The following is a 56821-nucleotide window of genomic DNA, read 5'->3' on the forward strand; positions in this document are numbered from 1 at the left end:
GAAAACGGGCAGCTTCGTCCTGTTCACGGACGGCAGCGATCAACGATTCCATGGGCCGCACCTTACGGCTCACAGGGTTGACAAGAATCATTGGGAATCAGTCACACCGGAGGTTCTAGCGGCAACCCGCTGCTGGGCCACTGGCGCCTTCTGCTGTCACCACAAGGCGGGCTGCACGGCGGTGTGCCGGTGCAGAGGGAGGATGATCCGGACGGGTGCGCTCACAACGGGGCTGGCTGCCGGGCGCGAAGTGTCAGTGCCGGGGGACTGACGGTGCAAGCGTTCTCGGTCATGGGGGTGTTCCTCGGGTGTCTCAGTGGTGCGGGCGGCGGTGTGCCGTGGCCTCGTCGTAGGGGTGCCGCCCGTGGGCGCGCGGAGCGCGACGGACAGTGCCGTCGTGCCCGAAGGGCACGCCCTTCGGCCCGGCGTCCGGACGGGCGGGAGGGCCGCCCGCGGCCCGGACGCTCCGGCCGGCTGCGAGCCGGGCCAGGCTGAGCCGTCCCGGAGGGACGCCCTTCGTACGGGGGCCGGTGAACGGGGCCGGCCGCCGACGCGGGCGGGCCCGGACGGCGGTGGGCGGAGCGTGGGGTGGGCGGCTCGACGCCGCCCACCCCACGGCCCGGCGGCCGGGGTCCGGCCGGGCGGTGGCTCCCGCCCGGCCGGGCCTGCTACGCGGCGACCGATTCGCGTGCGGCGAGGCGGCACCGGGTGAGCACCGTCTGTGCGGTCTCGCCGTAGATGCTGTGGTCCTTGACCGTGCCGGTCAGCTCGACCTCGTCGCCCTGCTCGGGGACATCGGCGGCGCTGCTGAACCAGACGAACACGTTCCCGTCACCGTCCTGGAACTTCACCAGTCGGCGGCGCTGGGTGTGGTAGCCGTACGTCCGGCCCTCCAGCTCGATCACGGTGGTGACGGTGGCGTTCGTGGTGATGCGCTCGCCCACGGAGCCCTGCGGCTTGCTGTTCTGGGCGGCCTGCTCGGTGGCCTCCTTCTCCTGGTCGCGGTACCAACCCGCGATGGCGGACACGAGCGTCGGCAGGTGGCGCGGGTCGACGGTCTCGCCCTTCGCCAACTGGCCCACCTTGTGGCGGTAGTCGGAGAGGCTGCCGTATCCCTGGACGGCCCATGCCCGAACGGCGGCGGCGGTGGTCGGCGCGTCGGGGTCGCCGTCGATGTCGGCCCGCCACTCCATCGGGGCCTTGCGGTCGAAGAAATACGCCTCGACGCCGTCGGCGGTCGGCTGGGTGTTCTTCCACTGCTCGGACCGGCTGTAGAAGCGGCCTTCGGTCTTCACGATCGCGGCGGTCACCCGCAGGACCTCGATCACCGGGACGCGGAGATCGGCCGGGATGCCGCCCTCTTCGCCGTCCCAATCGGAGTCCTTCAACGTGCCGAACCTCCACAGGGCCTCAAGGCCCTTGATCGGCAGACCGGTGTACGGCTCCACGCACGTGGTGCCCAACTGGCGCATCTCGCCGTTCTCGTGGCGGGCGAGATAGGTGGCGGTGCGGTGGCGGGCGACGGCGCACCCGTGGCAGAAGTTCTCGATGGCGCGGTACTGGCGTGCGGCCTCGGCGTCCTGCTCGGGCAGACCGGGGAACAGGCTGGTGATCGTCTCGCCCTCCTCGTCGTGGTCCAGGCGGGCGATGACGGTCCAGCCGTGGTGACGGGGGATGTCACCGGAGATCGTCACGGTGACGGTGGGGCGCTTGCCGATCAGGCGGCCGTCAGTGTCGTGGTAGTCGGCCAGGAACGGCGCGGAGATGTCGAGCGTGTAAGCGGTGAGGTGGTGGACGGCGGCGCGGGCGTTGGTGGCCTCGACAAGCTGACGGACGCGGGACTGGGCCGTGGCGGGGATGGAAAACCGCATGGCTGCGCTGGTCATCGTGAGTGCTCCTGCTGGTGAGAGAGGAATCGAGGGCCCGGCCGGGCGGGTTGCCCTCCGCGTGCGGCCGGGGTCGGGCCGGATGGCGGCCCGTGGTGTCGGAGGGGGTGTTGCCCTCCCTCTCCGACACCATTAATTAAACCATATTTTGGGGAATGGGGCAAGCATCCCGACCCGGGATGTCGAGTGCGGCGCGGTCGCGCAGGAACGCGGCGAACAGGGCGGCGGTGTAGCTGTCGGCGGTGCCGTACGTGCGGCGGCAGTCCAGCGCGCCGATGCGTTCGCCCCGGTGGTGGACGGGGAACGGCTGGCCGGGGGACGGGATGGCGAGCGCGTACAGTCCGCGCGGGGTGTCCACGCGCAGGACAACGGCGGCGGCCTCGTGGTCGTAGGCGGCAGACAAGCGGGCGGGGCCGATGCCGAACTCCGCGAGTCCGCCCGCGATGGCGCGGGCCTGCATGATGTCGGCGGTGGTGCCGGGGTCGGGCTCGGCGGGGGCGGGGACGCATCCGCAACCGTGGTCGTCGGCGTGGGTCTCGAACAGAGCTGTACGGGTCACTGTGGGGCTCCTGGGCGTGCCGGGGGCGGGCGGTTCCCGCCCCCGGCGTCGGGCGGCTGAGGTGGTTAGGCGGCGGCTTCGTCGTCGCTGGCCGGGTCGTCGGCTTCCTCGGCCTCCGGCTCGCCCGTCTCCTCGTCGGTGCCGGGCTCCTGCTCGGTCTCCGGCTCGCTGCCGGACGTGATCGCGGCGCGGGGCTTCTTCTTCGACGGGTCGTAGGGCTCCTCGTCCACGACCGACTGCTCAATGGGCGTGAGCGGGTACCCGAGGGACGCGAGCACCTGGAACCATCGGCCGGTGGGCTTCCGCGTCCACGGGGCGTGCTGGCTGTCCGTCCGCCATGCAGACCGGTTCGCGCACTTCTCCCGGACGGCCGCGATGGCGGCGAACTGGAGCTGCGGGGCCCGGCGCGGGTCCTTGGCGACGTGCCCGGCAAAGCTGCTCCGGTCCTTCGCCTGCTCGGCGTTCAGCCCCAGGAATCCGGCCAGAATCTCCGTGGTGCCCTCCTTGTTCAGGTCGTCGGAGATACCCCAACTGCCGTTCAGCAGAGCGTTATTGACGTGCCCGATCAGAGTGTTGGTGGTGTTCTTCGGGAGGTTGCGCCGCTTGATCAGGTCCGTGATCCACTTCCGGCGCAGGGCCTCGGCCGCGTCCCAGTCGATGTTCCCCTTCTTGACGGCGGCGCGGGCGGCGCGCTCGGCCTCCTTGTCGGCGGTGGTCATCGTGCCACCGCTGGCGCTGGCACCCTCGGGCACCGCGTGCCCGTACAGGCCGGGGGCGGAGCAGTAGGGCTCGTACCGGTCCCCCCGCCGCTCATCGAACACCCAGACAAGACCCTTGCACTCGGCGTGCTCCTCGGTGGTGATGCCGCGCAGTCGCCACACGGGCATGGCGCGCTCGGACAGTTCCTCGGCGTCCCTGATCTTCTGCCCGGCCGTCTCCAGCTCAGCGCGGTGCGCCTCCGCCTTGTTCCGCTTGTCGCGCTTGGTCCGCTCGATGGCGATGGCCCAGTCAACGTCTCCCTCGTCGGCGTCGCCCTCGGCGGCGGCCTCGGTGATCGCGGCGAGTGCTTCGGCGTCGTTGGCGAACTCCGAAAGCGCGGCCAGGTGCTCGAAAGTCCACTCGTAGCTGCCCGCGCCGCTGACGGCGGCGCTCAGCTTCTCGTCAGACCTGACCTTGACCAGCGTCTTGACGTCATTCTGCCGCACGCCTGCGGCCTTGGCGATGCGGCCGACCTGCGCGCCCGCCTCGGCGGCGCTGAACATGGCCTGGTTCATCTCGGACGGGCTGAGGCTCTTACGGTGCTGAGCGGTCGTGATCATGTCGAGGAACTGCCCGGCCGCGTCGCGGTCGTCGTCCTCCCACTCGTACGGCAGGTGGGTGAGACCCGCGTCCGTCGCTGCGTGGTAGCGGCGGTTTCCGTCGTTGACCTGGAGGACTCCGCCGTCGAGCCGCTGGATCTTGACGGGGATGCGGCACCCCTCGGTGCGGAGCGAGTCCACGAACGGCGCGTTGAGGTCGAGATCTTCACGGGCGTTCTTCGGGTGCGGGGTGAGCGCGTCGATTCGGATGACGGGGCGGGGCGTGACCGGCACGGTCTCCAGCCCTGCGGCGACGGCGGCGGCCAGCCGCTGGAACCCGTCGATGACCTGCGGCACGTCGCCGTGGGTGCGGACGACATACAGCGGCTCCACGACGCCGTTGTCCTTCACATCGGCCAGCAGATCGGCCGGGGCCTCGATGTCGCGGACGTTGCCGGAGTGCGCGGCGAGTTCGGCGACCGTGAGGGTCGGCCACGGGGCAGGGGCAGCCTGGACGCCGGCCTGGGTCTTGATGTTCGTCATCGGTCCTTCTCTTCCTGGTGAGAGTTCTTCGGGCCGTTCGGCCCGGTGACGGTGTCGGTCGGGGGGTTGCCCTCCCCCTTCCGGCGCCATTAATTAAACCATATTTTTAAGGTGGGGCAACCAGGGATGCTGTGATCGCCGTCACTCGGGTGCAGGGTTGCGGCGGTACGGATCATCGCGGCGGCCTCGGCGGTGGTCCGCTCGCACTGGAAGATGTCCCACGGTTCGCCGTGTACGGACCAGCGGGGCCGGGCGGAACGTACGCCGCGCCCCCACTCGTGCAGCACGGTGCACGGGGCAGTGTCGCCTATCCGGCCGGACTACCAGAGGTGGTCACCCTGGTAGAGGCCGACGCGTTCGATGTGGTCGGCGGCGGCGGTGAGGATGCGGGCGGGGATGGCCGGGGGCTTTCGAGACGGCACGGCCATGCCTCCTGGGGTAGGTCGCGGGCTCGGCGGCCGGGGGCGGCGGACGGCCGCCCCCGGCCTTGATGGGGCTACGCGGTTATGGATCCGGCCGTGGTGCGGCCGATCCGCTTACCGCCGATGTCGGCGCGGCTGCCCGCCATCCATCCGGCTCCGTACCCGTTGCCGGTCATGGTGGTGGTGCCGCCCTTCCGCGCACGCGGGTATGCCTGCTGGTAGCTGCGCGAGACGACGGCCTTGCGGTCCGCGAGCACGAGGGCCGCGCTGCGGCCGGTGGCGGTGGTCTCACCCCTGGCCTCTTCGCGTGCGCCGCGCTCGGCCTCCTCGATGCGGTCGCCCACCCGGCTGATGAAGCCGAGGAGCCAGGAGCGACGCCAGGCGCGCACACCCTGGCCCGGCGGGACCGACTGTGCGGCCAGTCCGCTGTTCATCTGGAGGAGAAGGGAGGTGTAGAGCAGTTCGACGCGCTGAAGATCGCTCGCGTACCCGAAGATGTGCACCCGGCGGGCCGGGCCGCTGCCGTCTCGGCCAAGGTGGATCAGCTCGCAGCCGAGGGCGAGCGCGATGCGGTTGATGAGGCGGACCCGCTCCATCGCCCACGGGTTGTCCAGAATGATCTTGCGGTCCGTCGGGGCATCACTGGCCGGGTTGGCGTCATTGAGCATCGCCTGTTCGACGCCATACTTCGCCATCATCTCGAACGCCCGCTTCCGGGCCAACTCCGCCTCCGACTCCGGCGTGCGGGGGTCCTCCGCCTTGGCGAGAAGGGCGCGGATGGTTTCGAGCTTCGCGGGTGCCTTCGAGGTGCTCACGTTCATTCTCCTGGTGAGAGAGGTTGTCGGCGGCCGGTCGGCCTGCCGCATGTCGGTCGGGGGTTGCCCTCCCCTTCCGACATCACTAATTAAACCACGTTCTAGGGGTTCGAGTCAACCCGGATATGGGCTCCGACCTGGCCTTTTCTCACACCCCACGGCCCGCACCCGCCCGGCCGGGTCCGGCCACAACGGGCCTGGGCGGGGTTCCCTCCTCGGTCGGACAGCTCCGCCGTACCAGGGTTCCGGGCGCGGTGTCCTGGCTCGCGTAGCGACCGCGCAGCGGCTCGGCCTGGACGCCGTGTCCGGGTTCCTGGTACGCCCCTTGGGGTGTCCGGCCGAGGAGGGAACCCCGCCTTCACCACCTGCACCACGACGGCGCGGCACCCGACCAACCAGCCCCCACCCCCTCCGAGGAGGACCCGCCGGAGGCAGCCTTTCGCTCTGGCCGGCACCCAACTAACTCGTGGTTCGAGATGTCCGCGGACCTGTGCCTACGGTGCGCGCGACGAGCAGTATTTTCGAACAGAACTGGGGGCACGGGTGAGCACGAATTCGGCAGGACCGGTGAGCGCGTCGGAACTGCGGCGGCGGGTTCGCGCTGCTGAAGCGGTGAAGGCGAAGACGCGGGAGATGGCCGCCGAGAGCGCGCTGACCGCGCGTGATGCTGCGGTGAAGGCGGCTAAGGCGAAGGAGGAGGCCGACGTCACGGCGCGGGAGGCTGCTGCTGTAGTCCTGCGGCTGTTCGACAACGACGCCGAGTTGGTCTCGGAGCTTCTTGGTGTGCCGGCGGAGGAGCTGGAACGCGAGGCGAAGCCTGTTACCGCCGCCCGGGCGAAGGAAATCATCGAATCGCTGCGTGCCCGCGCCGAGCGCCCCCGTCCCACCCGGGCCCGTATGCCTCGCGCGGATGCGGCGGATCCGGCTTCCTCGACCTCGGGTATCCCTGCCCCAGTCGTCACAGCGGACGGTAGCCGGGCTGATGCCGCCTGAGAACGACCTCGGGCCCGGACTCTTCCCGCTCGCGGCGGTGAACGAGTCCGGGCCCGTTCACGTTGATGAGCAACTTACCCTCATCGGTGAGCCAACGCCCGTGCGTATACCGGCTGTTGAGTGGTCGGCCTGGTTGGCCGACGAGTCCGTTCAAGCTCGGTACTGGGCAAAGGTCTACCGAACCTCGTCAACCGAGGACTGCTGGTTCTTCTTCGGCGGGATCTCCAGCACGGGCCATGCCAGCTTCAGGGCCGCGTCGCGGCCGGGCAGGACGCGACGCGGCACGGTGCCGGGCCACCTCTACGGGTACCAGCTTGCGTACGGCGTCATCCCTCGACTCGGTTGGGGAACCGACAGCCCGACCGTTTGCCACACCTGCGACAACCACTCCTGCCAGCAGCCGGCACACCTGCGACTGGGCACAGCGGCGGAGAACCGGGCCGAATGGCTAGCCCGCCGCAGAGACCCGGGTAGCCCCCTCGCAGACCTCCGCGGCCCGGCCGGACGCTCCCGCGCAATCGGCGCCGCCATCCGAGCTGGCCAAGCGGGTGGGGAGACCACAGCGGAGATCTTGGCACGTATCCGCGCGATGAGTTCAGCAGGCCGCCCACTCAGCCTCTGGTGAGAAAGCGCGGACACCTGCGAGGAGACACGTGCCGTGGATGGTTTGTCGGAGATGACTTGGGAGCGTCTTTGTGAATTCCAGGAGCGGGCCGGCGCCACCTTGGATCCCCCACCGCGGCCGAGCACGTAAGTACGAGCGAGCCCAACCAGGTGCCTGTTGGGGCAGCACTCGTGAAAATGATGCGTGCGAGGTCGCCAGGCGACACCATACTGGCGCACATGATGAGCAAGACGGCGCCGCCAGCTGACGGTTGGAACGACGACCAAGTGGCAAGCGTGCACCAGGCTTTCGGGTTGGCCCTCAATGCTGCGGCCGCCATGGAGAAGAGCGTGCAGAGCCTCCTTCTCCATCAGCGCCTGACTCTCTCAGCTCAGGAAGGACACATCCTGAACAGACACTCATGCTGGGAGAAGGTGGCCAGGAGGCCGCTCAAGGAGGCGATCCGCGCTGCCGCGAGCTGCATGTTCTGCGACCAAGGTCTCGACACCACGCTGCTTGCAGCGGCGGATCGACGCAACTACCTCGCACACGACTTCTGGTTCGACAACACCGACCGCCTCTATGCGCCCGGCCCCCGGACGCGTCTGGCCAAGCAGCTAGGCGCCGATAGCCTCATCTTCACTGAGCTGTGCCACCGGGTGAATCGGATCGACGACATCCTGATCGAGAAACTGGACGGCACCACTCCGAGTGATCGCGCGCAGAAAGTCCAGGAAGTCATTCGCAGCGCCTCCGCAGCTCAGTAGCACGGACGTTGGCGGATGTCCCCCATGCCCCGCCGCCTCCCGCCTGAACGCCGAAGGGCTCGGCTCCTGATTGTTTGGCACAGGGGTCCAGCCGTGTCCGCTGTAGTCACCTGACACAGCAGACACGGGCGCCCCGTAGTGCCGGCGCCGTCGAGCCCGGGACGCTGCCTGCGCCCCGCTTCCTCAGGCTGCTCTATCAACGGCCGACGAATCAGCGGCCCCCATCGCCCACTCGACGGCCGCCACGACCTCGTCGTCCGAGACCTCCAGCAGGTGCCCGTACCGGTCGACCGTCGTGGTGATCGACTCATGGCCGAGCCGGGCCTGAATCACCGGCAGCGGGACCTTGCCGGCGATGAGCCAGGAAGCGTGCGTGTGGCGAAGGTCGTGGATGCGCGGCCTCTTGGTGAGGCCAGCTGAGTTGGCCGCGTCCAGTGCGGGCTTCCAGCGGTGCGCGTGGAACACGCCGGAGTGCCACGCTCCCCCTTCGGGGGCGGTGAATATCAGGTCGGTCGGCTTCTTCCCCTGACATCGCCGCTGGAACAGTGCCACCTGCTCTGGGGTCAGCACGAGGGTGCGACGTGACTTCTTCGTCTTGGGGGCGCCGAGGAATGTTCCGCCCTCGCCGCGCCTCTTCCAGGCTCGCTGCACGCGGAGTGCCGGCCTCTTCCCCACCAGCGTGAAGTCGCGGGGCTGAAGCGCCGTTATCTCGCCCCAGCGGAGCCCGGTGCTCACCAAAGCATCAACGATGTCCAGGGCGTCCGCCCGTACGTGCTGCCGAAGGACGGCGTACTCGTCGGGTTCGAGGAATACCTCGTCGTCCTCTGTGTCGTTCCCCTTGGGCAGCCGGGTGTGTGCGCAGGGATTCGAATCGCGCAGCGGCGGATCAGCGGTCACGGCCGACTGGAGAATGCTGAACAGCAGGCCGTGCAGGTTCGCGATCGTCTTCGCGGCGTACGGCCGGCGTTCGGTTCCGGCGGGATGCAGCGGACCAGGCTTGCCGCCTTGAAGGTCGAGGATCCACTGACTGATGTGGTCGCGGGTGAACCGCGGGCCTCGGTCGGAGACCGACAGCTCCCCAAACCACGGGATCAGGTGATTATCGATAAATCTGGTGTAGTTAGTACGCGTATGGTCCGATATGTCGGTGAGCAGGCCCACGTAGGCGTGTGCGTACGCGGCGAACATCTCTGTGTCCGGGACCGCCGGTTCATCAGGCTTGACGAAGCCCCTGCCCTTGATCCACCCCGGGGGCCATTGCTGTCCGTGACCGTTCACCAAGTCCCGAAAGCGTTCCGCCGGGCCGGGATCGTCGAAGGTCTCGTTGCACCACGCGCCGCTGCGACCGCCCCCGGCGCGCCAGTAGACGATGTGCGAGGTCGCCCCGGAGCTCAGCTTCTTCGTCTTGATATAGGCCATGGGGACAAGCGTACGAGGGCCCCGTGCGGTACTCGTGCGGTACAGCGCCTGCCCGACGACCCGCCAATCGGGCGTTTCCGCAGGTCACGACGTTTCTGCGATGGTGGGGCGGGTGGGACTCGAACCCACGGCCGACGGATTATGAGTCCGCTGCTCTAACCGGCTGAGCTACCGCCCCTAACGGCGCGTCGCGCACATTTGTGCGCGCCGTCTGCCGCAGCATAGCCGCTCATACGATCTCCTGCCTCGGGTGGTCGGCCACGCATGCCCATGAGGACATCGCTGCCACCTGCGCGGTTGCAGGGGACATGAAAAAGGACCCCAGAGGGGCCCTTTTCCTTGCCGCTCCCCCGACTGGACTCGAACCAGTAACCCTCCGGTTAACAGCCGAATGCTCTGCCAATTGAGCTACAGGGGATCGCGCTCCCCCGACTGGACTCGAACCAGTAACCTGCCGGTTAACAGCCGGCTGCTCTGCCAATTGAGCTACAGGGGATTGCTGCGTTGCGTCGAACGTACCCACCGGATGGCGTCCCGGGGGGCGTGCGCTCGCTGCGACACATACATTAGCGCAAGCAGGGGGGTGTTCCGCCAATCGGTATCTCCCGGGGTGATCACCGGCGTCTCCGGGTAGGCGCCCAGCACAGCCCCCGCGGTCCGGAACTCCCACGGCACCAGGGGACCGCCGACGCAAGAGAAGGGTGACAGCCATGGGCTACCGGCTCACATTCATCACCGGACTGGCCATCGGGTACGTGTTCGGGACCCGAGCCGGGCGTGAGCGCTACGAGCAGTTGAAGAAGTCCGCACGCCAGGTCTCCCAGAACCCCGCCGTGCGCAACGCTGCCGAGTCCGCCGCCCAGAACGGCCGCGACATCGCGGGCAAGGCGCTCCACACGGTCAGCGACAAGGTCGGGGACCGGGTGCCCGGCTCCGTGTCCGAGCGGGTGCGGTCGCTGCGCGAGCGGGGCCAGAGCGGCGCGGACGACTGGGGTACGACGAACACCTAGCCCCGGGACCGGGCGCGGCACGGCCCCGGTCCCGCATGCGGCAGAATCTTGTACATGGGGATAGTCGCCGGCTTGGACAGTTCGTCTGCTTCTACGCGCATCGTCGTGTGCGACGCGGATACGGGTGCCGTGCTGCGGCAGGGTTACGCCCCCCACCCCGTGGAGGCGAAATCCACCGAGGCCGATCCACAGGTGTGGCTGCTGTCACTGGGCGAGGCCGCGTCCGGCGGGCTGCTCGAGGGCGTGCAGGCCATCGGCGTATCGGCGCAGCAGCACGGCATGATCCCGCTCGACGCCCACGGCACGTCGGTCCGTCCGGCGCTGCTCGGCAACGACAAGCGGGCCCAGGTCGCGGCCGCCGATCTGGTCGACGCGCTCGGCGGACGCCAGGCCTGGGCCGAGGCCGTCGGGTCCGTGCCGCAGGCTCCGCAGCCGCTGGCGAAGCTGCGCTGGCTGGCGCGCAACGAGCCGGAGTCCGCGCGGCAGACCGCCGCCGTGATGCAGCCGCACGACTGGCTGGTGTGGCAGCTGCTCGGGCGGCCCGCCCGCAGGACCACCGACCGGGGCGCGGCATCGGGCACCGGCTACTGGTCGGCCGCCACCGGCACGTACCGGCCCGACCTGGTCGAGCTGGCGCTGGGGCACCAGGCCGCGCTGCCCGAGGTGCTCGGCCCCTCCGACGCCGCGGGGACCACGCCCGAGGGGCTGCTGATCTCCGCGGGGACCGGCGAGACGATGGCCGCGGCCTTCGGGCTCGGTGTCGGGGTCGGGGACGCCGTGGTGTCCCTGGGGGCCTCCGGTTCGGTGATGGCCGTGCACCACGAGGCGCTGGTCGACCCGAGCGGGCTCATCACGTCGTTCGCGGACGCCACCGGGATGCACCTGCCGGTCGTGCACACGCTCAATGCCGTACGGGCGCTGCGGGGCACGGCCGAGCTGCTGGGGACGGATCTGGAGGGGCTTTCGGAGCTGGCCCTCACGTCGTCGCCCGGGTCGTACGGGCTCGTCCTGCTGCCGTACCTGGAGGGTGAGCGTACGCCGCAACTCCCGCACACCGCAGGGACCTTGAGCGGGCTGCGGCGCGAGTCGATGAAGCCCGAGCACCTCGCGCGGGCGGCCTTCGAGGGCATGCTGTGCTCGCTGGCCGACGCCATGGACGTGCTGCGGGGACGGGGCGTGGAGGTGCGGCGGGTCTTCCTGCTGGGGGCCGCCGCCGAGCTGCCCGCCGTGCAGGCGGCGGCGCCCGCGATCTTCGGTACGCAGGTGGTCGTGCCGCAGCCCGCGGAGTACGCGGCGCTGGGCGCGGCCCGGCAGGCGGCGTGGGCGCTCGGGGTGGCGCAGGGCACGCTGGCCCCGCACACCCCGCCGGCCTGGCGGGGCGCGGCGGCGCAGGTTCTGGAGCCGGGCGACGAGGTGGCGGTGGGGCAGGCGGTGCGTCAGCAGTACGGCGCGACGCGGGACCAGATCCATCCCGGAGCGTTCGGGACCTGAAGTCTTGACCCGGTGATGGGGTAATCCCTTGGAAATACCGGTGCCGGGTGTCGGAGGATGGGGTGATCCCCTCCCCTGCCGACTCCGAGAGATTTCGTGTGCTCATAAGACTCCTGCGGGCCCGTCTGGGCCCGTACAAGAAACCCATCGCCCTGCTGGTGGTGCTGCAACTGCTGCAGACCTCCGCCACCCTCTACCTGCCCACCCTCAACGCGGACATCATTGACAACGGTGTCGTGACCGGGGACACCGGTTACATCCTGGAGTTGGGCGCCGTCATGATCGCCGTCAGCCTCGTCCAGGTGGTCTGCAACATCGGCGCCGTCCACTACGGCGCGAAGACCGCCTCGGCGCTCGGGCGGGACGTGCGGGCGGCCGTCTTCGAGCGGGTGCAGAGCTTCTCGGCCCGTGAGGTCGGGCACTTCGGGGCGCCCTCGCTGATCACGCGTACGACCAACGACGTCCAGCAGGTCCAGACGCTGGCGCTGATGGCGTTCACACTGATGGTGTCGGCGCCGATCATGTGCGTGGGCGGCATCGTCATGGCGCTCGGCCAGGACGTGCCGCTGTCGGGTGTGCTGCTCGCGGTCGTGCCCGTGCTCGGGATCGCCGTGAGCCTGATCGTGCGGCGCATGCGGCCGTTGTTCCGCGCGATGCAGGAGCGGCTGGACACGGTCAACCAAGTGCTGCGCGAGCAGATCACCGGCAACCGCGTGATCAGGGCTTTCGTACGGGACGAGTACGAGAAGGGCCGCTTCCGGGAGGCGAACACCGCGCTGACGGACGTGTCGCTGTCCTCGGGGCGGCTGATGGCGCTGATGTTCCCCATCGTGATGACGGTCGTGAACGTCTCCAGCATCGCGGTGGTCTGGTTCGGCGCGCACCGGATCGACAGCGGAGGCATGGAGATCGGGGCGCTGACGGCGTTCCTCGCGTACCTGATGCAGATCGTGATGGCCGTGATGATGGCCACCTTCATGTTCATGATGGTGCCGCGCGCCGAGGTGTGCGCCGAGCGCATCGAGGAGGTGCTGGACACGGCGTCGAGCGTCGTACCGCCGGCCGGTCCGGTACGGGAACTGCGACGCCACGGGCAGCTGGAGCTGCGGGGTGCGGAGTTCCGCTATCCGGGCGCGGAGGAACCGGTGATCAGGGACATCGACCTGGTGGCCAGTCCGGGCGAGACGACGGCGATCATCGGGTCGACGGGCAGCGGGAAGTCGACGCTGCTCGGGCTCGTACCGCGGCTGTTCGACGCGACGGCCGGGGAGGTGCTGGTGGACGGGGTCGACGTACGGGCGCTCGATCCGGCGCTGATGGCGAGGACCGTCTCGCTGGTTCCGCAGAAGCCGTATCTGTTCTCCGGGACGGTCGCGACGAATCTGCGGTACGGGAAGCCGGACGCCACGGACGAGGAGCTGTGGCACGCGCTGGAGGTGGCGCAGGCGCGGGAGTTCGTGGAGCGGCTCGACGGCGGACTGGACGCGCCGATCGCGCAGGGCGGTACGAACGTCTCGGGCGGGCAGCGGCAGCGGCTCGCGATCGCGCGGACGCTGGTGCGGCGGCCGGAGATCTACCTGTTCGACGATTCCTTCTCGGCTCTGGACTACACGACCGATGTGGCGCTGCGGACCGCGCTGGCGCGGGAGACGGCCGAGGCGACGGTGGTGATCGTCGCCCAGCGGGTGTCGACCATCCGCGACGCCGACCGGATCGTGGTCCTGGACGAGGGCCGGGTGGTCGGCACGGGACGCCATCACGAGCTGATGGAGAGCAACGCGACGTACCGGGAGATCGTGCTCTCCCAGCTGACGGAGGCTGAGGCGGCATGAGCGGGCCCGGTGGACGCATGATGGCCGGCGGCGCGCCGACCGAGCGGTCGATGGATTTCAAGGGCTCGGGGAAGCGGCTGCTGCGGCAGTTCGCTCCCGAACGGGTCACGTTGTGGTGGATGCTCGCGGCGGGCGTGCTGAGCGTCGCGTTCTCGGTGATCGGCCCGAAGATCCTGGGGCGGGCGACCGACCTGGTCTTCGCGGGGGTCGTCGGCCGGCAGATGACGGACGGCGGCAGCAAGGCGCAGGCCGTCGAGGACCTGCGGGAGAAGGGCGACGACGGGCTCGCGGACATGCTCTCCGGGGTGGACTTCGTCCCCGGGCGGGGCATCGACTTCGGAGCGGTCGGCGACGTACTGCTGCTGGTGCTCGCGGTGTACGTGGGCGCGGGACTGCTGATGCTGGTGTCGTCGCGGCTGTCGATCCGGGTCATCAACCGGACCGTGTTCCGGATGCGCGCGGACGTGCAGGCGAAGCTGTCGCGGCTGCCGCTGAGCTACTTCGACCGGCAGAAGCGGGGCGAGGTGCTGAGCCGGGCGACGAACGACATCGACAACATCTCGCAGACCATGGCGCAGACGATGGGCCAGCTCATCAACTCCCTGCTGACCATCGTGGGTGTGCTGGCGATGATGTTCTGGATGTCGCCCCTGCTGGCGCTGGTCGCGCTGGTGACCGTACCGCTGTCGGTGGTGGTGGCGGCGAAGGTCGGCAAGCGGTCGCAGCCGCAGTTCGTGCAGCAGTGGAAGACCACGGGCAAGCTCAACGCGCACATCGAGGAGATGTACACCGGCCATGCGCTGGTGAAGGTCTTCGGGCGGCAGGAGGAGTCGGCACAGGCGTTCCGGGAGCAGAACGACGCGCTGTACGAGGCCGGGTTCAGGGCGCAGTTCAACAGCGGGATCATGCAGCCGCTGATGTTCTTCGTGAGCAATCTGAACTACGTGCTGGTGGCGGTGGTGGGCGGGCTGCGGGTCGCGTCCGGCACGTTGTCGATCGGCGACGTGCAGGCGTTCATCCAGTACTCGCGGCAGTTCTCGATGCCGTTGACGCAGGTCGCCTCGATGGCGAACCTGGTGCAGTCGGGCGTCGCCTCGGCCGAGCGGGTCTTCGAACTGCTCGACGCGGACGAGCAGGAACCCGACGCGGCGGGCGCGGAGCGGGCGGAGCTGCCGTCGGCCCCGGAGGGCCGGGTCGGGCTGGAGAAGGTGTCTTTCCGGTACGAGCCGGACAAGCCGCTCATCGAGAACCTGTCGCTCGCGGTCGAGCCGGGGCAGACGGTCGCAATCGTCGGGCCGACGGGCGCGGGCAAGACGACGCTGGTGAACCTGCTGATGCGGTTCTACGAGGTGACGGGCGGCCGGATCACTCTCGACGGCGCCGACATCGCGAAGACGACGCGGGAGGACCTGCGGTCGGGCATCGGGATGGTCCTCCAGGACACCTGGCTGTTCGGCGGGACGATCGCCGACAACATCGCGTACGGGGCGCCGCCTTCGCGGAGCGTCACGCGCGAGGAGATCGAGGAGGCGGCGCGGGCCGCCCATGCGGACCGGTTCGTACGGACGCTGCCGGACGGGTACGACACGGTGATCGACGACGAGGGATCGGGGGTCAGCGCGGGCGAGAAGCAACTCATCACGATCGCGCGGGCGTTCCTGTCCGATCCGGTGATCCTGGTCCTCGACGAGGCGACGAGCTCGGTCGACACCCGGACGGAGGTGCTGATCCAGAAGGCGATGGCACGGCTGGCCCACGGCCGTACGAGCTTCGTGATCGCGCACCGGCTCTCCACGGTCCGGGACGCCGATGTGATCCTGGTGATGGAGAATGGTTCGATCGTCGAACAGGGGACGCATGAGGAGCTGTTGGCGGCGGAGGGCGCGTACGCGCGTCTGTACGCGGCGCAGTTCGCTCAGGCGGTGGCAGAAGTGGACTGACCGGCCATGGTGGAGAGCACGGAGAAGAAGAGCGCGGACCGGAGCGCGCGCGGTGACACGTCCGGCCTCGCGGTCGGGATGTCGCTCGGGTTGTCGATCGGCATCGCCGCCGGGCTGCTGCTCGACAACCTGGCGACCGGGCTGGCGTGCGGCATGGGCCTCGGCGTGGGGGTCGGCGCCGCGGTCGATGCGCGCCGGAAGGCCGGGAGGGACAGGAAGACCGCGGCCGGCGGGGGCGGCTCCGTGGACGGCGTCTGACCCCCTGACCTGACGGGGCGGACGGCGCCCGGCCCGGTGGCCGGGCGCCGTCGTGTGCCGTCGTCGTGTGCCGTCGTGTGCCGTCGTGTGCCGTCACCGCGCTGCCCGGGCGGGCCGGTGGTCAGTCCAGGTAGCCGCGGAGCTGGTCGGCGAAGGCGTGGTCGCGGAGCTTGCCGAGGGTCTTGGACTCGATCTGGCGGATGCGTTCGCGCGTCACGCCGAAGAGGCGTCCGATCTCCTCCAGGGTGCGGGGCCTGCCGTCGGCCAGGCCGTACCGGAGCTGGACGACCTTGCGCTCGCGCTCGCCGAGCGTGGAGAGCACGGCGTCCAGATGCTCGCGCAGGAGGAGGAAGGCGGCCGATTCGACGGGGGACGCGGCGTCGCCGTCCTCGATGAGGTCGCCGAGCGCCACCTCGTCCTCCTCGCCCACCGGTGTGTGCAGCGACACCGGTTCCTGGGCGAGGCGCAGGACTTCGCCGACCCGTTCCGGGGTGAGTTCGAGCTGGGCGGCGACCTCCTGCGGGGTGGGCTCGTAGCCGCGTTCCTGGAGCATCCTGCGCTGGACGCGGACGACGCGGTTGATCAGCTCGACGACATGGACCGGGACACGGATGGTGCGGGCCTGGTCGGCCAGCGCGCGGGACATGGCCTGGCGGATCCACCAGGTCGCGTACGTCGAGAACTTGTAGCCGCGGGCGTAGTCGAACTTCTCGACGGCGCGGATGAGGCCGAGGTTGCCCTCCTGGACCAGGTCGAGCATGGTCAGGCCGCGGCCGACGTAGCGCTTGGCGACGGACACGACGAGGCGCAGGTTCGCCTCGATCAGGCGGCGTTTGGCCGTCCGGCCCATGACCACGAGCCTGTCGAGGTCGACGGCGAGCCGGGAGTCCGGGTCGGAGACGCTGCGGAGTTTCTCCTCGGCGAAGAGCCCGGCTTCGACCTTGCGGGCCAGGTCCACCTCCTCGGCCGCGGTGAGCAGCGGGATGCGGCCGATTTCGCGCAGGTACTGCCGGAAGAGGTCGGAGGACGGGCCCCCGCTGTCGGCGCGGGCGTCGCGCCGCCGTTCGGACGCCTCCGGTGTTCCGGAAGCGTCCGCCGGGTCCTCGACGAGGATTTCGGCGTCCACGGGTTCTGCGGCCTCTGCGGGCTCCACGACCTCTGCGGGCTCCATGGCCTCTACGGGCTCCATGGCCTCTGCGGGCCCTATGGGCTCCATCGGCTCTGCGGGCTCGGCTTCGGGGTGGAATCCGCCCCGGCTCTGCGAGGGGAGCGCGGTGATGACGTCGGTCAACGGCTGGGGCGGGCTCTTGGCCTGGCTCTGGGTCTGGGCCTGCACGGGGGGCGACCTCCAGGTGATCGCTGCCGGTTCGGGGGTGTGCGGCAGCGGGACGGGAGCGGCGACCGGGCCGCCGTCCGTCCCGTACACGATGAGCGGATCCGCGGGTGTGTGAGGCCCACTCGGCGTGGGCCGGCCGCGCTCCGAGGACTCAGGCACCGCCACCCAGTGTGGGGTACGACACATCACCGCCACGAGGGGCGTGCGGTGACTTTCTGGGGCCGGGCCCGGTCCGTCACCGGATGGGCCGGAGCTGTCAGAGCGCGGCCGCGCCGTGGTTGCGCAGGGACTGGGCGTACTGCTGGAGGACCCACAGCTCGTTCTGGACGGCGGTGAGCCGCTCGGGGTCGGCGTGCGGGCCGCCGAGGCGGGCCAGTGTGCCCTGGACGTCCAGGATGCGGCGGTCGACCGCACGCAGGCGGACCCGGATCAGCTGCTCTCCGGCGTAGATCTCGTCGACGGCCTTGCGCATGATCGGCTCGACGGCGAGCTCCGTGACCAGCGCGCGCACCGTGTCGTCGGGGGCGGTCTCGCGGACCCTCGCCAGGTAGTCGGAGGTGTCCTGCGCGCCCTGTTCCGCGCCGCCCGCCTCCTCGATGACCTGGCGTACGGCGGCGTACGGCGGGGCGGTGAACTCGTCCGCCCCGTACGCGTCGAACGCGGGGGAGACCAGCTCGGGGCGCTGGAGGGCGAGCTTCAGCAGCTCGCGCTCGGTGCGGTGCGCGGGGCTGCGCAGGTTCAGCGCGGGACCGGACGGGCCGGGGGGACCGGAGGGGCCCATGTCGTACGAGGGCGCGGTCCGGCGGTCCTGGGGCGCGGCGGGGCCGCGGCCGCCCCGGTCGCGCGCCCAGCGGGCGAGCTGCGCGACGCGCTTGACCACGAACTGGGTGTCGAGGATGCCGAGGATGCCCGCGAGCTGGACCGCGGACTCGTGCTGGATCGCGATGTTCTTGATGTTGGCGACGATCGGCGCGGCCTCGTCGAGCGCGGCGGCCCGCCCGGCCGGGGTCTCCAGGTTGTGCCGGGACACGACGTGGCGGATGGCGAACTCGAAGAGCGGTGTGCGCGTCTCGACCAGGGACGCCACCGCCTCGTCGCCCTTGGCGAGCCGCAGGTCGCAGGGGTCCATGCCGCCGGGCGTGATCGCGATGGACGTCTCGGCGGCGAACTTCTGGTCGTCCTCGAACGCGCGCAGCGCCGCCTTCTGGCCGGCCGCGTCGCCGTCGAAGGTGAAGACGACCTCGGCCGAGGCGTTGTCCATGAGCAGCCGGCGGAGGATCTTGATGTGGTCGCCGCCGAACGACGTGCCGCAGGTGGCGATCGCGGTGGTGACGCCGGCCAGGTGGCAGGCCATGACGTCGGTGTACCCCTCGACGACCACCGCCCTGCTGGTCTTGGCGATCTCCTTCTTGGCCAGGTCGATGCCGTACAGGACCTGGGACTTCTTGTAGATCGCCGTCTCGGGGGTGTTCAGGTACTTCGGGCCGTTGTCGTCGTCGCGCAGCCTGCGCGCGCCGAAGCCGACGACCTCGCCCGTGATGTCGCGGATCGGCCACATCAGGCGGCCGCGGAAGCGGTCGATGGGGCCGCGGCGGCCCTCCTGGGAGAGGCCGGAGAGGGTCAGCTCCTTGTCGGAGAAGCCCTTGCCGCGCAGGTAGCGGGTGAGGTGGTCCCAGCCGGCCGGGCTGTAGCCGACGCCGAAGTGCTGGGCGGCGTCCTGGTCGAAGCCGCGCTCGGCCAGGAACGTGCGGCCGATCTCCGCCTCGGCGGAGTCGAGCTGTTCGACGTAGAACTGCGCGGCGGCCTTGTGCGCCTCGACCAGGCGGACGCGCTCGCCGCGCTGGTGCGTGGGGTTGTAGCCGCCTTCTTCGTACCGCAGGGTGATGCCCGCCAGGGCGGCGAGGCGCTCGACCGTCTCGGAGAAGGAGAGGTGGTCGATCTTCATCACGAAGGCGATCGTGTCGCCGCCCTCCTGGCAGCCGAAGCAGTGGAAGAGACCCTTGCTCGGGCTGACCTGGAAGGACGGGGACTTCTCGTCGTGGAAGGGGCACAGGCCCTTCAGATTGCCGCCGCCGGCGTTGCGGAGCTGGAGGTACTCGGAAACAACGGCGTCGATCGGGACCGCGTCCCGGACCGCCTTCACGTCGTCATCGTTGATCCTGCCTGCCACGCGTGAAGTGTACGGCGGCGTTCGGACACTTCCGTCGGCCGAGCGGCCGGTGGACGGCCGGCCGGGTGGCCGGCCGAGCGGTCAGCCGAGCAGGGAGGCCAGGTCCACGGACGGGTCGGAGAGGGCGTAGGTGTCCACCGGGGCTCCGGAGCGGATCAGCGCCTGGACGGTTTCGGTGACGTCCCACACATTCACGTTCATGCCCGCCAGGACCCGGTTCTCCTTCAGCCAGAACGCGATGAACTCGCGCTTTCCCGCGTCGCCGCGGATCACCACCTGGTCGTACGTGCCGGGGGGCGCCCAGCCGGAGTACTCCAGTCCGAGGTCGTACTGGTCGGAGAAGAAGTACGGGACGCGGTCGTACGACACGTCCTGGCCCAGCATCGCGCGGGCGGCGGCCGGGCCGCCGTTCAGCGCGTTGGCCCAGTGCTCGACGCGCAGCCGGGTGGAGAGGAGCGGGTGGTGCGCCGCGGCGACGTCGCCGGCGGCGTAGATGTCGGGGTCGGAGGTGCGCAGCCCGGCGTCCACGGCGATGCCGCCGCCGTGCGCGCGGTCGGCCAGGTCGAGGCCCGCGGCCTCGGCGAGCGCGACGCGCGGGGCGGCGCCGATCGCGGCGAGGACGTCGTGGGCGAGGTGCTCCTCGCCGTCGTCGGTGCGGGCGGCGAGGACCATGCCGTCCTGGCCGACGATCTCGGTGAGGCGGGCGCCGAAGTGGAAGCGGACGCCGTGCTCGCTGTGCAGGTCGGTGAAGAGCTGGCCGAGCTCGGGGCCCACGACCTGGTGGAGGGGGGTCGGTTCGGGTTCGACGACGGTGACCTCGGCGCCGTAACCGCGCGCGGCGGCCGCGACTTCCAGGCCGATCCAGCCGGCCCCGGCGATGACGAGGTGCCCGTTGTCCCGGCCGAGGGAGGCCAGTACGCCGCGCAGCCGCTCGGCGTGGGAGAGGCGGCGCAGGTGGTGGACGCCGGCGAGGCCGGTGCCGGGGATGTCGAGGCGGCGCGGCTCGGAGCCGGTGGCGAGCAGCAGCTTGTCGTAGCGGAGGGCGGTGCCGTCACCGAGCACGGCCGTCCTGCTCGCGCGGTCGAGGTGGACCACGGACTGGCCGAGGTGCAGCTCGATGTCGGCCTGTGCGTACCAGCCGGGGTCGTGGGCGAAGACGCCGTCGCGTTCCTTCTCGCCGGTCAGGAACCCCTTGGACAGGGGAGGGCGTTCGTAGGGATGGTCACGTTCGTCCCCGATGAGGATCACCCGGCCGGTGAACCCCTCACTGCGGAGGGTTTCGGCGGCCTTCGCCCCCGCCAGCCCCCCACCGACGATGACGAACGTCAGATCTGCGTCGACCACTTGCTGCCTCCTCTGTGGCTGCTACACACTGTGCCGCCGTATGCGAGCGTCCCGCACAGAGCGTGATGGGGGAAGAGGGGGGTGGGCCGCGGGCGTGTCGCGGACCGGTTCCGGTGGCGCCGTCATGGGCGGCGTGGTGTCCGGGTGGTGAGCCGGGCGTGCAGGGACCGGGCGGCGGCGTCCGTGAAGCACGCGATCTGGTCGACGATCACGCGTTTGCGGGCCCTGTCGTCGGGTGCGGCGGCGAACAGCGCGCGGAACTGGGGGTCGAGGCCCTCGGGGGCGCGGGCCGTGAGGACCTCGGCGAGTTCGGCGATGACGACCCGCTGGTCGGCGCGGAGCCGCTCCTGTTCGTCGCGCTGTATGACGTAGCGGTCGGCGACGGCCTTGAGGACGGCGCACTCGTGGCGGACCTCGCGCGGGACGACCAGCTCGGCGGCGTACCGGGTGAGCCTGCCCGTTCCGTACGCCTGGCGGGTGGCGCCCTCGGCGGACAGGCAGAAGCGGCCGATGAGCTGGCTGGTCGCGTCCTTCAGCCGGGCCTGGGCGACGGCGGACCCGTCGTAGCCGTGCGGCCACCACTCCTGGTCGAGGAGGCGGTCGAGGGCCTCCGCCAGCTCCTCGGGGCCGGTGTCCTCCGGTACGTACCTGCCGATCGCCACCGCGAAGATGTCCTGGCGCTCGGGCTCGGCCAGGAGGACGTTGGGGTCGAGGTGACCGGCGTGCAGGCCGTCCTCGAAGTCGTGCACCGAGTACGCCACGTCGTCGGACCAGTCCATGACCTGGGCCTCGAAGCACTGGCGGTGGGCCGGGGCGCCCTGGCGGGCCCAGTCGAAGACGGGCAGGTCGTCCTCGTAGACCCCGAACTTCACCGAGCCGGGGTCCGTGGGGTGGGCGCCGCGCGGCCAGGGGTACTTGGTGGCGGCGTCGAGGGCGGCGCGGGTGAGGTTGAGGCCGACGCTGACCATCTCGCCGCTGTCGCGGGAGCGTACGAAACGCTTGGGTTCGAGGCGGGTCAGGAGGCGGAGCGACTGGGCGTTGCCCTCGAAACCGCCGCAGTCCTTGGCGAAGTCGTTGAGCGCCTGCTCGCCGTTGTGCCCGAAGGGCGGGTGGCCCATGTCGTGGGAGAGGCAGGCCGCCTCGACGAGGTCCGGGTCGCAGCCGAGGGCCGCGCCCAGTTCGCGGCCGACCTGGGCGCATTCGAGGGAGTGGGTGAGGCGGGTGCGGGGGCTGGCGTCCCAGACCTGGCTGCTGGAGCCGGGGGTGACCACCTGGGTCTTTCCCGCGAGGCGGCGCAGCGAGGCGGAGTGCAGCACGCGCGCGCGGTCGCGCTGGAAGGCGGTCCTGCCGGGCCGTTTGTCGGGTTCGGTGGCCCAGCGCTCGGTGGCGGCCCCGTCGTAGAGGGCGTCGGGGAGGACGGCGTGGAGCGGAACGGGGGGCAACGGGGCGTCGTGCGGTGCGGCGGCGGCCGGTCGGTCTTCGGCGTGTGGGGCGTCGTGCGCTGTGCCTTCCATGCACCGACAGTAGACGCAGGCGGTGACAGTCGGGACTCAGGCGGCGGCCAGGTGGTGCCGGGGCGTCAGGGAGCGGCCGGCGAGAGCCTGGTCGTACCGGAGCAGGAGGAGCCGTGCCAGGGCGGGGTGGGTGCCGAGCGGCGCGGCGGCGATCCAGGGCGCGGCGGCGGCGCTCTGCGCGGCGAAGCGGCCGGGCGCGGTGAAGTACGAGGCGACGGCGGCGCGGTGGCGGCCGCGTGCGGCGAGGGCGCGCAGGGCTTCGGGGACGGTGGGCGAGGCGGCGGAGGCGTAGGCGGGGACGACGGGGACTCCGCCGAGGCGCTCGCTGAGCAGGGCGGCGGTGCGGCGGGTGTCGGCGGTTGATTCGGGGTCGCGGGAGCCCGCGGCCGCGAGGACGACGCCGCTTCCCGGGTGCGCGGTGTCGGATGCCTGCCAGCCGGCCTCGGTGAGGCGGTCGTACAGCGCCTCGACGAGCAGGGGGTGCGGGCCGAGCGGGACGGCGACGCGGGTGCGCAGGTGGGGGGCGGTGGCGGCGGCCTGCGGCAGGTCGTGCTTGACGTGGTGGCCGCGGCCGAGCAGCAGCGGTACGAGCACGGCGTCGCCGCCCCGGCCGCGGTGCAGGCCCGCGAGCGTGTCGGTCAGCAGCGGCTCGTTGAGTTCGATGTGGCCGAGGCGTACGTCGAGACCCGGGCGCAGCTCGCGGACGCGCTCCAGCAGCGCGGTGACGGTGCGCAGGGCGTCGGGGTCGCGGCTGCCGTGGGCGACGGCGACGAGGGTGGGCGGCGCGGAAGGCCGGGAGGGCGGGGGCGGGGGCGGGGGCGGGGTCATCGGACGGCGGGTTCCGTTCAGGGAGACGTGCCTCAGCTGCGTGCCGAGCTGGGCGGTGACGCGGGCGAGCAGGTGCGCCGTGCTGTCGAAGGGAAGTGACTCGCGGTGTGCTGCCGACTCCGTCATGGGCCGATACTGCCGGGCTCACGTTGCCGCCTCGTTGCGCGAGGGTGACGGGTGTTTTCCGTGGCCTCACCGGCCGGGCGGGGCCGGTGTCAGAGGCCGCGCCGGGCGTGCCCCTCCAGTGTCCCCCGCCCCACCGGGAAATCCAGCCCGCCGAGAGGGCCGTCAGACCCCGAACAGCTCCCGGCACGGCTCCAGGCCCGCCATCTCCACCGGCACGGTCCGGTGCGCCTCCCAGTCCTCACGGCTCAGCCGCAGCCGCAGCACCGTCCTGGCCTCCCCCCGTACCGACTCCACCAGCAGGCCGTCCGGCCGGTAGCCGAGCTTCTCCGACACCCGCAGCGAACGCGGGTTGTCCGTCATCGCCGCGGACGTGACGTGCCGGGCCCCCAGTCCTGCGAAGGCCAGGTGCAGCACGGCCGCCCGCATCTCCGTGCCGATTCCGCGTCCCTGGTGTGCCAGTCCCAGCCAGGAGCCGGTCTCCCCCTCCCTGGTCACCGGGAAGCCGTCCGTCATGAAGTCCTGCCGGCCGACGGTCTTCCCCCCGCACCGCACGGCGAGGCTGAGCGTCCACTTCTCCGGCCGCCATTCGGCGACGGTGCCCAGCACGTGCTGGAAGGTCGCCCGCGCCCGGTCCCGCGGCGACCCGTCCGTCCACGGCACCGAGAACGGCATGGACGCCTCGTCGTGCACGCCGTCGGCCGCGACGGCGGCCAGTTCGTCGAGCACGTCGCCGTCCGGCAGCGCCAGTTCGAGGCGCGGAGTCGTGATCCGCAGACCGTACAGGGGCCAGAATCGTCTCGACATGGCGAAATCATTCCAGTCGGGGGCGGGCGAGAACATGCGATTTTCCTGGGGCACGGCGCGGGCCGGAGCACAGCGGTGGGCAGCCGGAGGACTGGAACGCCCGCACCTCGTACCCCGCTCCCGCCGCGCCCGGCGGCGTACCGTCCAGGCCCTCATGCTCGCCTCCGTGGTGGCGCTCGCCCCCGCGACCTGGCTGCACGCCGCCGCCGACAGCCGGGTCAGGACGACGGCCGACGCCCCGGCCCGCGACGTGGTCGTCGTCTTCGGGGCCGGCCTCCGGCAGGGCGGCCCTTCGCCGTACCTCGCGAACCGCCTCGACGCCGCAGCCGAGCTCTACCGGGCGGGCAGGGCGAAGGTCGTGCTCGTGACCGGGGACAACAGCCGGGCGGAGTACGACGAACCGGACGCCATGCGCGCCTATCTGATCGAGCAGGGCGTGCCCGACGAGCGCATCGTCAGCGACTTCGCGGGCTTCGACACCTGGGACTCCTGCGTCCGCGCCAAGAAGATCTTCGGGGTGGACCGGGCGGTCCTGGTGAGTCAGGGGTTCCACATCCGCCGGGCGATCGCGCTGTGCCGGTCCGCCGGTGTCGACGCGTACGGCGTCGGGGTCGACGCCAGGCGCGACGCGACCTGGTACTACGGCGGCGTACGGGAGATCTTCGCGGCCGGCAAGGCGGCGCTCGACGCCGCGACCGAGCCCGACCCGCGCTTCCTGGGGCGCCAGGAGCCGGGCGTGGCCGAAGCGCTGGCGGACTGACGGCCGGTCGTGGACTCCGGGGCGCCGTGGACCAGGCGCGCCGCGTGACCGACGGCCTCCTGACACCGCCACGCCGGCCCGGCCCCCTCATGCCGCCTCACCGGGCGGCCGGGGCCGGGCGGAGCCGGGCGTACCGGGGGCGTAACACCGGGCGCCCGTCGCCGTAACACCGCCGTCGCATGCTGACGGCATGCCCCGCACCTCCCCCGCTCCGGCCGCCGCCCCGCCGTCGACCCCCACCCACTGCCCGTACTGCGCGCTCCAGTGCGGCATGAACCTGCGCGCCGCGGCGGGCGGCGACGTGGTGGAAGTCGTCGAGCGCACGGACTTCCCCGTGAACCGGGGCGCGCTGTGCGGCAAGGGCCGTACCGCGCCCGCGGTGCTCTCTTCCCGGGTGCGCCTGACCGAGCCGCTGGTCCGCCGCCCCGCCACCGGCAGGCTGGAGCCGGCCACCTGGGAGGAGGCCCTCGTGAAGATCGCGGAGGGGCTCGGCCGTACACAACGGGGGTACGGCCCGGACGCCGTCGGGGTCTTCGGTGGCGGCGGGCTCACCAACGAGAAGGCGTACGCGCTCGGCAAGTTCGCCCGCGTGGTCCTGGCCACCTCGCAGATCGACTACAACGGCCGCTTCTGCATGTCGTCCGCCGCCGCCGCCCACCAGAAGGCCTTCGGCCTCGACCGCGGCCTGCCCTTCCCGCTGGAGGACATCCCGCGCACCGGCTGCGTGATCCTCGTCGGGTCCAACCTCGCCGAGACGATGCCGCCCGCGCTGCGCTACCTCACGGAGCTGAAGGAGAACGGCGGCACGCTCATCGTCGTCGACCCGCGCCGCACCCGCACCGCCGAACAGGCCGACCTCCATCTCGCGCCCCGCCCCGGCACCGATCTGGCGCTCGCGCTGGGGCTGCTGCACATCGTCGTGTCCGAAGGCCGTACGGACGAGTCCTTCGTCCAGGACCGCACGGCCGGCTGGGACGAGGCGCGGGCGGCCGCGATGGCGCACTGGCCCGAGCTCGTCGAACGCATCACCGGCGTCCCCGTCCCCCAGCTGCGCGACGCGGTACGGATGTTCTGCGACGCGCCGGCCGGCATGGTCCTCACCGCGCGCGGTCCCGAGCAGCAGTCCAAGGGCACCGACACCGTCGGCGCCTGGATCAACCTGTGCCTCGCCACGGGCCGTGCGGGCCGCCCCCTGTCCGGTTACGGCTGCCTCACCGGCCAGGGCAACGGCCAGGGCGGCCGCGAGCACGGCCAGAAGGCCGACCAGCTGCCCGGCTACCGCAAGCTCACCGACCCGGCCGCGCGCGAGCACGTCGCCGGGGTGTGGGGTGTGGACCCCGACAGCCTGCCGGGCCCGGGCCGCAGCGCGTACGAGCTCCTCGACGCGCTCGGCGGCGACATCAAGTCCCTCCTGCTGATGGGCTCGAACCCGGTCGTCTCCGCGCCCCGCGCCGCCCACATCGAGGAGCGCCTGCGCTCCCTGGACTTCCTCGCGGTGGCGGACGTGGTCCTGTCCGAGACGGCGGCGCTCGCGGACGTCGTCCTTCCGGTCACCCAGTGGGCGGAGGAGACGGGCACGACGACGAACCTGGAGGGCCGGGTGCTGCTGCGCCGCAAGGCGGTCGACCCGCCGCCGGGCGTACGGACGGACCTGGAGGTCCTGCACTCGCTGGCCGCCCTGCTCGGCCACGAGAAGGGCTTCCCGGTCGACCCCGAGGAGGTCTTCGCCGAACTGCGCCGGGCCTCGGCGGGCGGCCCCGCCGACTACTCCGGCATCTCGTACCGCCGTATCGCCGAGGAGGACGGCGTCTTCTGGCCCTGCCCGGAGGGGGCTCCCGCGTCTTCCACGGCTCCCACCGATTCCACGGCTCACGCGGTTCCTGCGGCTCACGCGGCTCCTGGTGACGACCACCCCGGTACGCCCCGGCTCTTCCTCGACCGCTTCGCGACGGAGGACGGGCGCGCCCGCTTCGTCCCCGTCACCCACCGGCCGGCGGCCGAGGAACCGGACGCCGAGTACCCGGTGCTCCTCACGACCGGCCGGGTCGTCGCCCAGTACCAGTCCGGCGCCCAGACCCGCCGCGTCGACGAGCTGAACGCGGCGGCGCCCGGCCCGTTCGTGGAGCTGCATCCACGGCTCGCGCAGCGCCTGGGCGTGTCGGAGGGCGACCGGCTGTCGGTGGTGTCACGGCGCGGGCGGGCGGTGGCTCCGGCCAGGATCACGGACTCGATCCGCTCGGACACGGTCTTCATGCCGTTCCACTGGCCGGGCGAGGGCCGGGCCAACACCCTGACGAATCCGGCGCTGGACCCGACGTCGCGTATGCCGGAGTTCAAGGTGTGCGCGGTACGGATCGAGCGCGCGCAGGACTGAGCGGGGTCAGGGGCCGGCGTTCTCCGGGCCGGCGGTCTCCTCCCCCACCCAGGCCAGGTACTCCGCACTGCCGCGGACGATGGCCGTGGCGATGATCTCGGGCGTCTCGTAGTCGTGCGCGGCCTTGAGGTGCGCCTCCAGATCGGCGTACCGCGCACCCGCCGTCTTGAAGACCACCTGCCACTCCTCGGCGGTCTCGGTCGCCCCCTCCCACCAGTAGACGGAGGCCACGGGCCCGCTGACCTGCGCACAGGCCGCCAGACGCGCGTCGACGGCACCACGCGCGAGCTCCAGCGCCTTCTCGCGGCTGTCGGTCGTGGTCAGTACGCTCAGCCATTCGGCCACTGTCACGGGCGTTCTCCTCATGGATGGTTTTATGCCGGGGCCGGCCCGGGCCGGCCGGTCAGCCGGTCAGTCGGGCGGGCCGCGCAGGGGCGTCCCTCTCGGGGCGGCCCCGGAGCGAACCAGAGCAGTTTCCCCCCGCGCCCGGCCCCCATGCGGCAGCCACCCCCGCTGTCGGCGCACAGCCCGCGGCCGCACGATCAGCGGCCCCCGTCGGCGGGACGCCCCACCGGGCGACTCGTGTGTGACGTGACACACAATCAGGTTTCCTGGAGCAACCTTCCCGGCACCCGCTGGATCTGAGTCACAGATTGGTCTGTACCTCGCGCCTCCGGCCGGGCAGGCCGGATACCGGTCACGGGGAAAGCGTGCCGGCCACAAGGGGACAGGGAACAGCATGAAGATCGCGTTTTTGATCTACAACGCCTACGGGATCGGCGGGACCATTCGCTCCACGGTCAATCTCAGTGGCGCGCTGGCCGAGGCCGGCCACGAGGTGGAGGTCGTCTCCGTCTACCGCACCCAGGAGACGACCAGTCTCCAGCTGGGTCCCGGCGTGCGCCTGCGGCCCCTGATCGAATGGCGCCGAGACGCTCCCGACTACGCGGGAGGGTCCGCCGGGGCGGCCGAACCCAGCGCCATGTTCACCGACGACGGCGTGCAGTACGGACCGCTCGCTCCCAGCCGGCTGACCGACGAGCGCGTCACCGCCTACCTCCGGGCGACGGACGCCGACGTCGTCATCGCCACCCGCCCGATCCTCAACGGCTACCTGTCCCGCTACGGCGAGCGGCGCTATCTGCGCATCGGCCAGGAGCACCTGACCTTCGACATGCACAGCGACCAGCTGCGCGAGGACCAGAACGACGCTCTCGCCGGGCTGGACGCCTTCGTGACCGTCTCGGAGGCGGACGCCGCCCGCTACCGCGCCGCCCTGCCCCAGGTGTCCACCCGCATCCTGTGCGTACCCAACAGCGTCCCCGCACCGGGTGTCGAACCCTCCACCGGAGACTCGCGCACCATCGTCGCCGCCGGGCGGCTGGTGGGGATCAAGCGCTACGACCGGCTGCTGGACGCCTTCGCCAAGATCGCCCCGCAGCACCCCGACTGGTCCCTGCGCATCTACGGGCGCGGACCGCAGAAGCCGTTCCTGCGCAAGCGGATCGACAAGCTGGGGCTCTACGACCGGGTGCGGCTGATGGGGGCGGTCTCCCCCATCGAGCCGGAGTGGGCCAAGGGGGCCATCGCCGCCGTCTCCTCCGACGGCGAGTCCTTCGGCATGACCATCGTCGAGGCCATGCACTGCGGCGTGCCGGTCGTGGCCACCGACTGCCCGCACGGCCCCGGGGAGATCATCAGCGACGGCCGGGACGGTGTGCTCGTCCCGCTGGAGGAGGGCTCCGACGCCTTCGCCCGCGCGCTCTCCGCGCTCATGCAGGATGCCGGGCGGCGCGGCGCCATGGCCGACGCCGCCCGCGAGAAGGCCGCCCGCTACGCCCCCGCCCGGGTCTGCGCCCGCTACCTCGACCTCTTCGACGAGCTGCGCGGCCCGGACGGCCAGGTGGCCCCGTTGGGGCAGCGGCTCCGTGCCGCCGTGACGGCCCTGCGCCTCCCGCGCCGCCAGGCGCCCCGCACCACCCCGCGGTCCGCCCCCTGGGCGCCCCGCGCGGCAGCCGCGGCCACCGCGGACGGCGGGATCCGCTTCCAGGTGGACGTCGACGGAGCACCCGGGGGAGACCTGGAGCTGCTGCTCAGGCTGCGCAAGGACCCGGACAAGCGCACCGTGCGGCTCCCGCTCTCCCCCGCCGGACAGGCCACCCTGGAGCGGACCGCGCACACACTCGCCGAGGGCCGCTGGGACGCCTACATCGCCCCGCCCCGGGGCAAGGAGCGGCGCGCGGCCGCCCTCACCGTCGAACAGGCCCGGCTGCTCCCCCTGCCGCTCCGGGCCCACGAGGGCACCGTCTCGGCATGGATCCCCTACCCCACCGAGGAGGGCAACCTCAGCGTCCGGACCTGGCTGCGCGAGGGACACGCCGAGGTGGAGAGCGTCCAGGTCGTCGACCAGGCCGTGCACATCACCGGACGCCTGCACGGCCTGGAAGCCGGCCCGGACGCCACGGTGGCGGCCACCCCCCGCAACGGGACAGCGACGGACGGCGGCTTCGGCCGGCCGCTCACCCCCCTGCCCGGCAACCGGTTCGCCTGCACGCTCCCCTATCCCGAAGCCCTGGCCGGCCACACCGGCGAGCACACCATGTGGGACCTCGCCCTCCACCCGGCCGGCCACGAGCCCCCGGTGCGGCTGTCCCGCATCGCCGGGGACACCGTCCACCGCAAGAAGACCGACGTCCTGCCCGCCACCGAGACCCGCCGCCCCGGACCGGAAACGGTGCGGCTGCGCCCCTACTTCACCGTCAACAACGACCTCGCCCTCAGCGCCCGCACCCTCCCCCCGGAGGCCGCCGCGCAAACGGCGCCCTCCGCCGGCGGGGCGCGCTGAGCCGAACGCACGAACGCCCCCGCCCCGCCCCCGTACCCGCGCCCAGGCCGCCGTCGCCGCCTCGACGACCCGCTCGCACGACCCGACTCCGGCGATACCTCTCCGGCGACGCCGTACGCGATGTCGGGCGTGTCACCGGACTCAGCCGGCGTACGGACGGACGGACTTGGCGTCGCGCAGGGCGTGGGCCCACCAGGTGAGCTGGTTGAGCAGGGCCTTGGCGGCGCTGTCGGCGGCGGCCGGGTCCTTGTGCTGCCCGTCCTCGTCGAACTGGCCCCAGGGCCCGTGGAAGCTGACGGTCTCGCGGATGGTGGTGGCGTGCATCTCGGCGAAGACCTGGCGCAGCTGCTCGACGGCGCGCAGGCCGCCCGACATCCCGCCGTAGGAGACGAAGCCGACGGGCTTGGCGTGCCATTCGCTGCCGTGCCAGTCGATGAGGTTCTTGAGGGAGGCGGGGAAGGAGTGGTTGTACTCGGGGGTGAGGACGACGAAGGCGTCGGCGGCGGCGAGGCGCGGGGAGACCTGTGCGAGTACGGCCTTGGTCGCGTCGGACGGGTCGCGGGAGAGAGTGGTCGGCAGGTCGATGCCGGCCAGGTCGATCACATCGACGTCGAGGTCGTCGTGTGCGGCGGCCCGGGAGACGAACCAGTCGGCGATGACGGGGGCGAAGCGGCCCTCGCGGTTGCTCGCCACGACGACGGCGACACGCAGCGGCCGTCCGGATGCGGGGACCGCGGCGGCGTCGTGGGGGCTGACCTGGGCGGATTCATGCGTGGTGATGTCCATGCGCAAAGACTCGTACGTCAACCATGGTTGAGGTCAAGCCACTCCTGTCACCATGTCCCCCCTCACCCGGAACACGAAGGAAGCCACCGCCGGTGAGCCGGCCGCGCGCAGCGGCGTGGCGCCCACCGCCCTCCACCCTGCGCCCTGCGCCCTGCGCCCTGCGCTCATACGAGCGTGAAGGGCTGATTGCCGGCCTCCGCACGGCGGAAGACCAGCGTCGCCGCATCCGTGACAGGCTCCGCCGCGTCGCCTCTACGGTGGGCGCATGACCACACCCGCCACGTCTCCCGCACCTCCCCCACCTCCCACCTCCGCCGCGCCCCACATCGAGATCGACGGCCGCAGGGCGGCCACGGCGGACGACCTCCTGGTCCCCACCCTGTACGGCGGTTACGCGCACTTCACCGCGATGCAGGTCAGAGACGGCCGGGTGCGCGGACTCCCCCTGCACCTCGCGCGGCTCGACGCCGCCACCCAGGAGGTGTTCGGCGCCGGACTCGACGGGGAGCTGGTGCGCGAGCGGGTGCGGCACGCGCTCGACGGGGCCGGGGTCCGGGACGGCGCGGTGCGGGTGTACGTGTTCCGGGCCCCCGAGGCGGAGGCCGCCACCCTGATGGTCACCGTCCGCCCGCCCGCCACCATGCCTCCGGCACCGCAGGCCCTGATGTCCGTCCCGTACGCACGCCCCTTCCCGCACATCAAGCACCTGGGTGGCTTCGCCCAGACCCACTACGGCCACATCGCGCGGCGCGCGGGCTTCGACGACGCGCTGCTGACCGGACCGGGCGGGGTGGTCACGGAGGGGGCGATCACCAACATCGCCTTCCACGACGGCACTTCGGTCGTCTGGCCCGACGCGCCGTCACTGCACGGCATCACCATGGCCCTGCTCGAAACCCGTCTCCCGGAGTCCGGCGGCCTGCCGTCGGTACGGGGACCGGTGACGCTGGACGGCCTCGCCGGCTACCGGGCCGCGTTCGTCACGAACTCGCAGGGCATCGCCCCGGTGCGGCGCATCGACGACGTGGAGTTCACGGTCGACGAGGAACTGATGAGGACGGTCGTGGCGGTGTACGAGGCGACGCCCTGGGACCGCGTCTGAGACGTGGCCCCGCCGGCCGGCGCCCCGTCACCCGTTCGGGGCGCAGCGCGGGACGGACCGCCCGGCTTCCCGCCACCCCGGCACTGACCTGGACGAACGCCCCGCACGCAGGACGTGGCGCCCGGGACGGGGCAGTCGACCTGACGTACCGTCAGCAGGCGCCGGGTGCGTACCGCTGGTTGTCTCGGGGGCAGTGCCGTACCGACGCGTCCGGGAGGATCACCATGCGCCCTGCACTTCTGCTGGCCGGCACCGCACTGGTGGCCGCCGTGTCCGGCCCCGGCGCAGGTCCGGCGTACGCCGGGAACGACGCTCAGGAGCACATGCTGGAGGTGTACCCGGCGAGCGCGGGCCCCGGCACCACCATCACGGTGAACACCACCGCCTGCGGCTCCGACAGCGGCGGCACGGGCGACGCCAACGCCCTGGACGCGGGCGACTTCCCGCTCCGGCCCGCCACGCACGAAGAGGTCGTCACCGGGCAGTTCAAGATCCCGGCGGACTCCCTGCCCGGGACCTACGACATCGCGGTGGCCTGCGACAACGGCAACACCGCCCAGGGGACCCTGACCGTGACCGCCGGTTCCACTCCCGACCCCGCACACCCCACGCACCCCGCACATCCCCCGGCTCACCCGCCCGCCCACCCCAAGGGGCACGTCAAGACCGGTGTCGGCGGGTCCACCGGCTCGGACACCACCCAGATCGCGGCGGGTGCGGCCGTCCTGGCCGCGACCGCCGTCGGCGGTACCTGGCTCCTGCGTCGCCGGGCGAGAGGCACGCGGGACAGCTGACGGGCCGGCTTCCGCTGCCGCCCGCACCGCCGGAGTTCCCCGTGCCTCCGCCCCGTCCCCGAGCCGGGCGGGGGCACGCGGGGCGCACGCCCCGACGGGCCGGCGGGCCGACGACTCTGGACTGGAGGGCGATCACCGATGACGGACCGGCGCACGAAGGGCGGGCTCGTCGCCATCGCCGTCTGCACCGGGCTGTGGCTGATCCAGAACGGCGTCGAAGGGCAGGACCCGCCCCAGCCGTCGCCCGCCGAGGCGTTCACCGCCGGGTCCCAGCACGTCGCGAGGAGCGCGGTCCCGCCGGCGGAACCGCTGCGGCCCTCCGAGCCCGTACGGATCCGGATACCCGCGGTCCGGGTGGACGCACCCGTCATGCGCCTGGGGCTGGGTCCCGACGGGAGTCTCGACGTACCGCCGGCCGCGCACCGCAATGTCGCCGGCTGGTACAAGGACGGCACCCCGCCGGGCGCCGAGGGCACGTCGCTCGTCGTCGGGCACGTCGACAACGCGCGGGGACCGGCCGTCTTCTACTACCTCGGTGCGCTGAAGAAGGGCCACACCGTCGAGGTGGACCGCAGGGACGGGCACACCGCCGTCTTCACGATCGACGCCATCGAGGTGTACGACAACGAGGACTTCCCCGAGCAGCGGGTGTACGGGGCCTCCCGCCGGGCCGAGCTGCGGGTCATCACCTGCGGCGGCGCCTTCTCGGAGAAGACCGGCTACCGGGGGAACGTGGTGGCGTACGCGCACCTCACGGCGGTGCGCTGAACCTGACCCGGTGACCCGGCGCCCTAGCTCCACTGGTCGAACGCCAGCTTCGCGACCAGCGAGAACACCACCACCAGCAGCACCCCGCGCACGAACGCGCTGCCCTTCCTGAGCGCCATCCGCGCGCCCGCCGTCGCGCCCGCCAGGTTGAAGAGCGCCATGAGCGCGGCGAGCTGCCACAGCACCGTTCCCTGGTACGCGAACATCGCGAGCGCGCCGGCGTTGGTGCAGACGTTGACGATCTTGGCGTTGGCGGAGGCGGTGACCAGGTCGAGGTGGAGCACGGCGGTGAGTGCCAGTACCAGGAACGTACCGGTGCCGGGTCCGAAGAGGCCGTCGTAGAAGCCGATGCCGCCGCCGACGAGGACGATCGCGGTGGCCGTACGGGCCCGGGTGACCGGCGCCTTCGCCCCTGCGGCGGCGGCGCGGCCGAAGGAGGGGCGCAGGAGCACGAAGGCCGCGACAGCGAGCAGCGCCACCATGATGACCGGGCGCAGTACGTCGCTGCTGATCCCGGCGGCGAAGAACGCGCCGGCCATGGAGCCGGCGAGGGCCGTGAGCCCGATCCGTACCGCCGTCCCCACCTCCACCGGTGTCTTGCGGAGGTACGTCACGGCCGCGCCCGAAGTGCCGACGATGGCCACTGCCTTGTTGGTGCCGAGGATGTGCGCGGCGGGTACCTGCGGCAGCCCGAGCAGCAGGGCCGGCAGGAGCAGCAGCCCTCCCCCGCCCACCACCGCGTCGATCCAGCCGGCCGCGGCCGCGGCGAGGCACAGGACAACCAGCGTGGTCAGCGATATGTCGGGCATGATCGCGACCTTAAGGGAGGGGGCGGGTGCAGCACCCGTCAGCCCCCGGAGAGTTGAGCGACATCTGAGGTTCCGGCGGAGGGCGCCCGGTCGGGGGCGGCCGGGGCCGCCGGGGCGACGGTGACCGAGAGGAACGTCGCGGCGAGCGCGCTCACGCCGAACAGACCGGCGGCGAGCTGCCTGCGGGCGCGGTCCGTGGGGCCGGGGGCGGCGGGGAGGGGTCTGCGGTGACGGGCCATCAAGGGTCCTCGGGATTCGGAACTCGAAGTAATAAGAAGCCGACGTGATCAGAAGCTGAAGCGATCAGAAGCTGAAGTACTCGGAATGGATGCGTTCGGCGGGTACGCCGGCCCTGGTCAGTGCGGCCACGGCGGTTTCGGCCATGCGGGGCGGACCGCACAGGTAGACGTCGTGTCCGGCGATGTCGGGGACGAGGGCGCGCAGCGCCTCGGGGGCGAGCGGGTCGAAGACCGCGCCGGACGGGCCGAGGAGGTAGTGCAGTCCCGCCCTGCGGGTCCTGGCGATCTCCTCCAGTTCCTCCTTGAGGACCAGCTGGTCCGCGTTGTGGGCCCGGTAGAGGAGGGTGATGTCGCCGGGGCCGCCGGGCAGCGTCTCGAAGAGCGCGCGCAGGGGTGTGATGCCGACGCCGCCCGCGAGCAGCAGCACCTTGCGGCACGTGCGCCTGTGCGCGGTCAGGGCGCCGAACGGGCCGGTGGCCAGGACGCGCGTCCCCGGCCTGAGGCGGCGGATACGGCGGGTGTGGTCACCGGCCGCCTTGACCGTGACGCGCAGGATGTCGTCGCGTACGGGTGCCGACAGCGAGAACGGCAGCGCGGTGTGCCAGATCCTGCGCTGGAGGAACCGCCAGCGGAAGAACTGCCCCGGCTCGGCGCGCAGTGCGTCGACCCCGATGCCCTGCACGAGGACGGACACCACCTCGGGCCCCTCGGTCCGCACTTCGACGACGCGCAGGCTGTGGCGCAGGGCCTGGCGTACGGGCACGATGCCCCGGTACCAGACCAGGAGGACGGCGACGCTGGCGTGCATCATCGCCCACAGCCAGACCGTCAGCGCGCTGCCGGCGACATCGGGGCCGACGAGCTGGTGCGCGAAGGCGAGCGCGGCACCGAGGTAGGTGAGCAGGTGGACGGCGCGCCAGGTCTCGTGCGGGAGCCGGCGGCGTACCGCACGGGCCGAGGTGACGCCGACGGCCACCAGCAGGACCGTTCCCGCCGTCGCGGTGGCGATCGCGCCGTACCCGAGGAGGCCCTCGACCGTGGCGAAGAGGCCGGTGCCGGAGTGCGCGGCGTACCCGCAGAAAGCGAGCAGGGCGTGGCCGAGGCAGAGGGACAGGACGTACCGGCCGCCGAGGACGTGCCAGCGGGCGAGCCGGTCGGCGCCCACGCCGTGCTCGACGGCGGGGACGCGGGCCATCAGCAGGAGCATGACGAGGACGCCGTAGCCGGCGAGCAGTCCGGTGAGATGCGCGCCGGTCGCGAACAGCACGTCGAGGCGCGCGGACGGCGCCGCCTGCACCCCCCACATCCCGCCGACGGCCCCCGCCCCGGCGACGATCCCCGTCCGCATGCTCCGGGGCCCGACACGCACGGTCGTACCGACGCCCGGCGCGGCGGCGGCAGCGGCATACGGACCGGGGCCGTCGGCGGCCGGGCCGGGAGCCGCTGCCGTTGCCGGGGGACGCGGGGGGCGGGGCGGAACCCCGGGCGTCGGGAGTGTCCCCGGGGCCGGGGACGGAGGACCCCACGGTGCGCCCGGACCGGGGGCCCTGGCAGCGTCCCGGCCGGCCGACGGCGCACTTCCGGCCCGTTCCTTCCCGGGGACGGCCGCGCGGCGGCGGCGACGCGTACCGGAAGCCGGCCCGCCGGTGGCCCCCTCCGCCCGCGACAGGTACGCCGACAACGCCGGGTACACCTCGTGCGGCACCTGCGGCACCCGCGGCGGCTGCTGTGTCTGCTGTGTCTGCTGCGGATCCGTCCGCGGGGCGGTCCGGAGGTCGGTCTGCGGGTAGGTGGCCTCGAACGTCACGCTCGCCAAAGTAGGCGCAGCCGTGCTCCCGAAAGCGCTGGTCAGGCGCCGGCGCATGATCCTTAAGGCCGCCTTGAGGATCGGCTGACCGGTAATTAAGCCGCGGCGCCCGTCCCGAGTGAGGGATCACGCCGGCCTCCCGCCCCTCACAGCGCGGGGCGGGACGCGCTGAGCGCAGCGTTCCCCACGGGAAACAGGCGGGATGCGGCCGGGTAACACCGCCCCCGCAGGCTGTGGTCATGAGCAAGGACATCGTGGTGATCGGCGGCGGGACGGCAGGTGCCCGGCTGGCCCGGCAGCTGACCCGCCGGCCCCTCCCGGCGGCCGGGCCGGCGGGGGAAGCCGCACCGGCGGTCACCGTCATCGGCGAGGAGGAGCACGCCCCGTACAACAGGGTGCTGCTCGCCGAGGTCCTCGCCGGGCGCTACGGTCCCGACGTCATCGCGCTGCCCGGCACGCCGGTACGGCGCGGGGTGCGGGTGGTCCGTATCGACCGCGCCGAGCGCGTGGTGCAGTGCGACGACGGCAGCGTCGTCCCGTACGGCACGCTGGTCCTCGCGACCGGTTCGAACCCGGTCCTGCCGCCGTTGCGCGGTCTCGGCGCCGAGCTCCCGGACGGCGTCCACCCCTTCCGTACGCTGGACGACTGCCTGGCACTCGCCGCCGCCGTGCGCGCCGGCACCCGCGCCGTCGTCATCGGCGGCGGCCTCCTCGGTGTCTCGGCGGCCCGCGCGCTCGCGGAACGCGGCGCCCAGGTAGTCCTGGCCCAACAGGGCGAACACCTCATGCAGCGCCACCTCGACCCGGCCGCCGGCGAACTGCTGCGCGGCCATCTGGAAACACTGGGCGTCGAGGTCCACACGGAGTGCCGGGTGCGCGGCCTGCGCTGCGAGGCGGGGGCCGTGCGGGCCGTCGAACTCGCCGACGGCTACGCCCTCGACGCGGATCTCGTCGTCCTGGCCTGCGGTGTACGCCCCCGGGTCGGCCTCGCGCAGGCCGCGGGCCTGGACGTGCGGCACGGCATCGTCGTGGACGACGAGCTGCGCACCTCGGACCCGCACATCCGCGCCATCGGCGACTGCGCCGAGCACGACGGCCGTGTGTACGGCCTCGCGGGCCCCGCCCTCGAACAGGCCGACGTCCTGGCCGCGCTGCTGCTCGCCCCGGCCGCCGCGCGCCCCACGCAGCCGGCGAGCCACGCCGAGGCCGTCGCGGCAGCGGTGTCCGCCGGGCCCGCCGGGGCGGTCACCGGCCCCGCGAGCGCTCCCCCGCCGCGCTACACCGGCACCCGTGCCCTCACCCGGCTCACTCTCCACAGCGGCGGCACCGGCGCCGTCGCCGGGTCGCTGGACCTCGCCGCCTTCGGCGAGACGAATCCACTCCCCGGCGACGACGTCGTCCGCCTCGCCGACGCCACCCGTGGCGCGTACCGGAAGGTCGTCGTGCGCGGCGACCGGCTGATCGGCGGCATCCTGCTGGGCGATCTCGGCGCCGTCGGCGAACTCGCCCGCACCTGGGAGGGCGACGAGCCGCTCCCCTCCACCCCGTTGTTCCATCTGCTTGGAGGCGCCTGAGATGTCCACAACCCCCACGATCGTGGTCGTCGGCCACGGCATGGTCGGTCAGCGCTTCCTGGAGGCCCTCGCGGAGCGGGGCGTCACCGAGCGGGCGCGGATCGTCGTCCTGTGCGAGGAGCCCCGCCCCGCTTACGACCGCGTCCAGCTGACCTCGTACTTCTCCGGCCGCACCCCCGACGATCTCGCCCTCGGCGAGCCCGGCTTCATCGAACGGCACGGCATCGAGCTGCATCTCGACGACCCGGCGACCGCCGTCGACCGCGAGACGCGCACGGTCACCTCGCGCGCCGGACGGACGTTCCCGTACGACGCGCTCGTCCTCGCCACTGGTTCGTATCCCTTCGTACCGCCCGTTCCCGGGAAGGACGCGGAAGGCTGCTTCGTCTACCGCACCATCGAGGACCTCCTGGCGATCGAGGCGTACGCGAAGACGGCGCGCACGGGGGCGGTCGTCGGCGGCGGGCTGCTGGGCCTGGAGGCGGCGGGCGCGCTGAGCGGTCTCGGACTCGCCACACACGTCGTGGAGTTCGCCCCCCGGCTGATGCCCGTCCAGGTCGACGAGGGCGGCGGCGCGGCCCTTCTCCGTACGATCGAGGGCATGGGGCTGACGGTCCACGCGGGCGTCGGCACCCAGGCCGTCACCACCGACGCCGCCGGAGCCGTCAACGGCATGTCCCTGTCGGACGGTTCGACGATCGAGACGGACCTCGTCGTCTTCTCGGCCGGCGTACGGCCGCGCGACCAGCTGGCCCGCGACTGCGGTCTGCCGGTCGGCGAGCGGGGCGGCATCGCGGTCGACGAGCAGTGCCGTACGTCCGACCCCGCCGTGTTCGCGATCGGCGAGTGCGCGCTGGCCTCGGACGGCCGGGTGTACGGGCTCGTGGCGCCCGGTTACGAGATGGCCGAGACGGCCGCCGAAGCGATCACGGGAACGCTGGCGGGGCCGCTCCCGGGAACGGCCGAAAGCGCGCCCAGGGCGTTCACGGGCGCGGACATGTCCACCAAGCTCAAGCTCCTCGGCGTGGACGTGGCCTCCTTCGGCGACGCGCACGGGCACGCGGAGGGCTGCCTGGACGTCACGTACTCCGACTCGCGCTCCGGCGTCTACAAGAAGCTGGTGGTCAGCCCGGACGGCAGGCTCCTCGGCGGCGTCCTGGTCGGCGACGCCGACGCGTACGCGATGCTGCGGCCGCTCACCGGTTCCGTGCCGCCCGTCGCACCGGAACAGCTGATCGCCCCGGCCGGCAGCGGCCAGGTCACCCTCGGCCCGTCCGCCCTCCCCGACGACGCGGTCGTCTGCAACTGCCACAACGTCACCAAGGGCCAGGTCACCGCCTGTTCGTCGCTCCCCGAGGTGAAGAAGTGCACCAAGGCGGGCACGGGCTGCGGCAGCTGCGTGAAGCTGATCGGCCAGCTGCTCCCCCAGACCGGCGACAAGGGCCTGTGCGGCTGCTTCCCGCACACGCGCTCCGAGCTGTACGAGATCGTCCGCACCCTGCGCATCACGTCGTACGCCGCGCTCCTCGACTCGCACGGCCGCGAGGCGGCCCGCGGCGGCGACGGCTGCGAGGTCTGCAAGCCGACGGTCGGCTCGATCCTGGCCAGCCTCAGCAACGGCTACATCCTGGACGGCGAGCAGGCCGCCCTCCAGGACACCAACGACCACTTCCTCGCCAACATGCAGCGCAACGGCTCGTACTCGATCGTGCCGCGCATCCCGGGCGGCGAGGTCACCCCCGAGAAGCTGATCGTGATCGGTGAGGTGGCCCGCGACTTCGGCCTCTACACGAAGATCACGGGCGGCCAGCGCATCGACCTCTTCGGTGCCCGCGTGGACCAGCTCCCCCTGATCTGGACGCGTCTGGTCGACGCCGGCTTCGAGTCGGGTCACGCCTACGGCAAGGCCCTCAGGACGGTGAAGTCCTGTGTCGGGCAGACGTGGTGCCGGTACGGCGTCCAGGACAGCGTCCGGATGGCCATCGACCTGGAGCTGCGCTACCGGGGCCTGCGCGCCCCGCACAAGCTGAAGTCGGCGGTCTCCGGGTGCGCGCGCGAGTGCGCCGAGGCACAGTCCAAGGACTTCGGTGTGATCGCCACCGCGAACGGCTGGAACCTCTACGTCGGCGGCAACGGCGGCGCGACCCCGCGTCACGCCGATCTCCTCGCCCAGGACCTGTCGGACGCGGAGCTCGTCCGTCTCATCGACCGGTTCCTGATGTTCTACATCCGCACCGCGGACCGCCTGGAGCGCACCTCCACCTGGCTGGAGCGCCTGGAGGGCGGCCTGGACCACCTCAGGGACGTGGTCGTCCACGACTCCCTCGGCATCTGCGAACAGCTGGAAGCCCTGATGGCCGATCACGTCTCCGGCTATCGCGACGAATGGGCCGAGACGATCAACGACCCCGAGCGGCTGTCCCGCTTCGTGTCCTTCGTCAACGCGCCCGACGCGCCGGACCCGTCCGTACGGTTCGTTCCCGAGCGCGACCAGATGAAGCCGGACCTGACCGTTCTCACCCTCGAAGGGACCCGTGCCGGATGACCCTGCAACTGCGCATCGACGACTCCTGGTTCACCGCCTGCGAACTGTCCGCCCTCACCCCCGGGCGCGGCGTGGCGGCCCTGTTGCCCGACGGCCGTCAGGCGGCGCTGTTCACGGACCGCGCGGGGCGCCCGTACGCCATCGACAACCGTGATCCCTTCTCCGGCGCCCAGGTCCTGTCCCGCGGCCTGACGGGGTCCGTGAACGGCCGCCCCTTCGTCGCGTCGCCTCTCCTGAAGCAGCGCTTCGACCTGGAGACGGGCCTCTGTCTGGACGACGAGACCGTCACCGTGCAGACGTTCCCCGTACGTGTCGGAGTTAGTTGACCGATCGTTCCAGTAAGGTTAGGGTCCGGGGCGTGGCCAGGACCAAGGAATTCGATCCCGACGCCGCACTGCGGGCGGCCCTGGAGCTGTTCTGGCGGCGCGGTTACGAAGCGACGACCATGGCGGACCTCGTCGCGCACCTCGGCATCGGGCGCGCCAGCATCTACGCCACCTTCGGCAACAAGCACGAGCTCTACCTGAAGGCCCTCGACCGGTACGCCGCCTCCCACGACCCGCGCCTGCTCGGCGAGCTCTCCCGGCCGGGCCCCGCACTGCCGGCCGTGCGGGGGGTGGTGCGCCGGTTCGCCGCCGAGGCCGCCTCCGACGAGAAGCGGCTGACCGGCTGTTTCGTCACCAACACGGCCGCCGAGCTGGCCCCGCACGACGACCCGGCGGCCCGCCGGGTGGAGGCGAGCTGGGGGCACCTGGAGACCCTGCTGCACTCCGCGCTCGTACGGGCACAGGCCCAGGGCGAGCTGCCCGAGGACCGCGATCCGCGGGCGCTCGCCCGCATGCTGCTCGTACTGATGCAGGGACTGCGGGTGGTCGGCAAGGCGTCCGGCGACCCGGCCAGGGTGCGGGACGCGGCCGAGCAGGCACTGACGCTCCTCGGCTGAGTCGCGCACGCCGTTTCGAGACGCCCCCAGGGGCGTCTCTATTTACGCTCCAATAACAGAATGCTCGTTCCAATAAAAGGACGGACTGATCATGACTGCTCGCTTCTCCGGCAGGACCGCCCTCGTCACCGGGGCAGGTTCGGGTATCGGCCGCCGCCTCGCGCTCGCCTTCGCCCGCGAAGGGGCGAACGTCGTCGCGGCGGGGCGCGGCGCCGCGCCCCTCGACGAGACCGTCGCGCTGGCGCGGCAGGCGGGCGGCAGCGCGATCGCGGTGACCGCCGACGTCAGCCGCTCCGAAGACGTCAGGGCGCTCGTCCGCGAGAGCGTCGAGCGCTTCGGCGGCCTCGACGTCGCTGTCAACAACGCCGGCGTCTTCCGGGGCGGCGGGCCCGTCGCCGAGCTGTCCGAGGACGACTGGCGCACGCTCCTCGACATCAACGTCACGGGCGTACTCCTGTCGATGCAGGCCGAGATCGACGCGATGCGCACCCAGGAGGGCGGCGGCGCGATCGTCAACATCTCCTCCAACCTCGGCGCCCACCTGCGCGTCCCCGGCGTCGCCGGTTACCTCGCCTCCAAGGCCGCCGTCTCCGCCCTGACCCGCGCCGCCGCCCTCGACCACATCCAGGACGGCGTCCGGATCAACGCGGTCAGCCCGGGCGCCACCGCCACCGCCATGTCGCTGCGGCCCGGCGAGAGCGAAGCGGAGCGAGCCGTCCGCATGAAGGACGAGTCGCCGCTCGGCCGGGTGTCGACGACCGACGAGGTGGCCGCCGCCGTGCTGTACCTGGCCTCCGCCGACGCCGCGTCCGTCGTCGGCACCGACCTCGTCATCGACGGGGGCGCCTCCGCCTGACGGCCACCGGTCCCCCGGCCGCGTGCGGCAGCAGGGCGCGGCCACGAGGCCGTGGCCGCGCCCTGGACGCCGGACGACGCGGCGGGCGATCCGCCCCGCTCAGCCCTGGCCCGCGACCGCCGACGGGTCCATCCAGACGACCTCCCAGGTGTGCCCGTCGGGGTCCTGGAAGGAACGGCCGTACATGAAGCCGTGGTCCTGGGGCTCGTTCGCGGGGGAACCGCCGGACGCGAGGGCCGTGTCGGCCAGTTCGTCGACCTTCTCCCGGCTGTCGGCGCTGAGCGCGAGCAGGACCTCCGTGGTCCGGCTCGCGTCCGCGATCTCCTTCTTCGTGAACTCCTTGAAGCGCGGCTCGGTGAGCAGCATGGCGAAGATCGTGTCGCTGATCACCAGGCAGGCGGTCTTGTCGTCACTGAACTGCGGGTTGAAGGAGAATCCGAGCTTGCCGAAGAAGGACTTCGTGGTGTCGAGGTTCTTCACCGGCAGGTTCACAAAAATCATCTGAGGCATGAGCCGTGTTCTCTCTTCTCTCACCGGCGGTGCGGGTCCGCCGCCGTGCCGTCGTTGCCATGTGCAGGGGTAGACCCGGGCCGCACGCGAAACTCATCGCTCGAACGGAAGATCGCGGAGAAGAAGCGGAGAAGAACCGAGGGACTACGCGCGGAGCTCTTCCGCCGCGTCCGCGACCCGGCCGATCAGCCGCAGCAGCGTCTCCCGCTCCCCCTCGTCGAGGGGGGCGAGGAACACCCGGTTCATCCGGGTCGTCCGGGTCACCAGCCTGCGGTGCACCGCGGCGCCCTCGTCCGTCAGCCTGAGCACGCTGCGCCGGCCGTCCCGCGGGTCGCGCTCCCGCTCCAGCAGGCCGCGCCGTCCGAGGCGCGCCACCAGGTCCGCGATGGTCGAGCGGTCGAGGTGGACGTGCTCGCCCAGGGCGCGCTGGTCGATGCCCGGCTTCCCGGCCAGCGCGTTGAGCACGGCGAACTGCGGCGACGTGGTCTCCTCCGAGACCATCGTGGTCCACAGCAGGGTGTGCGCCTGCTGGAGCCGCCGGGCGAGGTGGCCGGGGTGGGTGCTCAGATCGACCGCAGCCATGCGGGCCTCCTGCAATCGCGGGTGATGCTCTGTGTACTGAGTCATTGACGTGGGAGTAACTCGGTGGAATTGTACGGCCTCGACGAGAAACTAGTCAGTGCACTGAGCAACTCGTGGAGTGAGTGACGATGGCCGACATACGCAGCCTGCACGACGCCGTGGCGGACCTCGTCCATGACGGGGACACCCTCGCCATGGAGGGCTTCACCCACCTGATCCCGTACGCCGCGGCGCACGAGGTCATCCGCCAGGGCATCACCGACCTGACCCTCGCCCGGATGACTCCGGACGTCGTCTACGACCAGCTGATCGGCGCCGGGCTGGTGAAGAAGCTGATCTTCTCCTGGGGCGGCAATCCGGGCGTCGGCTCCCTGCACCGCTTCCGCGACGCCGTCGAGAACGGCTGGCCCCGCCCCCTGGAGCTCGACGAGCACAGCCACGCCGGCATGGCCAACCGTTACGTCGCGGGCGCGTCGCGCCTGCCGTTCGCCGTACTGCGCGGCTACCGCGGCTCCGACCTCGCCACCCGTACGGACACGGTCTCCTCCGTCACCTGCCCGTTCACCGGCGAGGAGCTGGCCGCCGTCGCCGCGCTCAACCCCGACGTCACCGTCATCCACGCCCAGCAGGCCGACCGCGACGGAAACGTCCAGCTGTGGGGTCTGACCGGTGTGCAGAAGGAGGCCGCGCTGGCCGCCGACCGGGTGCTGGTGACGGTCGAGGAGATCGTCGACGAGCTGACGCCCCGGCCCGGCGGCGTGGTCCTGCCGACCTGGGTCGTCGACGCGGTCGCGGTGGTGCCGGGCGGCGCCCATCCGTCGTACGCCACCGGATACACCGTGCGCGACAACGCCTTCTACCAGGCGTGGGACCCGATCGCCCGGGACCGCGACACGTTCGCGCAGTGGCTCGACACGCAGGTGCGGACCGACACCGTACGAACCGAAGGGGCTGCCGTCCGATGACGACCACCGAGGAGTCCACCGGCTCCACCGGCTTCACCCGCGACGAGCTGATGGAGGTCAACGCCGCCCGCGCGCTGGCCGGGGCGCGGACCTGCTTCGTCGGCATCGGACTGCCGTCCACCGCCGCCAACCTCGCCCGCCACACCGTCAACCCCGGCCTCGTGCTGATCTACGAGTCGGGAACGATCGGCTCCAAGCCGACCCGGCTGCCGCTCTCCATCGGCGACGGCGAACTGGCCGAGACCGCCGACGCGGTGGTGCCCGTGCCCGAGATGTTCAACTACTGGCTCCAGGGCGGCCGGATCGACGTCGGCTTCCTCGGCGCGGCCCAGGTCGACCGTTTCGCCAACATCAACACGACGGTCGTGGACCGGGGCCCCGACAAGCCGGAGGGCCGCCTTCCGGGCGCGGGCGGCGCACCCGAGATCGCGTCGAACTGCGGCAAGGTACTGATGGTGCTGCGCCACTCCACCCGCAACTTCGTGCGCAAGCTCGACTTCGTCACCACGCTCGGCCACGGCTCCGGCCCCGGCGACCGCAAGGAGCTGGGCATGCCGGGCGCGGGCCCGGTCGCCGTCATCACCGACCTCGGCGTCCTGCGCCCCGACCCGGCCACCGCCGAGCTCGTCCTCACCGAACTGCACCCCGGCGTCACCGTCGGACAGGCACGGGCCGCCACCGGCTGGGAGCTGAGGACCGCCGGCACGGTCGGGGTCACCGAGCCCCCGACGCCCGCCGAACTGGCCGCCCTGCGCGCCCTGAAGTCCGCAGGAAAGGACCCCGTCTGATGCCTCTCACCCAGTCCGACATCGACGGCGAGCTCGCCGGGATCCGAACCGGCTACGAGAGGGCCCGCGCCGCGGGGGCCCCGGCCGCGCACCACCCGCCGCGCGACTTCCCGCCGTACCGCAGCAGCCTCCTGCGCCATCCGAAGCAGCCGCTGGTGGCCGTGGACGGGGACCCCGAGACCGTCGAGCTCTCCGGCCCCGTCTTCGGCCGCACCGACGTCACCGCACTCGACCACGACCTGACCCGGCAGCACGCGGGCGAGCCGCTCGGCGAGCGCATCACCGTCTCCGGGCGGCTGCTCGACAGCGCGGGCCGGCCGGTGCGCGGCCAGCTCGTCGAACTGTGGCAGGCCAACGCCTCCGGCCGGTACGCCCACCAGCGCGACCAGCACCCGGCGCCCCTGGACCCCAACTTCACGGGCGTGGGACGGGTCCTGACGGGCGACGACGGCTCGTACAGCTTCACCACCGTCAAGCCGGGCGCCTACCCGTGGCGCAACCACGAGAACGCGTGGCGCCCCGCCCACATCCACTTCTCGCTCTTCGGCTCGGCCTTCACGCAGCGCCTGGTCACCCAGATGTACTTCCCGGGCGACCCGCTCCTCGCGTACGACCCGATCCTCCAGTCGGTGACGGACGAGGCGGCGCGCGCCCGGCTCGTCGCCGCGTACGACCACTCCCTCTCCCGCCCCGAACGGTCGCTGGGCTACCGCTGGGACATCGTCCTGGACGGCCCGTCCGCCACCTGGACCGAGGAAGGCCGCTGATGCCGTACCTGCCGCCCACCCCTTCGCACACCGTCGGCCCCTTCTACGGGTACGCCCTGCCCTTCCCGGGAGGCGGCGACATCGCCCCGGCCGGCCGGACGGACGCGATCACGCTGCACGGGTACGTCCACGACGGCGCCGGGGAGCCGGTCCCGGACGCGATCGTCGAGTTCTGGCAGGCGGGTCCGGACGGCTCCCTGGCCGGCGCGCCCGGGTCGATGCGCCGCGACCCCGTGACCGGCGGTTTCCTCGGCCGCAACGGTGTCGACTTCACGGGCTTCGGCCGGGTCCCGACGGACGCGGACGGCCACTACACCGTCCGCACCCTTCCCCCGGGGGGTCCGTCCACGCCGTACATCAGCGTGTGCGTGTTCGCGCGCGGCCTGACCCATCACCTCTTCACGCGCGCGTACCTGGCGGACGGACCGGACGCGCTGCTCGCCTCGCTGACTCCCGAGCGCCGCGCGACACTGATCGCCCGACCGGAGCCCGACCGCGACCGCACCCACCGCTTCGACATCCGCCTCCAGGGCGGGGAGGAGACGGTCTTCCTTGACTTCGCCTGACGCGCCCGACCACGGACTGCTCGCTCCCGTACGCGCCGGAACCGCGGCCGAGACCGCGACCGGTGACGTGGCCCTCCTCCAGGCGATGCTGGACGCGGAGGCGGCGCTGACCCGGGCGCAGGGCCCCGACTGGGCGGGCGAGGCGGTCACGGCGGCGGCGCGGGCCGACCGGTTCGACGTACGCGGCCTGGCACTGCGGGCCAGGTCCGGCGGCAACCCGGTGATCCCACTGGTGGCCGGCCTGACGGCGGCGGCGGGCCCGGAAGCGGCGCCGTACGTGCACCGGGGAGCGACGAGCCAGGACATCGTCGACACGGCGACGATGCTGGTGGCCGCGCGCACGCTCCCCCTCATCACGGCCGACCTGTCCCGCACGGCGGCGGCCCTCACCACCCTGGCGGCGGAACACCGGGACACCCCCATGCCGGGCCGCACCCTGACCCAGCACGCGGTCCCCACCACCTTCGGCCTGAAGGCGGCGGGCTGGCGTTCCCTGGCGATGGACGCCACCGACCGCCTCCAGTCCCTGCGCCTCCCCGTACAACTGGGCGGAGCGGCAGGCACGCTCGCCGCCTTCGGCCGGACAGCCCCCGCTGACGCCTGCACGGTGCCGGAAGGGGACGTGCCGGGGCACTCCCCGCAGGGCGCCGAACGCGACCACCCCGACCACACCGACGTACCCGAACGTCCGGCGCCCGAGGAGACGCCCCGGCACGGCACCGGCCCCGAAGCCCCCGCGCCCGCACTGCCCCAGGAACCAGAGCCAGAACCACCCCCCGTACCCGCCGACCCCGCCCTCGCCCTCCTCACCGCCTACGCCGCCGAACTGAACCTGGCGGCGCCCACCCTCCCCTGGCACACCCTCCGCACCCCCGTCGCCGACCTCGCCACCGCCCTCGCCTTCACCTGCGCGGCCCTCGGCAAACTGGCCACGGACGTCCTCACCCTCTCCCGCACCGAGATCGCCGAGCTCTCCGAAGGCGCCGGCGGCGGCTCCTCCGCCATGCCCCACAAGGCCAACCCGGTCCGCTCCACCCTGATCGCCTCCGCCGCCCACCAGGCCCCCGCCCTGGCCTCCGTACTCCTCGCCTCCCTCGCCTCCGCCGGGGACGAGCGCCCCGCGGGCGCCTGGCACGCCGAGTGGCAGCCCCTGCGCGAGCTCCTGCGCCTGGCCGGCGGCGCGGCCGCCCACGCGGCCGAGCTGACGGAGAACCTCCGCGTCCACCCGCGCCGCATGCGCGAGAACCTCGACCTCACCCATGGCCTGATCGTCAGCGAACGCGTCGCCGCGGCCCTGGCCCCCGCCCTCGGCCGGGCCCGTGCCAAGGAACTCCTCACCGAGGCATCACGGCGCACCGCCGCGGAAGGCATCCCCCTGTCCGAGGCCCTCTCGGGCGCACTCCCCCCCGACCGGCTGGCGGAACTCACCGACCCCACGCACTACACCGGTTCCGCGGCGGCCCTGGTGGACCGCGCCCTGGAACGGAAACCGGAGCACCCCCATGCCTGACACCCACCCCCTCGCCCTCCCCCACCTGCGCCTGGACGGCCCGGAATCCGGCATCCCCCTGATCCTCGGCCCCTCCGTGGGCACCTCCCTCGCCGTCTGGGAGCCCCAGCTCGCCGCCCTGGCCCGCACCCACCGCGTCCTGCGCTGGGACCTGCCGGGCCACGGCTCCACCCCCGCCGGTCTGGTCCCGCTGGACGGCACCGCGACCGTCGCCGACCTCGCGGCGCTCGTGCTGCGGGCGGCCGACGGGCAGGGCTGGGAGACGTTCGCGTACGCCGGCATCTCCATCGGCGGCGCCGTCGGGCTCCACCTGGCGACGCACCACCCCGAGCGGATCACCTCCCTCGCCGTGGTCTGCTCGTCGGCACGGTTCGGCGACCCCGCCGCGTGGCACGAGCGCGCCGGTCTCGTACGTACGCAGGGCACCGAGGCCATGGTGGCGAGCCGCCCGGGCACCTGGTTCGCTCCCGCGTTCGCCACGGCGCCGATCGCTCGCACCCTCATCGACGACCTGCGGGCCGCCGACCCGGCCGGCTACGCGGCCTGCTGCGACGCCCTCGCGGCGTACGACCTGCGCGGCGCGCTCCCCACGGTCGCCGCACCGACCCTGGTCGTCGCCGGCCGCGACGACCCGGCCACGCCGCCCGCGCACGCCCGCGAGATCGCCGACGCCATCCCCGGGGCGAGCCTGCTGGAAATCGCCGGCGCGGCCCATCTGGCGGGCGTGGAGAAGCCGGAGGCGGTGACCGCCGCCCTGCTCGCCCACTTCGCCCCGGACCCGCCGCCCGCGGCCACCGACGCCTCCCGCCACGCGGCGGGCATGCGGGTGCGCAGATCCGTCCTGGGCGCGGCCCACGTGGACCGCGCGATCGACCGTACGACGCCGTTCACGGCCCGCTTCCAGGACTTCATCACGCGCTACGCCTGGGGCGAGATCTGGACGAACGACACCCTGGACCGGCGCACCCGCAGCTGCGTCACGCTCACCGCACTCGTCGCCCACGGCCACGAGGCGGAGCTGGCGATGCACGTACGGGCCGCGCTGACCAACGGTCTGACCAGGGAGAAGATCGGCGAGGTCCTGCTCCAGACGGCGGTGTACTGCGGAGTCCCGGCGGCGAACGCGGCGTTCGCGGTGGCGCAGGACGTCTTCGACGACCTCGACTCCGACGACTGATCACCTCCCGCTCACCGGTTGTTGATGCACTGTCAATTCGAGAGCCTTACGTTCCGAGGTCACAGTCCCGGTACCACCCCACCCTGGAGTGACACATGGAACGTCGTAGCTTCCTGCGCGGCGCTGTCATCGGCACCTCCGTCACCGCCTTCGGCGGCACCCTCTGGCGCGGCGCCGCGTACGCCGCCCCCGCGCAGCCCGGCACCGGCCCCTACGGGGCGCTCGGCTCCCCCGACGCCAACGGCCTGCGCCTGCCGTCCGGCTTCACCGGCCGGGTCGTCGCCCGCTCCGGCCAGAAGGTCGGCTCCACCGCGTACACCTGGCACAACGCGCCGGACGGCGGCGCCTGCTACGCGGACGGCACCGGCTGGATCTACGTCTCCAACTCCGAGATCAACCCCTCCGGCGGCGCGGGCGCGATCCGCTTCTCCTCGACGGGCGCGATCACCGGTGCGTACCGGATCCTCTCCTCCACCCGCCAGAACTGCGCGGGCGGCAAGACCCCGTGGAACACCTGGCTGTCCTGCGAGGAGGTCGATCGCGGGTACGTCTACGAGACCGACCCGTGGGGCGTGAAGGCCGCCGTACGCCGCGACGCGATGGGCCGCTTCAAGCACGAGGCCGCCGCGGCCGACCCCGTACGCAGGACGATCTACCTCACCGAGGACGTCACCGACGGCTGCTTCTACCGCTTCACGCCCACCACCTGGGGCGACCTGTCGGCGGGCAGGCTCGAAGTCCTGAAGATGGGTTCGGGTACGTCCGGACCGGTCACCTGGGCCACCGTCCCGGACCCGAGCGGCGCCACGACCGCCACCCGCAACCAGGTCTCGGGCGCCAAGCGCTTCACGGGCGGCGAGGGCTGCTACTACGCCGACGACACGTGCTGGTTCACCACCAAGGGCGACAACCGCGTCTGGCAGTACAACGCGGCGGCGCAGACCATCGAGCTCGCCTACGACGACTCGCTGGTGAGCGGCACCGCCCCGCTGACGGGCGTCGACAACGTCACCGGCACGTCCTCCGGCGACCTGTTCGTCGCGGAGGACGGCGGCACCATGGAGATCTGCGTGATCACCCCCGACGACGTCGTCGCGCCCTTCCTGCGGATCGACGGGCAGTCGGGTTCCGAGATCACGGGCCCGGCGTTCTCGCCGGACGGCAAGCGCCTGTACTTCTCCAGCCAGCGCGGCACGAGCGGCAGTTCCTCGGGCGGCATCACGTACGAGGTGACGGGCCCCTTCCGCAGCTGACGGCCCGGGACGGGCCGGCCGCCCCCGTGCGGCCGGCCCGCGCCCGCGTCACCGCAGCGCTTCCGCCGTGGCGCCGCCCCGCAGGAGGGCGGCGCCCAGTGGCGTCAGGGTGTGCAGGACCGCGTTCCCGTGGCGCAGGGTCACGACGAGGCCCGCCTCGCGCAGTACGCACGCGTGCTGGCTCGCCGAGGCGAGCGACACCCCGGCCCTGCGGGCGAGTTCGCTCGTCGTACAGCCGCCGCCGATGGCCGCGAGGACCGCCGAACGGGTCTGGCCGACCAGGCGGCCCAGGGGCGGGCCCGGGTCGTCCGAAGGGGCCGGGGCCTCGGCGTGGGTCACCGGGTAGACCAGGACGGGCGGCAGGTTCGGGTCGCGGTAGACGACCGGGGTGCCGCGGCAGAAGAACGAGGGCTGGAGCAGCAGGCCCCGGCCGCGCAGATACAGGTCCCGGTCGACCGGATAGTCGGCCTCCAGGACCGGCGGACGCCAGCGCAGCATCGGCGGGAGCGAGGCGAGGAGTTCGTCCGCGCCGCCGTCGAGCAGGGCGCGGCCCCGGGCCGCCCGGTCGGCTTCGACACGGGCCCGGATGTGCGGCCAGTACGGCTCCACGGCGGCGCGGTGGTAGCCGCGCAGGGCTCCGGCGAGCCGGCCGAGGACGTCGCCCCGGCGCCCGGTGAGCGGGGCGACGCCGTGCCGCGCCAATGCCGCACGGCCCGGCGGAGCCGTACGGTCCGGCCGGTGCGAGGCGGCCAGCAGGACCAGTTCGGCGCGCAGCCGGTCGGAGGCGGTGGCCCGTAGCGCCTCGAGTCCCGCGTCCATGCCGCGCACGCCCTCACGGGGGGTCAGGAAATCCGGGAAATAACCCCTGTTCGGTATCACCGACGCCAGCAGTCGTGTTTCACCATTCAACCGAGTCCGCGATTCCCGGCGCCATTCTCCGAACACCTTGGCACCACGCCGGTCTCTTAATCTGTGAAAACTGAGGACTGTTTCCCATAACGCGTCCGGCCGGTCGGACAGCCGAACCCTCGACAAGTCAACACCGGAGAAATGAACACGCAGCACCGAAGTCCCATCTGTTGCATCCGCAATCGCCCCCGCAGTCGAGTATGCATGCCATCACACGCCGTCACCACGACCTTTCGGCCACAGTTGAAACGCATCGCGCACACCCTGTGCCGAACGAAATGCTGTTCCCCGTCGGGCACGACACCGGAGTCACCGGAAAGGCACAGCGAAGGCCGTGGGGGGCTTCGCCGGGTCTGGCGGCGGTTGGCGAAGGTAGCGGTTCGGTGTCCGGCGAGGTATCAGGATGCGGTCGGCGGGTGGGGATCCGGCGACCGCATCCTGCCTTGATTTCAGCAGAGAATGGCGGAATTCAACTGCTGTTGCTTTCTGTTGTTTCCTGAACTTCCCGTCGTCGGCACTTCCCGTCGCCGGCACAGCAGAGCGGCGGCACAACAGAGCGGCGGCACCTCCGCACGAGGTGCCGCCGCTTCTTTGTTGCGCCGGAGCCGTTGCCGGTTCGTTCGAGGGTTGGGGGTGAACCGACGGCGGCCCCGGTGGTCCCGCTAGCGCGAGTCGCTGCCCGTGGACTGCGCCGCCGCGCGGCCCGCCTCCAGGCGCGCCACCGGGATCCGGAAGGGCGAGCAGGAGACGTAGTCCAGGCCCACCTCGTGGAAGAAGTGCACCGACTCCGGGTCACCGCCGTGCTCGCCGCAGACGCCGAGCTTCAGGTCGGGGCGCGTGGCGCGCCCGGCCTCGACGGCGGAGCGCACCAGCGCGCCGACGCCGTCCCGGTCGATCGTCTCGAACGGGGAGACCCCGAAGATGCCCTTCTCCAGGTACGCCGTGAAGAAGCTCGCCTCGACGTCGTCGCGGGAGAAGCCCCACACGGTCTGGGTGAGGTCGTTCGTACCGAAGGAGAAGAACTGCGCGGCCTCGGCGATCTGGCCGGCGGTCAGCGCGGCGCGCGGCAGCTCGATCATCGTGCCGATGGTCAGCTTCAGCTTCGTGCCGGTGGCGGCCTCGACCTCGGCGATGACCTGGTCGGCCTCCTCGCGGACGATCTCCAGCTCCTGGACCGTGCCGACGAGCGGAATCATGATCTCCGCGCGCGGGTCGCCCTTGGCGTTCTTGCGGTGGGCGGCCGCCTCGGCGATGGCGCGGACCTGCATCGCGAACAGACCCGGGATGACCAGACCCAGACGTACACCGCGCAGACCCAGCATCGGGTTCTGCTCGTGCAGCTTGTGGACGGCCTGGAGGAGGCGCAGGTCGTTCTCGTTCGCGTCCTTGCGGGACTCGGCGAGGGCGACGCGCACCGACAGCTCGGTGATGTCGGGGAGGAACTCGTGCAGCGGCGGGTCCAGCAGCCGCACCGTCACCGGCAGTCCGTCCATCGACTCGAACAGCTCGATGAAGTCGGCCTTCTGGAGCGGCAGGAGCGCGCCCAGCGCCTCCTCGCGCTCGTCGTCCGTGTCGGCCAGGATCAGCCGCTCGACGAGCCCGCGGCGCTCGCCGAGGAACATGTGCTCGGTGCGGCACAGGCCGATGCCCTGGGCGCCGAAGCGGCGGGCCCGCAGGGCGTCCTCGGCGTTGTCGGCGTTGGCGCGTACCCGCAGGCGGCGGACGCGGTCGGCGTACGCCATGATCCGGTGCACGGCGGCGACCAGCTCGTCGGCGTCGTCGGCGCCCGCGTGCATGCGGCCCTCGAAGTACTCGACGACCGGCGACGGCACGACGGGGACCTCACCGAGGTACACCTTGCCGGTGGAGCCGTCGATGGAGACGACGTCGCCCTCCTCGACGACGATCCCGCCCGGGGCCGTCATCCGGCGGCGCTTGGTGTCGACCTCGATCTCCTCGGCGCCGCAGACACAGGTCTTGCCCATGCCGCGGGCGACGACGGCGGCGTGCGAGGTCTTGCCGCCGCGCGAGGTCAGGATGCCTTCGGCGGCGATCATGCCGTCGAGGTCGTCCGGGTTGGTCTCACGGCGGATGAGGATGACCTTCTCGCCGGAACGCGACCACTTGACGGCCGTGTACGAGTCGAAGACGGCCTTGCCGACCGCGGCGCCCGGGGAGGCGGCGATGCCGCGGCCGAGCTTCTCGGTCTTCGCCTCCTCGTCGAAGCGCGGGAACATCAGCTGCGCGAGCTGGGCGCCGTTGACGCGCTGGAGCGCCTCGGCCTCGTCGATGAGGCCCTGGTCGACGAGCTGGGTGGCGATGCGGAAGGCGGCGCCGGCGGTGCGCTTGCCGACGCGGGTCTGGAGCATCCACAGCTGGCCGCGCTCGATCGTGAACTCGATGTCGCAGAGATCCTTGTAGTGGGTCTCCAGCGTCTCCATGATCTGCATGAGCTGGTCGTACGACGCCTTGTCGATGCGCTCGAGGTCGGCGAGCGGCACGGTGTTGCGGATGCCGGCGACGACGTCCTCGCCCTGCGCGTTCTGCAGGTAGTCGCCGTACACGCCCTGGTGGCCGCTGGCGGGGTCGCGGGTGAAGGCGACGCCGGTGCCGGAGTCGGGGCCGAGGTTGCCGAAGACCATGGAACACACGTTGACGGCCGTGCCGAGGTCGCCGGGGATGCGCTCCTGGCGGCGGTAGAGCTTGGCGCGGTCGGTGTTCCACGAGTCGAAGACCGCGTTTATGGCGAGGTCCATCTGCTCGCGCGGGTCCTGCGGGAAGTCGCGTCCGGCCTGCTCGGAGACGATCTTCTTGAACTTCCGGACCAGCTTCTTGAGGTCGGCGGCCTCCAGGTCGGTGTCGACCGTGACCTTCTTGGCGGCCTTCGCCTGCTCCAGCGCCTCTTCGAAGAGCTCGCCGTCGACGCCGAGGACGGTCTTGCCGAACATCTGGATGAGACGGCGGTACGAGTCCCACGCGAAGCGCTCGTCGCCGCCGGCCTGCTGGGCGAGGCCGGTGACCGACTTGTCGGAGAGCCCGATGTTCAGGACGGTGTCCATCATGCCGGGCATGGAGAACTTGGCGCCCGAGCGGACGGAGACGAGCAGCGGGTTGTCGGCCTGGCCGAGCTTCTTGCCCATCTTCTGCTCAAGGGCTTCGAGGTGCGCGCTGACCTCGTCGCGCAGGGCGTCCGGCGCCTCGCCGCTGTCCAGGTAGACCTTGCAGGCCTCGGTGGTGATGGTGAAGCCGGGAGGAACCGGCAGCCCGAGGTTGGTCATCTCGGCGAGGTTGGCGCCCTTGCCACCCAGGAGGTCCTTGAGGTTCCTGTTGCCCTCGGTGAAGTCATAAACGAACTTCTGCCCCTGGGGCTCGCTGGCTACCTGGGGTTCTTTGTTTTCCGACACGGGTCTCGACTCCTCGAGGACGCGGTGGCTGCCCTGACGGCGAGGAACATACCCAGATCGAAGGTGCCTGGGTACGTCCACCTGACTGTCATGCGGCCTTAACCACTCGTCCGCCAGCAGATCGAAAGTGATCAGCGCTCCAGGGCCGATCAGTCCTTACGTTCAAGTGTTTTACACATCAACACGCAGCGCATCGAACTTCTCCCATACCGGTAACGGAGAGTGCCGGATGATGTGATCGATTAAAACAAAAGAAGGTGGCACCCAGTGCCACCTTTTGAGAGGTGCAGCCCCGCCTGATGTGCTCATCTGAGCAATGAGCGCATCAGGCGTGGCGAGAATCACGTCACAGATGAGACCCGGACGAGACCCGGATCTCAGCCTCCGGACGTGTCCAGCTCGGCCTCCGCGCTCACGCCCGAGCAGTCGTACGGGTCCTTCAGCCAGCCATCCGGCAGGACAACCCGCCCATTGCCGGACGAACGGCCCCGCGGCCCGTCCGCCCCCTCGGGCCACGGCTGGTCCAGATTGAGCTCGCTCAAGTGAGCGTCCATTTCATCCAGGGATGAGGAGATCGCAAGCTTCTTGCGCATCTCCGAACCGACCGAGAACCCCTTGAGGTACCAGGCGACGTGCTTACGGAAGTCAATGACCCCGCGTGCCTCGTCCCCGATCCACTCGCCGAGCAGCTCCGCGTGCCTGCGCATCACCGCGGCGACCTCGCGCAGCGTCGGAGCCGCGTACGCGTCCGTGCCCTCGAACCCGGCGACCAGGTCACCGAACAGCCACGGCCGCCCCAGGCAGCCGCGCCCGACGACCACGCCGTCGCAGCCGGTCTCGCGCATCATCCGCAGCGCGTCGTCCGCCGACCAGATGTCGCCGTTCCCGAGCACCGGGATCTCCGGCACGTGCTCCTTGAGGCGCGCGATGGCGTCCCAGTCGGCCGTACCGCCGTAGTGCTGGGCGGCGGTCCGCCCGTGCAGCGCGATCGCCGTCACGCCCTCCTCGACCGCGATGCGGCCGGCGTCCAGGAAGGTGATGTGGTCGTCGTCGATGCCCTTGCGCATCTTCATCGTGACCGGCAGGTCCCCGGCGTTGGAGACCGCCTCGCCCAGGATCGCCCGCAGCAGCGGCCGCTTGTACGGAAGCGCCGAGCCGCCGCCCTTGCGCGTCACCTTCGGCACCGGGCAGCCGAAGTTCAGGTCGATGTGATCGGCCAGGTCCTCGCCCACGATCATGCGGACCGCCTTGCCGACGGTGACCGGATCCACCCCGTACAGCTGAATGGACCGAGGGGTCTCGGTCGCGTCGAAGTGGATCAGCTGCATGGTCTTCTCGTTGCGCTCGACCAGCGCCCTCGTCGTGATCATCTCGCTCACGAACAGCCCCTTGCCACCGGAGAACTCGCGGCACAAGGTGCGGAAGGGGGCGTTGGTGATGCCGGCCATGGGGGCGAGCACCACCGGCGGCTGCACGGAGTGCGGGCCGATGGACAACGGGGGAGACAGGGGAAGGGCGGTCGTCATGGCCCCATTGTCCCGTACGACGAGAGTCATTAGTGAGCCGTACTATCGACTCATGCCCGAGCTCAGCCACCGGCGGCGGTCGCTGGTGCTGGCGATCTGCTGCATGAGCCTGCTGATCGTCAGCCTCGACAACACCGCACTCAATGTCGCCCTCCCTTCCATGCGGAGGGAACTGGGCGCGTCGGTCGCCGGAATGCAGTGGACGGTCGACGCGTACACGCTCGTCCTCGCCTCACTGCTGATGCTCGCCGGCTCCACCGCCGACCGGATCGGGCGGCGCAAGGTCTTCAAGGCCGGGCTCGTGCTCTTCACGCTCGGGTCGCTGCTCTGCTCCCTCGCGCCGGACCTCGAATCGCTCGTCGCCTTCCGCATGGTGCAGGCCGTCGGCGGCTCGATGCTCAATCCCGTCGCGATGTCGATCATCACCAACACCTTCACCGAACCGCGTGAGCGGGCCCGCGCGATCGGGGTGTGGGGCGGGGTGGTGGGCATCTCGATGGCCGCGGGCCCGCTGGTCGGCGGAGTGCTGGTGGACTCGGTCGGCTGGCGGGCGATCTTCTGGGTCAACCTGCCGGTCGGGCTCGCCGCGCTGCTGCTGACCGCCCGGTACGTACCCGAGTCGCGCGCCCCGAAGGCGCGCCGCCTCGATCCCGTCGGGCAGCTGCTGGTCGTCGCGCTGCTCGGGTCGCTCACGTACGCGATC

47 protein-coding genes and 3 tRNA genes (1 of these 50 cut by a window edge) are annotated in these 56821 nt (G+C 71.9%); 26 read left to right on the top strand and 24 right to left on the bottom strand.

What is annotated here, in order from left to right:
* Nucleotides 1–668 precede the first annotated feature (668 nt).
* The 4 genes from ABD374_RS22420 to ABD374_RS22440 form a co-directional block, all read right to left on the bottom strand.
* On the bottom strand, nucleotides 669–1886 hold the full coding sequence (locus tag ABD374_RS22420) for a single stranded DNA-binding domain-containing protein (RefSeq protein WP_344497389.1): 1218 nt from the start codon (nucleotides 1884–1886) through the stop codon (nucleotides 669–671).
* 136 nt (nucleotides 1887–2022) lie between these two features.
* Nucleotides 2023–2445 carry a hypothetical protein gene (locus ABD374_RS22425; RefSeq protein ID WP_344497390.1) on the bottom strand — a complete coding sequence of 141 codons (423 nt, stop codon included), beginning with the start codon at nucleotides 2443–2445 and terminating at the stop codon, nucleotides 2023–2025.
* A 65-nt stretch (nucleotides 2446–2510) separates the two neighbouring features.
* Entirely contained in the window at nucleotides 2511–4286 is a 1776-nt protein-coding gene (locus ABD374_RS22430) for a ParB N-terminal domain-containing protein (RefSeq protein WP_344497391.1), read from the bottom strand.
* 496 nt (nucleotides 4287–4782) lie between these two features.
* The gene (locus ABD374_RS22440) at nucleotides 4783–5523 is read right to left on the bottom strand and encodes a DUF2786 domain-containing protein (protein WP_344497392.1); all 741 of its coding nucleotides are present in this window, start codon (nucleotides 5521–5523) and stop codon (nucleotides 4783–4785) included.
* A 567-nt stretch (nucleotides 5524–6090) separates the two neighbouring features.
* Here ABD374_RS22440 and ABD374_RS22445 point away from each other — a divergent pair.
* Both ABD374_RS22445 and ABD374_RS22450 read left to right on the top strand, forming a co-directional pair.
* Nucleotides 6091–6516, top strand: coding sequence for a hypothetical protein (locus ABD374_RS22445; RefSeq protein ID WP_344497393.1), 426 nt, complete (start codon nucleotides 6091–6093; stop codon nucleotides 6514–6516).
* An 843-nt stretch (nucleotides 6517–7359) separates the two neighbouring features.
* Nucleotides 7360–7887: a hypothetical protein gene (locus ABD374_RS22450; RefSeq protein ID WP_344497394.1), complete on the top strand. Its 528-nt coding sequence runs from the start codon at nucleotides 7360–7362 to the stop codon at nucleotides 7885–7887.
* A gap of 183 nt (nucleotides 7888–8070) precedes the next feature.
* Here ABD374_RS22450 and ABD374_RS22455 read toward each other — a convergent pair whose 3' ends face one another.
* The 4 genes from ABD374_RS22455 to ABD374_RS22470 all read right to left on the bottom strand — a co-directional run bounded on the left by ABD374_RS22455 (nucleotide 8071) and on the right by ABD374_RS22470 (nucleotide 9802).
* Nucleotides 8071–9306, bottom strand: a complete 1236-nt coding sequence (locus tag ABD374_RS22455; protein WP_344497395.1) for a tyrosine-type recombinase/integrase — start codon at nucleotides 9304–9306, stop codon at nucleotides 8071–8073.
* 101 nt (nucleotides 9307–9407) lie between these two features.
* Nucleotides 9408–9484 (bottom strand) — tRNA-Ile (locus ABD374_RS22460).
* A gap of 167 nt (nucleotides 9485–9651) precedes the next feature.
* A tRNA-Asn gene (locus ABD374_RS22465) sits at nucleotides 9652–9724 on the bottom strand.
* Between the two features lie 5 nt (nucleotides 9725–9729).
* Nucleotides 9730–9802: transfer RNA gene (locus tag ABD374_RS22470), tRNA-Asn, on the bottom strand.
* A 214-nt stretch (nucleotides 9803–10016) separates the two neighbouring features.
* Between ABD374_RS22470 and ABD374_RS22475 the strand changes: the two genes are divergently transcribed.
* The 5 genes from ABD374_RS22475 (at nucleotide 10017) to ABD374_RS22495 (ending at nucleotide 15837) form a co-directional block, all read left to right on the top strand.
* Nucleotides 10017–10316, top strand: coding sequence for a YtxH domain-containing protein (locus ABD374_RS22475; protein ID WP_344497396.1), 300 nt, complete (start codon nucleotides 10017–10019; stop codon nucleotides 10314–10316).
* 54 nt (nucleotides 10317–10370) lie between these two features.
* Nucleotides 10371–11807, top strand: a complete 1437-nt coding sequence (locus ABD374_RS22480) for an FGGY family carbohydrate kinase (RefSeq protein WP_344497397.1) — start codon at nucleotides 10371–10373, stop codon at nucleotides 11805–11807.
* A 98-nt stretch (nucleotides 11808–11905) separates the two neighbouring features.
* Complete coding sequence (locus ABD374_RS22485) at nucleotides 11906–13639, top strand: ABC transporter ATP-binding protein (RefSeq protein WP_344497398.1); 1734 nt, start codon at nucleotides 11906–11908, stop codon at nucleotides 13637–13639.
* Nucleotides 13636–15579: an ABC transporter ATP-binding protein gene (locus tag ABD374_RS22490; protein WP_344497399.1), complete on the top strand. Its 1944-nt coding sequence runs from the start codon at nucleotides 13636–13638 to the stop codon at nucleotides 15577–15579. The genes ABD374_RS22485 and ABD374_RS22490 overlap by 4 nt, the downstream gene beginning before the upstream one ends.
* Before the next feature lie 6 nt (nucleotides 15580–15585).
* A complete protein-coding gene (locus tag ABD374_RS22495; RefSeq protein ID WP_344497400.1) occupies nucleotides 15586–15837 on the top strand; it encodes a hypothetical protein in 252 nt (83 codons plus the stop codon).
* A 121-nt stretch (nucleotides 15838–15958) separates the two neighbouring features.
* Here ABD374_RS22495 and ABD374_RS22500 read toward each other — a convergent pair whose 3' ends face one another.
* The 6 genes from ABD374_RS22500 to ABD374_RS22525 form a co-directional block, all read right to left on the bottom strand.
* Entirely contained in the window at nucleotides 15959–17332 is a 1374-nt protein-coding gene (locus tag ABD374_RS22500) for an RNA polymerase sigma factor (protein WP_344497401.1), read from the bottom strand.
* Nucleotides 17333–17429: 97 nt separating this feature from the next.
* Nucleotides 17430–19343: a DNA primase gene (gene dnaG, locus ABD374_RS22505; RefSeq protein ID WP_344497402.1), complete on the bottom strand. Its 1914-nt coding sequence runs from the start codon at nucleotides 19341–19343 to the stop codon at nucleotides 17430–17432.
* Between the two features lie 81 nt (nucleotides 19344–19424).
* Nucleotides 19425–20687 (bottom strand): NAD(P)/FAD-dependent oxidoreductase, encoded by a 1263-nt coding sequence (locus ABD374_RS22510; RefSeq protein ID WP_344497403.1) that lies wholly within the window; start codon nucleotides 20685–20687, stop codon nucleotides 19425–19427.
* A gap of 122 nt (nucleotides 20688–20809) precedes the next feature.
* Nucleotides 20810–22201: a deoxyguanosinetriphosphate triphosphohydrolase gene (locus tag ABD374_RS22515; protein ID WP_344497404.1), complete on the bottom strand. Its 1392-nt coding sequence runs from the start codon at nucleotides 22199–22201 to the stop codon at nucleotides 20810–20812.
* 36 nt (nucleotides 22202–22237) lie between these two features.
* Complete coding sequence (locus ABD374_RS22520; RefSeq protein ID WP_344497405.1) at nucleotides 22238–23155, bottom strand: sirohydrochlorin chelatase; 918 nt, start codon at nucleotides 23153–23155, stop codon at nucleotides 22238–22240.
* A gap of 162 nt (nucleotides 23156–23317) precedes the next feature.
* Nucleotides 23318–23959 (bottom strand): GNAT family N-acetyltransferase, encoded by a 642-nt coding sequence (locus ABD374_RS22525; protein WP_344497406.1) that lies wholly within the window; start codon nucleotides 23957–23959, stop codon nucleotides 23318–23320.
* 34 nt (nucleotides 23960–23993) lie between these two features.
* On the opposite strand from ABD374_RS22525, the gene ABD374_RS22530 reads away from it, so the two are divergent.
* Entirely contained in the window at nucleotides 23994–24719 is a 726-nt protein-coding gene (locus ABD374_RS22530) for a SanA/YdcF family protein (RefSeq protein WP_425577335.1), read from the top strand.
* A 190-nt stretch (nucleotides 24720–24909) separates the two neighbouring features.
* Nucleotides 24910–27093, top strand: a complete 2184-nt coding sequence (locus ABD374_RS22535) for a molybdopterin oxidoreductase family protein (RefSeq protein ID WP_344497408.1) — start codon at nucleotides 24910–24912, stop codon at nucleotides 27091–27093.
* Nucleotides 27094–27099: 6 nt separating this feature from the next.
* On the opposite strand, the gene cutA is transcribed toward ABD374_RS22535, so the two are convergent.
* Nucleotides 27100–27459 carry a divalent-cation tolerance protein CutA gene (gene cutA / locus ABD374_RS22540; protein ID WP_425577304.1) on the bottom strand — a complete coding sequence of 120 codons (360 nt, stop codon included), beginning with the start codon at nucleotides 27457–27459 and terminating at the stop codon, nucleotides 27100–27102.
* A gap of 373 nt (nucleotides 27460–27832) precedes the next feature.
* On the opposite strand from cutA, the gene ABD374_RS22545 reads away from it, so the two are divergent.
* Nucleotides 27833–29938, top strand: a complete 2106-nt coding sequence (locus ABD374_RS22545; RefSeq protein WP_344497410.1) for a glycosyltransferase — start codon at nucleotides 27833–27835, stop codon at nucleotides 29936–29938.
* A 141-nt stretch (nucleotides 29939–30079) separates the two neighbouring features.
* On the opposite strand, the gene ABD374_RS22550 is transcribed toward ABD374_RS22545, so the two are convergent.
* Complete coding sequence (locus ABD374_RS22550; RefSeq protein ID WP_344497411.1) at nucleotides 30080–30724, bottom strand: NADPH-dependent FMN reductase; 645 nt, start codon at nucleotides 30722–30724, stop codon at nucleotides 30080–30082.
* A gap of 265 nt (nucleotides 30725–30989) precedes the next feature.
* Here ABD374_RS22550 and ABD374_RS22555 point away from each other — a divergent pair, with 265 nt between their 5' ends.
* The 3 genes from ABD374_RS22555 (at nucleotide 30990) to ABD374_RS22565 (ending at nucleotide 33388) form a co-directional block, all read left to right on the top strand.
* Complete coding sequence (locus tag ABD374_RS22555; RefSeq protein ID WP_344497412.1) at nucleotides 30990–31826, top strand: aminotransferase class IV family protein; 837 nt, start codon at nucleotides 30990–30992, stop codon at nucleotides 31824–31826.
* A 224-nt stretch (nucleotides 31827–32050) separates the two neighbouring features.
* Nucleotides 32051–32620, top strand: coding sequence for a hypothetical protein (locus ABD374_RS22560; RefSeq protein WP_344497413.1), 570 nt, complete (start codon nucleotides 32051–32053; stop codon nucleotides 32618–32620).
* A 138-nt stretch (nucleotides 32621–32758) separates the two neighbouring features.
* Nucleotides 32759–33388, top strand: coding sequence for a class F sortase (locus ABD374_RS22565; protein WP_344497414.1), 630 nt, complete (start codon nucleotides 32759–32761; stop codon nucleotides 33386–33388).
* 23 nt (nucleotides 33389–33411) lie between these two features.
* On the opposite strand, the gene ABD374_RS22570 is transcribed toward ABD374_RS22565, so the two are convergent.
* The 3 genes from ABD374_RS22570 to ABD374_RS22580 form a co-directional block, all read right to left on the bottom strand.
* The gene (locus ABD374_RS22570) at nucleotides 33412–34197 is read right to left on the bottom strand and encodes a sulfite exporter TauE/SafE family protein (RefSeq protein ID WP_344497415.1); all 786 of its coding nucleotides are present in this window, start codon (nucleotides 34195–34197) and stop codon (nucleotides 33412–33414) included.
* Between the two features lie 38 nt (nucleotides 34198–34235).
* Nucleotides 34236–34436: a hypothetical protein gene (locus ABD374_RS22575; RefSeq protein WP_344497416.1), complete on the bottom strand. Its 201-nt coding sequence runs from the start codon at nucleotides 34434–34436 to the stop codon at nucleotides 34236–34238.
* Between the two features lie 64 nt (nucleotides 34437–34500).
* Entirely contained in the window at nucleotides 34501–35784 is a 1284-nt protein-coding gene (locus ABD374_RS22580) for a ferredoxin reductase family protein (RefSeq protein WP_344497417.1), read from the bottom strand.
* Nucleotides 35785–36482: 698 nt separating this feature from the next.
* Between ABD374_RS22580 and ABD374_RS22585 the strand changes: the two genes are divergently transcribed.
* From ABD374_RS22585 to ABD374_RS22605, 5 genes are all read left to right on the top strand, one after another.
* Nucleotides 36483–37817, top strand: a complete 1335-nt coding sequence (locus tag ABD374_RS22585; RefSeq protein ID WP_344497418.1) for an NAD(P)/FAD-dependent oxidoreductase — start codon at nucleotides 36483–36485, stop codon at nucleotides 37815–37817.
* Nucleotide 37818: 1 nt separating this feature from the next.
* On the top strand, nucleotides 37819–40362 hold the full coding sequence (nirB, locus tag ABD374_RS22590; protein ID WP_344497419.1) for a nitrite reductase large subunit NirB: 2544 nt from the start codon (nucleotides 37819–37821) through the stop codon (nucleotides 40360–40362).
* Nucleotides 40359–40688 carry a nitrite reductase small subunit NirD gene (gene nirD, locus ABD374_RS22595; RefSeq protein ID WP_344497420.1) on the top strand — a complete coding sequence of 110 codons (330 nt, stop codon included), beginning with the start codon at nucleotides 40359–40361 and terminating at the stop codon, nucleotides 40686–40688. Before nirB ends, nirD begins: the two co-directional genes overlap by 4 nt.
* A gap of 32 nt (nucleotides 40689–40720) precedes the next feature.
* Nucleotides 40721–41305: a TetR/AcrR family transcriptional regulator gene (locus ABD374_RS22600; protein ID WP_344497421.1), complete on the top strand. Its 585-nt coding sequence runs from the start codon at nucleotides 40721–40723 to the stop codon at nucleotides 41303–41305.
* Nucleotides 41306–41396: 91 nt separating this feature from the next.
* Nucleotides 41397–42161, top strand: a complete 765-nt coding sequence (locus ABD374_RS22605; protein WP_344497422.1) for an SDR family NAD(P)-dependent oxidoreductase — start codon at nucleotides 41397–41399, stop codon at nucleotides 42159–42161.
* Nucleotides 42162–42260: 99 nt separating this feature from the next.
* Here ABD374_RS22605 and ABD374_RS22610 read toward each other — a convergent pair whose 3' ends face one another.
* Nucleotides 42261–42671 (bottom strand): VOC family protein, encoded by a 411-nt coding sequence (locus ABD374_RS22610; RefSeq protein WP_344497423.1) that lies wholly within the window; start codon nucleotides 42669–42671, stop codon nucleotides 42261–42263.
* Between the two features lie 144 nt (nucleotides 42672–42815).
* Complete coding sequence (locus ABD374_RS22615) at nucleotides 42816–43253, bottom strand: MarR family winged helix-turn-helix transcriptional regulator (RefSeq protein ID WP_344497424.1); 438 nt, start codon at nucleotides 43251–43253, stop codon at nucleotides 42816–42818.
* A 128-nt stretch (nucleotides 43254–43381) separates the two neighbouring features.
* Here ABD374_RS22615 and ABD374_RS22620 point away from each other — a divergent pair, with 128 nt between their 5' ends.
* The 7 genes from ABD374_RS22620 to ABD374_RS22650 all read left to right on the top strand — a co-directional run bounded on the left by ABD374_RS22620 (nucleotide 43382) and on the right by ABD374_RS22650 (nucleotide 50279).
* Complete coding sequence (locus ABD374_RS22620) at nucleotides 43382–44218, top strand: CoA transferase subunit A (protein WP_344497425.1); 837 nt, start codon at nucleotides 43382–43384, stop codon at nucleotides 44216–44218.
* Nucleotides 44215–45006: a CoA-transferase subunit beta gene (locus ABD374_RS22625; protein ID WP_344497426.1), complete on the top strand. Its 792-nt coding sequence runs from the start codon at nucleotides 44215–44217 to the stop codon at nucleotides 45004–45006. Before ABD374_RS22620 ends, ABD374_RS22625 begins: the two co-directional genes overlap by 4 nt.
* Nucleotides 45006–45773, top strand: a complete 768-nt coding sequence (pcaH, locus tag ABD374_RS22630) for a protocatechuate 3,4-dioxygenase subunit beta (RefSeq protein ID WP_344497427.1) — start codon at nucleotides 45006–45008, stop codon at nucleotides 45771–45773. The genes ABD374_RS22625 and pcaH overlap by 1 nt, the downstream gene beginning before the upstream one ends.
* The gene (pcaG, locus tag ABD374_RS22635; RefSeq protein WP_344497428.1) at nucleotides 45773–46339 is read left to right on the top strand and encodes a protocatechuate 3,4-dioxygenase subunit alpha; all 567 of its coding nucleotides are present in this window, start codon (nucleotides 45773–45775) and stop codon (nucleotides 46337–46339) included. Before pcaH ends, pcaG begins: the two co-directional genes overlap by 1 nt.
* Entirely contained in the window at nucleotides 46326–47849 is a 1524-nt protein-coding gene (locus tag ABD374_RS22640; protein ID WP_344497429.1) for a class-II fumarase/aspartase family protein, read from the top strand. The genes pcaG and ABD374_RS22640 overlap by 14 nt, the downstream gene beginning before the upstream one ends.
* Complete coding sequence (pcaDC, locus tag ABD374_RS22645) at nucleotides 47842–49026, top strand: bifunctional 3-oxoadipate enol-lactonase/4-carboxymuconolactone decarboxylase PcaDC (RefSeq protein ID WP_344497430.1); 1185 nt, start codon at nucleotides 47842–47844, stop codon at nucleotides 49024–49026. Before ABD374_RS22640 ends, pcaDC begins: the two co-directional genes overlap by 8 nt.
* A 95-nt stretch (nucleotides 49027–49121) precedes the next feature.
* On the top strand, nucleotides 49122–50279 hold the full coding sequence (locus ABD374_RS22650; RefSeq protein WP_344497431.1) for an alkaline phosphatase PhoX: 1158 nt from the start codon (nucleotides 49122–49124) through the stop codon (nucleotides 50277–50279).
* A gap of 48 nt (nucleotides 50280–50327) precedes the next feature.
* Here ABD374_RS22650 and ABD374_RS22655 read toward each other — a convergent pair whose 3' ends face one another.
* The 3 genes from ABD374_RS22655 to dusB all read right to left on the bottom strand — a co-directional run bounded on the left by ABD374_RS22655 (nucleotide 50328) and on the right by dusB (nucleotide 56118).
* Nucleotides 50328–51344, bottom strand: coding sequence for an ArsR/SmtB family transcription factor (locus ABD374_RS22655; protein ID WP_344497432.1), 1017 nt, complete (start codon nucleotides 51342–51344; stop codon nucleotides 50328–50330).
* Nucleotides 51345–51850: 506 nt separating this feature from the next.
* The gene (ppdK, locus tag ABD374_RS22660) at nucleotides 51851–54592 is read right to left on the bottom strand and encodes a pyruvate, phosphate dikinase (RefSeq protein WP_344497433.1); all 2742 of its coding nucleotides are present in this window, start codon (nucleotides 54590–54592) and stop codon (nucleotides 51851–51853) included.
* A gap of 377 nt (nucleotides 54593–54969) precedes the next feature.
* Nucleotides 54970–56118, bottom strand: coding sequence for a tRNA dihydrouridine synthase DusB (dusB, locus tag ABD374_RS22665; RefSeq protein WP_344497434.1), 1149 nt, complete (start codon nucleotides 56116–56118; stop codon nucleotides 54970–54972).
* A 52-nt stretch (nucleotides 56119–56170) separates the two neighbouring features.
* Here dusB and ABD374_RS22670 point away from each other — a divergent pair, with 52 nt between their 5' ends.
* Nucleotides 56171–56821 carry the start of an MFS transporter gene (locus tag ABD374_RS22670; protein ID WP_344497435.1) on the top strand. 804 nt of this gene lie beyond the right edge of the window, so only the first 651 of its 1455 coding nucleotides appear in the window; its start codon is at nucleotides 56171–56173; the stop codon falls past the right edge of the window.

The organism is Streptomyces enissocaesilis, from assembly GCF_039533765.1.
In the GTDB taxonomy this organism is placed as follows: Bacteria; Actinomycetota; Actinomycetes; order Streptomycetales; family Streptomycetaceae; genus Streptomyces; species Streptomyces enissocaesilis.

Excerpts from the sequence above, each read along its gene's own strand:
- ABD374_RS22530 (WP_425577335.1), top strand. The coding sequence starts at position 23,994 with ATGCGATTTTCCTGGGGCACGGCGCGGGCCGGAGCACAGCGGTGGGCA.
- pcaG (WP_344497428.1), top strand. The coding sequence starts at position 45,773 with ATGCCGTACCTGCCGCCCACCCCTTCGCACACCGTCGGCCCCTTCTAC.
- ABD374_RS22620 (WP_344497425.1), top strand. The coding sequence starts at position 43,382 with ATGGCCGACATACGCAGCCTGCACGACGCCGTGGCGGACCTCGTCCAT.
- ABD374_RS22455 (WP_344497395.1), bottom strand. The coding sequence starts at position 9,306 with ATGGCCTATATCAAGACGAAGAAGCTGAGCTCCGGGGCGACCTCGCAC.
- ABD374_RS22650 (WP_344497431.1), top strand. The coding sequence starts at position 49,122 with ATGGAACGTCGTAGCTTCCTGCGCGGCGCTGTCATCGGCACCTCCGTC.
- nirD (WP_344497420.1), top strand. The coding sequence starts at position 40,359 with ATGACCCTGCAACTGCGCATCGACGACTCCTGGTTCACCGCCTGCGAA.
- ABD374_RS22450 (WP_344497394.1), top strand. The coding sequence starts at position 7,360 with ATGATGAGCAAGACGGCGCCGCCAGCTGACGGTTGGAACGACGACCAA.
- ABD374_RS22515 (WP_344497404.1), bottom strand. The coding sequence starts at position 22,201 with ATGGAAGGCACAGCGCACGACGCCCCACACGCCGAAGACCGACCGGCC.
- ABD374_RS22610 (WP_344497423.1), bottom strand. The coding sequence starts at position 42,671 with ATGCCTCAGATGATTTTTGTGAACCTGCCGGTGAAGAACCTCGACACC.
- ABD374_RS22570 (WP_344497415.1), bottom strand. The coding sequence starts at position 34,197 with ATGCCCGACATATCGCTGACCACGCTGGTTGTCCTGTGCCTCGCCGCG.
- ABD374_RS22490 (WP_344497399.1), top strand. The coding sequence starts at position 13,636 with ATGAGCGGGCCCGGTGGACGCATGATGGCCGGCGGCGCGCCGACCGAG.
- ABD374_RS22580 (WP_344497417.1), bottom strand. The coding sequence starts at position 35,784 with ATGCGGACGGGGATCGTCGCCGGGGCGGGGGCCGTCGGCGGGATGTGG.
- ABD374_RS22625 (WP_344497426.1), top strand. The coding sequence starts at position 44,215 with ATGACGACCACCGAGGAGTCCACCGGCTCCACCGGCTTCACCCGCGAC.
- ABD374_RS22585 (WP_344497418.1), top strand. The coding sequence starts at position 36,483 with ATGAGCAAGGACATCGTGGTGATCGGCGGCGGGACGGCAGGTGCCCGG.
- ABD374_RS22525 (WP_344497406.1), bottom strand. The coding sequence starts at position 23,959 with ATGTCGAGACGATTCTGGCCCCTGTACGGTCTGCGGATCACGACTCCG.
- ABD374_RS22615 (WP_344497424.1), bottom strand. The coding sequence starts at position 43,253 with ATGGCTGCGGTCGATCTGAGCACCCACCCCGGCCACCTCGCCCGGCGG.
- pcaDC (WP_344497430.1), top strand. The coding sequence starts at position 47,842 with ATGCCTGACACCCACCCCCTCGCCCTCCCCCACCTGCGCCTGGACGGC.
- ABD374_RS22520 (WP_344497405.1), bottom strand. The coding sequence starts at position 23,155 with ATGACGGAGTCGGCAGCACACCGCGAGTCACTTCCCTTCGACAGCACG.
- ABD374_RS22560 (WP_344497413.1), top strand. The coding sequence starts at position 32,051 with ATGCGCCCTGCACTTCTGCTGGCCGGCACCGCACTGGTGGCCGCCGTG.
- ABD374_RS22605 (WP_344497422.1), top strand. The coding sequence starts at position 41,397 with ATGACTGCTCGCTTCTCCGGCAGGACCGCCCTCGTCACCGGGGCAGGT.
- ABD374_RS22565 (WP_344497414.1), top strand. The coding sequence starts at position 32,759 with ATGACGGACCGGCGCACGAAGGGCGGGCTCGTCGCCATCGCCGTCTGC.
- ABD374_RS22430 (WP_344497391.1), bottom strand. The coding sequence starts at position 4,286 with ATGACGAACATCAAGACCCAGGCCGGCGTCCAGGCTGCCCCTGCCCCG.
- ABD374_RS22420 (WP_344497389.1), bottom strand. The coding sequence starts at position 1,886 with ATGACCAGCGCAGCCATGCGGTTTTCCATCCCCGCCACGGCCCAGTCC.
- ABD374_RS22575 (WP_344497416.1), bottom strand. The coding sequence starts at position 34,436 with ATGGCCCGTCACCGCAGACCCCTCCCCGCCGCCCCCGGCCCCACGGAC.
- ABD374_RS22555 (WP_344497412.1), top strand. The coding sequence starts at position 30,990 with ATGACCACACCCGCCACGTCTCCCGCACCTCCCCCACCTCCCACCTCC.
- ABD374_RS22480 (WP_344497397.1), top strand. The coding sequence starts at position 10,371 with ATGGGGATAGTCGCCGGCTTGGACAGTTCGTCTGCTTCTACGCGCATC.
- ABD374_RS22550 (WP_344497411.1), bottom strand. The coding sequence starts at position 30,724 with ATGGACATCACCACGCATGAATCCGCCCAGGTCAGCCCCCACGACGCC.
- pcaH (WP_344497427.1), top strand. The coding sequence starts at position 45,006 with ATGCCTCTCACCCAGTCCGACATCGACGGCGAGCTCGCCGGGATCCGA.
- nirB (WP_344497419.1), top strand. The coding sequence starts at position 37,819 with ATGTCCACAACCCCCACGATCGTGGTCGTCGGCCACGGCATGGTCGGT.
- ABD374_RS22495 (WP_344497400.1), top strand. The coding sequence starts at position 15,586 with ATGGTGGAGAGCACGGAGAAGAAGAGCGCGGACCGGAGCGCGCGCGGT.
- ABD374_RS22475 (WP_344497396.1), top strand. The coding sequence starts at position 10,017 with ATGGGCTACCGGCTCACATTCATCACCGGACTGGCCATCGGGTACGTG.
- dusB (WP_344497434.1), bottom strand. The coding sequence starts at position 56,118 with ATGACGACCGCCCTTCCCCTGTCTCCCCCGTTGTCCATCGGCCCGCAC.
- ABD374_RS22535 (WP_344497408.1), top strand. The coding sequence starts at position 24,910 with ATGCCCCGCACCTCCCCCGCTCCGGCCGCCGCCCCGCCGTCGACCCCC.
- cutA (WP_425577304.1), bottom strand. The coding sequence starts at position 27,459 with ATGAGGAGAACGCCCGTGACAGTGGCCGAATGGCTGAGCGTACTGACC.
- ABD374_RS22545 (WP_344497410.1), top strand. The coding sequence starts at position 27,833 with ATGAAGATCGCGTTTTTGATCTACAACGCCTACGGGATCGGCGGGACC.